This is a genomic window from Neobacillus piezotolerans, from assembly GCF_003362805.1.
Lineage (GTDB): Bacteria > Bacillota > Bacilli > Bacillales > Cytobacillaceae > Bacillus_D > Bacillus_D piezotolerans.
Genome location: NZ_QNQT01000004.1, coordinates 1 through 57,671, shown reverse-complemented (window position 1 = coordinate 57,671; position 57,671 = coordinate 1). Strand labels below are relative to the sequence as shown.

Sequence of the window (57,671 nt, the reverse complement as noted above, 5' to 3'; positions counted from 1 at the left end):
TTTTTACAAATACATGGCGATTTTCTGTACCGAAGTAAAAAATGTTCTGTATGTCAATCAGGATAATACGGTCATCTTTTACAACAGGCAGCTTATTTAAATTTAGGTTTTGAGTTCCATGATTTGCACGCTGTTGTCGACTTTCTTCTTTTTTCAATTGATACCACTTTACTATTTTATCAATTGTTCGTTCGATTCTTTTTTCATCAAATGGTTTTAATATATAATCCGCGGCATCAAGTTCAAAAGCCTTTACTGCATATTCTTCGAAAGCTGTCGCAAAAACAATAAATGGCGGATTCTTTAATGAACGTAGTTTATCAGCTAATTCAATACCATTTGTATTTGCCAAATGGATGTCTAAAAAAACCACGTCCGGTTCCAATTGTTGAATATCGACATGGGCTTTGTGAATTCCATCAGCTTCCCCTACTACCTCTATTTTATTACTTTGCGAAAGTATGTCCTTAAGATCTTCTCTTGCAAACAGCTCATCCTCAACCACGTAGGCTCTTATCATTCAAATTTTCCTTTCTTTCATACTGAAGTGGGACAATGATCGTCACGGTTGTTCCCATGTTTAACTGGCTTTCTATCGAAAATTGTGCTTTCGGACCGAATGCTAAAGAAAGTCTCTCCCTTATATTTGATATCGCAATCCCCGTCCCTTTACTTGATGGGATGGATTTACTCCCTATTAGGTTTAATCTATCGCTATTTATTCCATTGCCATTATCTTTAATGGAAATTCGAAGGAACCTTTTCCCCTCTTTGCAAATCGTTACTTCCACCGTTTCCTGTTCACATCTTTCTGAAAACCCATGAACGATCGCGTTTTCAACAATGGGTTGTATTGTAAACGGAGGAATTAACGCCTGATTTACAAACGGTTCTATCGTGACCCTAAGGTGAAACCGCTCTGGAAATCGGGCTTGTTCCAATGAGAAATAGGCATTCACTGTTTCTATTTCCTTTTCGATCGGTATCAAAGTTTGATTTGTAGCACTCGTATTATTACGCAGGAAAGTACTTAAATGCAGCAGCAGAGATCTCGCAAACATTGGATCCCTTTTGCAAAGGGCAGAGATTACATTTATAGAATTAAACAGAAAATGGGGCTGAATTTGGGCTTGCAGCGCCCTCATCTTCGCTACTACTTTTTCCTCATCACGAATTACGCTATAAAAAATTAATGCGCAAATCCATATCCCAATTCCATTTACAATGATGATGGGTAATCCAGTATATTGAATTAATTGAAAAGCTACGGAATGGGACTTGGCAAGTACAGGGACTAAGATAATTTGCATAAATAAGATTAAGACACTTAACACGAAAATTAAAGGTGGCTGCATTTTTTCATTAAAGGTGAGTTTTCTGCCAATAAAACCGGCTATCAATCCGCCTAATACAGTTAAAATAAACGTGGCCGTACTAATAAAACCGCCTAAAAGATACCGATGGCCTCCCGCGATTACCCCGGCCCCAAAGCCGACAACCGGACCGCCTATCAGACCGCCAATAATTACCCCGATATTCCGAATATCCGCAATTGCTTTAAAGGTTTCTTCCTGATCCCCATCTCCAGGGGCCAGGTTAGGAATTTCAGGATGGACCTCGATTCCCGCATAATTTCCTATAACTCCAAACAAACCAAATACTATGATCATAATCATTTTGCCTTTGTAGCTTAAGCGATGGTAAATCATTTGCCTAAAGAGTTTTAGCCGGGTAATCAAAAAGGCAACTGTAACAATCATGCACATCCGCCAAATTAATTGGCTTATTAAGTCCACCATAGAAATTCTCCATTTATCCCAATCTACGTAAATTTTTAAAAGAAAATCATTGATAGCCGAGCCTTTAGGTGACACCGGAGGCGAAGTTGCCCCAAGCTATTCAAAATATTTACATCTTCTTATATTAGGATAATTCACATTTAGGGATTTCACAACGAATTAAATCCTGTTGATATTTTTGAAAAAGCTAGTTTTACTATCTAGAAATCTATAATATAAATATTAAGATAATTCAAATAATAATGAGGAAGGGAGAGTTATCCATGACACAAGATATAGATCATAGTTATTATAAAGAATTAATTGATTTACAAGATGCTGAAGGGGTCGAAGCTCAATTTTCAAGTTTACTTGAGGTTCCGATCGAATCCATTTCTGACCTGGAAAAGTGGTTGAAAGATGAAAAGGATTTAATGATTAAAATCCAGGAAGCGATGACAGGCCACCAAGTCGATTTCTACCGCAACACTGAAGATGCGGATATCAAATCAATTTATCTTCACGACCAGCAGGTCATCCAGCCAATCATAATGAAATATGAAGCAAAATTAAATGAGAAATGCTGCAAGTCTCCTTATATAAATCAATTAGATGAAAACCGTTACGGCTTAATGCGGCGCTTTCGCGAGTCAAAAATTAAACTGTTCAGGGAAGAAAACATTCCATTAATGGTAAAAGAACAGGAGCTCTGTACGAAGTATAGTGAAATTATGGGAGGGTTAACAGTTGAATGGGAAGGAGAGGAAAAGCCTTATCCATCCATCCAATCTAAGCTCGATCTCCTTGATAGGGGGGTGCGAGAAAAAGCTTATCACGCCATGATGTCAGCCCATCGAGCGATTAAGCCCGAAATTGATACCATTATGGACGAACTTGTTCAACTACGCCATCAAATTGCTTTAAATGCAGGCTTTGAAAATTACCGCGATTATATGTTTGTTGCCAAAAATCGCGAGTATAGTGTTCAAGATTGTTATGACTTTCATGAAAATGTGGAAAAGCATATTGTCCCAGCATGGAATCGACTAGCAGATGTCTTTAAGTCCAAACTTGGGGTTGATACTTATCGCCCTTGGGATAACACCGCTAAATTGTTGACAAACCCGCCATACTCCGAAGAATCTACTCTTTTGGATGGCGTTTCCGAAATGTTACGGAAGACCGACCCATATTTTGGAGAGTGTTTCGATCACATGGGGGAGCATGGGTTACTAGATCTTGGAGATCGGAAAGGAAAAGGCCCAGGTGCTTTCTGTACCTTCTTACCTGTTTCAGGGGATACCTTTGTTTTTGCGAATTTTAGTCCATCCTTTGATTCACTAAGCGCATTGATTCATGAAATGGGCCATGCGGTGAATGCGTACCTTCAGTTTTCGGAACACGGGCCTTTTGAAGAATACCAATTACGAATGGAAGTTGCTGAACTGTATTCTTTTGGGATGGAATTGCTCTTATTGGATAAGTTAGATCGTTTTTATCCAGAAAAAGAAGATTTCAAGAGCGTACAGCGCGAAGAACTAAGATGGGCTTTTTCAATGTTATTAAAACCGTTAACCGGTGATCTCTTCCAGCATTGGATGTATACGAACCCTGCGCACACTGCCAAAGAGCGTGATGTAAAGTTCTTTGAAATCTCAAAACGTTATGGCTTAAACCCTGTGGATACTTCTGGGTTTGAGGAGGAAGTGGGGATGAGTTGGGCAGACACCATTCATTATTTCCATTTTCCTTTCTATACGATAGATTACGGCATCGCTATGCTGGGGGCTCTTCAAATACTTGAAAACTACCGGGAAAATCCAGATCAAGCTGTCGAATCCTTTAAAAAAGGGGCAAGTGCGGACTGCAATCAATCCATCGCAGCTATTTATAAAGAAACTGGGGTCAGTTTTGATTTTTCAGAACAGGCTGTTAAGCGTATGGGTGAATTCCTGGAAAAAGTCATTCAAGACACTCATTAACGAAGCGGAAGGACTGTAGACGATTCTTCGCAGAGGAAAATTGGAAGTTTTCAATTCAAAAGGTACAACTAATATTATTACTAGTTGTACCTTATGTTTTACAGTCAAAAGATCTATCTACTATATTTTGATTACACGAGAAGTAATAAGTTTATGCTGGTGCATCGATTTCGTCTTCTTCAATGCGTTTTTCTACATATTGAACGTCTTTCCTTGCGCTGAAGCGGTCTGCCTTTTCCAGGCTGACAATGATATTGTAATCCGGGATGCCGGCATATTTTTCATACCGTCCCCGAGGCAAGAGGAAGTTGCCTTCCGGGAAGTGAACCTGAACATTTCCGCGCGAGATTTCAACAAACTTCGCCCTTCCCTGGAAAACGCCGAATCCATTGTAAAGAACGACTCCTTCCCCTTCTGCTATGCTCAGTTCCCGGGCATCTTCTTCGTTCATTAATACATCATAGCGGCCAGCACCATTCAATGGATCCACTTCATTATAAACCATGGAGTTAAACTGCTTGCCCCGGCGGGATGTAACAACGAATTGGCCTTCCTTTTTACCTAGTTCAGGGATATCAACAGCAATGAGATTTCCCCGTCCATCCGGGGTAGGACAAATTCCATCCTCACACAACCAGGCGCCGCCCCACTGAAATACATCGCCTGCATTTTTCAAGTGCTGGATACCGTCATAGTTAGGGTTGGCTAATGCGATTTCATTGCGGATTTCCTGTGCATCCTTAAAATCGACCGCATCTGCCGTTTCCGGCTTCACTCGCTTAGCAAGATCGACATAAATTTTCCACTCTTCACGCGCTTCCTCGATCCGATTCTTGTTTCCCGGAATTTCCGGGCTAAAATAAACCATACGTTCAGTTGAAGTGGATGTACCACCGCCTTCCTGCTCGTAACGTGTCTTTGCCGGAAGGACTAAGACCGCTTCCTTGGCATCAAGCAGGGTAGACGTGTTAAGAATGATATCCTGGTGGACACGAATTTCAAGCTCGGACAATGCCTTTTCTATAAATTCCGGATCCGGCATCGTTTCCAGGAAATTACCGCCCGACATATAGTAAAGTTTGATTTTTCGTTCATGATCATCTGGCAGGACTATGTTTTCCAGAGTGACCCCGACTATATCTCCCTGCCATTCAGGCAGCTTGAATCCCCAAAGCCGTTCAATCCGGTCTATATTTTCGCCATAGAAATCTCCACCTGGCAAAACAAAGGGGTCCGCACCCATTTCTCCCGACCCTTGTACAGAAGAATGGCCCCGGAAAGGCATTAACCCTGTATATTTTCTACCTAGATGCCCGCGCAATAAAGCAAGGTTGGCCACCTGGGAAATATTATCCGTGGCAAAGGAGTGCATCGTTAAACCCATCGCCCATGCATAGACAGCGTTTTTGCTATTCGCAAGCAACTCAGCCAATTCAGCGATACGGTCCTTAGTAACTCCCGAAGATTTTTCAATGTCTTCCCATGATTGCTGCTGGACATGCGCCACTAACTCGGGGTAGCCATTTACGTGTTCTTGGACGAATGCGTGGTTAATTGCCGAACCGTGCCTGTTTTCCTCCATTTCAAACCAATGCTTCATTATTCCGTGCATAAATGCGATATCCCCACCGATATTCACTTGGTAAAAATCATCGGCAAGCTTTGTTCCGAACAAAGCGGATTCAGGGGACGAAGGAATCCAGTATTTATCCAGTGCCGGTTCCCGATATGGATTAACAACGATAATTTTTGTGCCTTTTTTCTTTGCTTCCAACATGTATTTTGAGGAGACCGGTGAACTGTTGGAAGCAACGCTTCCCCAGAAAACAAGTACATCCGTACCAATCCAATCAAGGTAGTTGGCGGTCGAAGCCCCAACGCCGATAGAGCGCTTCATTGCCGTCTTTGAAGGGGAATGGCAAATCCGGCTGGCGTTGTCGATATTGTTTGTGCCAAGGAAACGGGATACCTTCGCCGCGACATAATATGTTTCATTCGTAATTCCGCGCGCGGTCATGTAAAACGCAAATTGTTTCGGATCAAGCGTCTTCATCTTTCCAGCGATCATATTCATAGCATCATCCCAGTTTATCCGTGAGAACCTGCGCTCACCTTTCCTGCGGATCATCGGATAAGGAATCCTGCCGAGCTTTCGGAGCTCTGAACTGCTGTATTTCCTTAGTTCATCAATATCGGCATGAAGGATTTCCGGTTTAATCGCCCCGATTGTATTCAAGCGAAGCACGTTCAATCTTGTCGTGCAAATGTGAGGGCCTGTCAATGTCTGATCCTGAAGCCCCGACACTCCGAGTGCACAGCCGTCACACACCCCTTTTGTCAGGATATTGGTAGCATACCCGAAATTGTCGCGGTTTTCCCATAGTGTTTTAACAGTATCACGTATATGTTTCGGCTTTACTTTGCCGAGCCCGAACGGAATGGGGCTGACCCAATGTTCCGGTGCCGGCATAGCCGCTTTTTTCTGAGGTCCTGGATGCTTCGTTTTTCCCATATAAAACACTCCTATTTAAATCAATAAATAAAGCTTTTCTTAAAAGAAAAAACCACCGCAAACACTGGAATTTCAAAGAATTCCAAAGTAAACGGTGGTTAGTCTTTAGCAGGGACGCTGCCAAGTGCCATACCTTCAATTTAATTACAAAACTTTTTTTCGATGTCTTGATCAAAAACAAAAACTGACATTCCAAAGTCACGGTCGATATCAATATCGACGAAAACCTCAACAAATTTACAGCCAAGGAATTCTTCCATTTCCACAGGAGGGTTTTTCCGGTACATTTCTTTTACCATTTCGGTTCTGGCGGCACGCAATGCCTGTTTTCCCTCGTTTGCGGAAGCGATGAATTTCTCTACCGGCGAAAGGTTTCCTTCCATTTCGCAAATTGCCCAGTTTTTGCAAAATGTAGTGGTAATTCTGCTTGGCCCTTTTCCCATATGCTTCTTCCGAAAGGAACGGACCAGATTACTAAACTCAGCTTCGTATTTATTCATAATTTCCCCCAACTCCAGAGGCTCATAATGATTGGTATTTTACCATACGGAGCTAAATTAAAAAAGAAATCAAGATGCGAGCTTCTTTTGCTCGTTTTGTTTGCGTAACTTGCGTATGTCAAAGCGGATGACGATTGATACGACAAGTGCAACGACAAACAATGCTGCGAAATAGGTAAGGCTTGCTGCATAGCTTTGTGTTTTATCAAACATCCACGCTGCAAACATCGGGCCCGCCAACCCTGCCGCCGCCCATGCTGTTAGAATATAACCATGAATCGCACCAAGCTGTTTCGTTCCAAACAAATCACCGATGTAGGCAGGAATGGAAGCGAAACCGCCGCCGTACATAGTGTAGACAATCGCCAGCATGATTTGGAACAGCAAGGCATTTGTTGTATGCGGCAGCAACGCAAACAAGATAATTTGAGTCGCGAAGAAAATGGTATACGTGTTAGGACGGCCGATATAATCGGAAATTGATGCCCAGCCAAGTCGGCCGAAACCGTTGAATAGCCCCATTACGCCGACAAGCGCAGCTGCTCCGGCTGTCGTCAATCCAATACTTTCTTGCGACAGTGGCTTTGCAGCGGACAGAATTGCGATCCCGCACGTTACGTTAATGAATAGCATAAGCCACAGATAGTAAAAACGCTTGGTTTTGACAGCTTCATTAGCCGTTAATTGAGATAGATCCTGCTTAACTTTGGCTTTTCCGGACTGGACCTTTTCCTTGAATCCTTCAGGAAGCCAATTCACTGGAGGCTTTTCCAAATAAAGAGATGATAATGTCATAATTGCGAAATAGGCAGCTCCCAAAATAAAAAAAGTATTAGCGGTGCCAACCGATTTAATCAATGAATCCATGATAGGACTGCTTATTGCAGCCGCGAAACCAAATCCCATGATCGCAAGGCCTGTTGCAAGGCCGCGCCTGTCTGGGAACCATTTTACAAGCGTTGAAACCGGAGCGATATAGCCGACTCCCAAGCCGATTCCGCCCAAAACCCCGTAGGTTATATACAGTAGCGGCAGGGAACCAAGATTTACAGCGAGTCCCGAACCTAAAATGCCGGCGCCGAAGAACGCGGCTGCAAGAAGTCCAGCCTTTCTCGGCCCATGCTTTTCGACAAAGTGGCCAAGGAAAGCAGCAGACAAGCCAAGGAAAAGAATCGCAAGGCTGAAGGTGAATTGCACTTGCTTTGCGGTCCAGCCAAATTGCTCCATTAAGGGATTTGTAAAGTTGCTCCAAGCATAGACAGAGCCAATGGAAATATGAATTCCCACAGCCGATGCAGCAATGAGCCATCGGTTTTTCGTTTTCATTTCGTTCCTCCTCGTTTGTATATTTTCTTTATAGACTGTTTGTCTGTAGGGCAAATTGCAGCAAAAAACCGCCAATTTATCATGCATGTATAAGGTTACATGCAGAAAAAAACTGACGGTTAGGTTCCAGCAGGTTCGCTACTTTCAGACTAACAGTAATCGCTTTCAAATGTTCACACTTTAACCGAGAACAGGGTCGCTATTCCGAATCAAAATGTGACATTTTTGTGAACTTTACAAAAATTTTATCATTTCACAAAGTCAAGCGCAACTCCTAACCAAATAATTTTTCACTATGTGCATGTTAATTATTTTCCTTGTGAAAATGAGAAGAATATGATTAGATTTTAATTATTCGAAATTTCGTCACAAATTTGGGGTGAGGATTATGCTGGAAAGTATGAGCCAAAAATATCAAATAACCAAATATGCCAATGGCCGTTTTCGTCATGTTGAAGATGTGATTGTTAACGAATTCCCTTTGACTGTGTTCGTCAATAACGTTGAGTTTGCGACAATGGTCGTGACTCCTACCCATTTTGAAGAAATGGTTATCGGTTTCCTTGCATCGGAAGGTGTCATACGCACTTACAGTGACATACTATCACTCAACATCGACGAAGATCGTGGATATGCCTACGTTGAATTGAAGGTGAATTCAACTACGAATCAGCAATATTATTCAAAACGGTTCATCGGCTCTTGCTGCGGGAAAAGCCGCCAGTTCTATTTCCACAATGACGCCCGGACGGCTAGGACGTCCATGTCAAAAACGAAAATAAGTGCATCCCAAAGCATTTACCTCATGAATGAAATGCAAAACAGCTCAGAGGTGTTTCAGGAAACCGGAGGAGTCCATAATGCAGCACTGTGCACACCGGATGAGGTCATTGCTGTCCGTACCGATATTGGCAGGCATAACGCGCTGGATAAATTATTCGGATATAGTATTTTGAATAATGTTTCTGTGAGGGATAAAATTATTGTATTCAGCGGAAGAATCTCTTCTGAAGTGTTATTGAAGGCTGCGAAGATTGGGGTAGGAATTGTATTGTCCAAGTCTGCGCCAACCGATTTGGCGATCAAGCTTGCCCAGGATTTAAACATTACAGCGGTCGGCTTTATAAGGGGAGAGTCATTCAATGTCTATTCCTGTCCGGAAAGAATAATTGATTAATTTAATCTTGGTGGATTATCTTTTTTAAAGCAACTATATAGGTTGAATCAGATATTGTATATTCTAATGTGCCTTGCGGTTGATTTCCGCTCCACAAAAGAAAGCTTCCAAGAATAATCATCGCAGGGACAGGCGGTTTTTGCCTGTCACGAGGCACACGCTTTCCGCGGGGCGTCAGTGGAGCCTCCTCGGCGCTAGCGCCTGCGGGGTCTCCACCTTGCCGCTGCATCCCGCAGGAGTCGGTGCCCTCCGCTCCAATCAACTTACATTCCAACCCATATAGTCTCGTCAATGAATCTTTTTTCAGTGAGATTTGTCTATTCTAATATAGTAATTAATTTTCCGATAAATCTACAAATTTATCTATTCAAAACTTAATGAAATTTAACAACCCGAGTGTAAGTGACAACACTCGGGTTATTGGTGATTTTTTATCATAATAACATTATCTTTTTCCGTGGATCCTGACCCTCGAGGCAATAAATCAAATCATTGACGTACCGGGGGACAGGATTCCCTTTTACAATAGGTCTCTTCTCAAATCCTCCGCGGATTTTGGAGACAGATAACCGGGTGCAACATCAAAAACCGTTTTTGCACCAGCTTGTCCTTCTTTATTTAAACGATAAGCTGCTCTTGCATATGCCACTAGTACACTAGCTGTAAATTCAGGATTGCTCTCTAAGTTAAGGAAGTATTCAATAATTTGGTTATTGTCATTTCCTGTTTTTCCGCTTCGAATGACAAAACCGCCATGTGGTAATTTTGAGTGGTTCTCTTTTAATTCTTCTGCTGTAATAAAGTTTACTTCTGTCTCATAGTCAGCAAAGTAGTTCGGCATTGTTTTAATATCGTGTTCGATTTTTGCCTTGTCATACCCTTCTTGCGCTACGACATAACAGACACGGCGGTGTTTTTCACCTGTAGATAATTCAGGATTAACTCCACTTTTGACCTTCAGGATCGCTTCATCAATTGGAACCGTATACTGAACACCACCGGCTACACCCTCTACTCTGCGAATAGCGTCTGAATGTCCTTGGCTAAGCCCTTTCCCCCAGAAGGTGTACGTTTCACCATTTGGCAGAATGGCTTCAGCCATTAAACGATTCAGTGAAAATAGACCAGGATCCCAGCCGACTGAGATTATGCTTGTCTTGCCGCTTTCTTTCGCCATTTGATCTACCGCATCGAAATATCCAGGAATCTTTGCATGAGTATCATAACTGTCGATTGTGTTAAACATTCTAGCAAAATATGGACCTTGTTCTGGAAGATCTGTTGCTGAACCTCCACATAAGATCATCACATCAATTTTGTCCTTATATTCCTCTGCACTTGAAATAGGCAAAACCTCTACATTTGGTTCATTAATTGAAAGGGTTTCAGGTGCTCTTCTTGTAAAAATAGCCACAAGCTCCATATCCGGACATAGCTTGATCGCCTCAATCGTTCCTCTGCCAAGATTTCCATAGCCTACAATTCCTACTATAATTTTATTACTCAATACCCTATCTCCATTTCTATCTTTTCATTATATTTTCACTACTTAACAACTCATAAGTAGAATCTTATTTACCTTAATCTATTTTAATATACTTTTCAATTGTATAGTCTAAAGTAATTCACATAGTTATTGGAAAATAATAATTTATTTTGGCATAACATAAAATCTCTTCTCAAAACATCCGGCTCAAAAATTTGAACCAATCCGGTTTTTTAGAGGTGTTTTGCGTGAAAGGTTTGCGAGTACTTAAGGAAGCCGGAAGAAGGCAACCACCAATTTGGTTAAAGGGTTCGGTTTTGAAGTACAAAATTCGAATTAGCAGTGCTTTTCGCAGTGTAATTCGCAGTTGATTTAGCATATACTTTTGCAGTAAAATTAGCACAAAAAAAGCTCGGAGCCAGTATGCTTCGAGCTTCCAGGCTGTAGACAAACTCGAAGATATTCGGGTTTGCCTACAGTCTGAGACGCTTTCTTATTAAAGTAAAGCGTCTTTTTTCTGGAATTACTAATAATAAAACTAGTTTTTACGTTGAACGTAAGCTTATAACGCTCCCATACCACCATCAACACGGTATTGAACGCCAGTGATAAAGCTACTTTCGTCAGAGGCAAGGAATAACACAAGGTTAGCAATGTCCGAAGACTCTCCATAACGACCAAGTGGAATGGATTTAGCTAGTGATTCTTCATCTGTCTCGTATCCTGCCTCTAATGAACGCATCATTCGAGTGTTCACTGGTGAAGGATGGATTGAATTTACTCGAACATTTGAATTTGCAACTTCTAGTGCTGCATTTTTTGTTAATCCAACAACCGCATGTTTCGAAGCGATATATGGAGAAACATAAAGAGTACCTTGTAATCCAGCTACGGATGATGTGTTGATTACACTTCCGTAACCTTGCTCTTGCATGACACGAAGAACATGTTTTAATCCTAAGAACACGCCACGAACGTTAACTGCAAGAACCTTATCTAAGTCTTCCACTTTTTGCTCTGTAATCGGAGCCACCTTACCTTCGATACCAGCGTTGTTGAAGAACACATCAATTTTTCCATATTTTTCGACGGTTTTGTTCACATAGTTTTCAACGTCTGCTTCATTTGAAACATCAGCCTGAAAAATGGATACTTCACCATATGGATCAAGCTCTGCTTTCGCTTTCAATAACGGTTCTTCAAACAAGTCAACCAATACAACTTTTGCTCCTTCTTCTAAAAATCGTTTGGCTGTTACTTTTCCGATTCCACCTGCTCCACCTGTGATTACCGCAACTTTTTCTGATAGTCTTCCCATAGTATATAACCTCCAATATATTACTTTTAATTAAAATATTTTTAATTCAAGATAATTATAAACCCACTATAAATAATTATCAACAAAAACGACTTATATCTTTCCCTCTAAACTCTTTTAGTAATATTTCACAGCAGTTTATTGTAAAGTATTTGTTCGTATCCATTGTAAACGTCATTCTATACTAAGTTTCATAATTCCTTTTCACAATCCTGCACCGTTTTGATGCGTTGATCCAGAAGGGAACAACGCTGTTTTTGTGGAATTACCTTATTGAATACGAATTACCACGCTTACAATAACTTCGGTCATCGTGCTAAAAAGGGGGGTGAATTCGAGTGTTAAATCGCCATAAAACGTACAGAAATCCCTTATATATCAATAAAAAAATGCAGTCCAATTCAGTTGCGAATTGGACTGCTAATTCGTATGGGAATTACGTTTTTGTACTTGAAAACCGAACCCGTTACTATTCAGGACAGTTGCCTTCTTTCAAAATTGTTTTCACAACATCTTCACAAGCATTGCCACACATCAGACTTCAAATTCTGATTTGCCTTTGCTCTCTTTTTCTCCATTTCGTATTTTCAGGAAAGCTTTTTCTATATCAGCCAATTCAAGTTTTGATAGCGCATCTGCATCGGCCAGAGTAATATCCTCCATCATGGAGAGTCTCAATGACTGGGCCTGAATCGCCTCTTCGATAAGATTCGCCGCAAACCTGCCATTCCCCGAAACCTGCCTGCCCTTTAGAGACTCAAGGATATAGTCCTCAGCGTCCCCGGAAAGCCTGTAGTGATAAGTTTCTGCATAGTTTGTCATAATTTGAAGCAGTTCCTCTGTATTGTAATCAGGAAAATGGAAGAATTTTTTAAAGCGGGACCTTAACCCAGGGTTAAATTCCAGCAGTGCATCCATTTGGTTCGGGTATCCTGCAAGGATAATAACCAGATTTTCATTATGCCGCGTCATTTCATCTACCAGTGTTTCAATAGCCTCCTTGCCGAAGTCCCCTCCAGATGGGCTAAGCAATGAATAGGCTTCATCAATGAACAGGACCCCTCCGAGTGCATCGCGGACTTTCTTTCGGGTTTTCTCGGCTGTTTGGCCGACATAGCCTGCGACAAGGTCCGCTCTGCTGGCAACCACCAAATGGCCGCGCTTTAGGAAGCCGTTTTCTTTTAAAATTTCCGCATATATTTTTGCCACCGTTGTCTTTCCTGTACCGGGGTTTCCGGTAAATACCGAATGCAGCTGGATGGGAACCGCTGGAAGGCCGCTGTCCCTCCTCATTTGCTGCAGCTTGACGAAGGCTGCCAGGGTTTTCATTTCACCCTTTAAGGAATGCAATCCGATCAGGCGGTCCAGCTTTTCAAGAGGCCGGTTGCGATTTTCCCGGAATGGCAGCTTGAAATCGTTTCCGTCCAGAATAGAGAAACGAAGAATGTCTAACGTATTGTCATCTTTCGCCGTTCCCTTTCGAAAAATTGCCTCAAGAACAAGGTTATGAACAGTTCTCGCGTTCCCGAAGGTTTCGTCTACCCTTTCACGTTCAAGCCGTTCCTCTAATGCGTTCTCTGCCGATCCTGTTAATAAATAGTCATTGTCCTCGGCAATTTTTTCACCAATTTTAACAAGTTCCTTATTTGTATAATCACGAAGGAAAATGTGGTTGGATTGGGGGAATCGGCTTCGAAGGCCTGGATTCGCATCAAGGAAACTCCTCATTTCTTCAGGATATCCGGCCAGGATAACTGCGAACTTTCCGCCAAATTCCTCTCCGGTCATCAATGAAACCAGTGTATCAATTGCCGCTTGTCCATAATCATTGCCAGTTTGGCCCTCGCGTTTAAGGCTATAGGCTTCATCAATGAACAAAACTCCTCCAACAGCCTTACTGACAATTGCACGGACATTTTCCTCCGTTTGGCCAACATATGATCCTACCAGTTGGGATCTGTTTGTTTCAATGACCTCTTCCCTTGGCAAAAAGCCAAGCTCATGAAAAATTCTTGCCAACAGCCTGGATAGGGTTGTTTTTCCCGTACCCGGATTCCCGGTAAGGACAAAATTCAGGCTAAGCTCATCTTTCATCTGGAAGCCCAAGTTCTTGCGCTTTTTTTGAAACTTAAGGTACTGGTAATAATCCTTGACGCGAGCCTTGACTGTTTCCAGGCCGATCATCTGATTTAATTCATCGATCGCATTTTCTTTAGCCTCTTTTTCTTGCTCTGACGATTCAGCGAATTGGATGGCCCATTCTTTTTTAATTGCCTCTACCTGCTCAAGTCTAGCGGACAATTCTTCCATATATGCCGCTGTGTGAAAAACTCCTGTTATCGATTGTTCGTATTCCTCGGCTGCTTTTAAAAGTTCGCTCGTTGATTTAATTGCATCCAGCATCAAGTTATAGAGCTTTGCCTGCGACGGGTCCACTGCGCCCTGGTGATAGTTGTCCAGTTGTTCAAGCTGATCATCAGCCTGTTCAAGGAAAGACCGGCAAATCACTATATATTCCTCAGCGATTTTCTTCTTTGTCGTCCGATTATCCGTTTCCCTGATAGGTGGGAAATCCAATGAATCTAAAAATGGTTCTGCCGCCCGCCAGGTAGATTTATTCAAAAATCCTTGTGCGTCAAGATTAGCTGGGTCAAGATCGGCTGCCCGCTTCATCCAGACCATTCCAAGCCGGTCCCCTTGGTCTTTTTGGAAGCGGGATTTCGCAGCCATCACTAGCAGTCGGGCAATTTCCATAGCGCTAAATGTTTGATCATGCTCCATGATATAGGCAAGGATTTCCGCCTCGTCATCGATATACCCTTTTTGGTCCAGTTCATTGTTCCATTTTGTTTGCTCCTGCATAGTTCCTCACTTCTGTTTACTGTTTTTTACTATCGTATCATATCGGGCACTGGGATACGAAAGGCTGGGTTTAAAAGGAACAAAGAGCTGATTTAAAGGTCCCTTTAAGACTGCTCATCACGAAGTAGTCATAAGATATGAGCAATATGAAAATAGTTGGTGCCTGAAACTCCCCCGAGTTTTCTTGTTTCAAAGAATATTCTCAAAAAAAAGATGCATGACGACCAGTGTAGCAATCCTTTCATACACTGTTGTCATGCATAATTTAGTTTATTCACCTTCAAAACTAAACCATGTAACACACTCAACATGTGTGGTGTGTATGTGACAACACATGGGTTGCTTGGTGAGTTTACAAAAAAACAGCCCTCCATCAACTAAGAATGAAGGGTTTCAATATTACTTATAGATCTTCCAATGCTTTTTTTTAGCAATATAGATTCGCATAGGCTCATTGTTTCTTTTTGCTAAGGCTTTCCCAGAAAAAAATCATTTCTAAAAAAAAGAGGCTGTCAACAAAAGGGTTACTTTTGGGACAGCCTCTTAGAAGGTCATCTTCATTTACAAATCTGAGATCATACCGCCGTCAACAACGAATTGTCCTCCAGTTGAATAACTGGAATCCTCAGAAGCAAGATAAATAACTAAATTAGATACTTCATATACTTCGGCTCTTCTTCTTAATGGAATGTCTTGTTCAAGTTGTTTTAGATACTCAGCAACATCACCTTGTTCAGCCATTGGAGTTTTAATAATTCCTGGGTGAACAGAGTTAACACGAATATTGTGTTGACCAAGTTCTGCAGCAGCACCTTTCGTCATCCCAGTAACAGCATGTTTGGATGCACTGTAGGCAATGGCCGTTGGTGCGCTAACTAGTCCATCAACTGATGAAATATTTACAATTGAACCGACTCCAGCTTTCTTCATAGATGGAACGACTGTTTTCATTCCTAAAAATACACCTAATTCATCTATTTCAAATGTTAATCTGAAGTCTTTTTCTGTTAGTTCTTCAAGAGGTTTGAAAATACCGACTCCGGCATTATTTACCAATACTGTAACTGGTCCAAATAGTTCTTCCGTTTTTTCTACAACTTCTTTCCAATTTTCAGCATTTGAAACATCTAGCTTTAACGCGACAGCATTTTCACCGATTTCATTAGCTAATGCCTGAGCTGCTTCAAGATTGATATCCGTAATGGCGACTTTTGCCCCTTCTTCAACAAATTTACGGGCGTGCATTGCTCCCATCCCTTGAGCTGCACCAGTAATGATTGCTACTTTACCGTCTAATTTTCCCATTTTGACATTTCCTCCTTTTAATTATTAAGTTAGAAGATTTCTCTCATATTTTTTCCTGTTATTTTGCCGTATATCCACCATCAACATGAATAGTTGTACCTGTAACAAAGTCATTTTCAGCTAGGAAAACAACTGCATGAGCAATTTCTTCCGGATTTCCTAAGCGGCCAATTGGGTGCTTAGCGACTAAACCATCATAAAAATCTCCCAAAGCCTCTTTGTTAACTAAACCGGATTCGATAAAACCAGGGGCAACCGCATTTACGCGAATATTACGATTCGCATATTCCAACGCCAATGATTTAGTCATTAGGTTAACAGCACCTTTACTTGCAGCATATGGAAGCGCATTTGGTTCTCCGACCGTTCCTAAGATAGAAGAAGTGTTAATAATAGAACCTCCACCGGTTTTTAACATTTCCCGAATGGCGTACTTTGCGCCATAAAAGACACCTTCTTGGTTAATCGCAATTACTCTTTTATATTCTTCTGCTGTCATTTCATGGGATGGCTTTTGTATCCCAATTCCAGCATTGTTATAAATGATATCTAATTTACCGAAATGATTAACCGTTTTAGATACTAGATCTTCGACTTCTTTCTCCTCGGCGACATTTACCTTTACGAATAATACATTGTCATATGTTTCTTTTAATTCTTTTTCTACTGATAGTCCTGCTTCCTCGTTGTAATCAGCGATTACAACTTTTGCCCCTTTTTCTAAAAACGCTTTTACAGTGGCTAGTCCAATTCCAGAAGCTCCTCCTGTTATAATCGCTACTTTTTCTTGTAAATTTGTCATGTTAAATCCCTCCATTGTTCTATAATTTAACCTAAAAATATGTGAATTATTTGTGAACACCTTAAGAGTAATCCTATATTAATATATTGTCAATTAAAGTATCTCGAATTTGAGATAATATATTTGATCATCGATAGTATGCCTAAGACCGGAAGGATCGGGGGTGAATTGTTGAAAACAGGTAGCTCTTCGAATCGTCTTCCCATATGAAGCGAGATTTAAGGAAGGGCGGGAAGAAATATATCCCAGTATACTCTGCTTGAGGACGGCAGAATCACTTGATAACGATAACGGCGCCGTTATAGGGGCGTTTTCGTCATCTTTACTGTTAAAGACAAGAAAAAAGGCCATTCTTTTAAGAATGGACCTCTTTCTTCGCCATAAAAGGTTGCCTACAAAAAATTGTTTGGTTAATAAATGAATATTTAAATACCCTAAAAAACAGAATTCCAGGGAACAAAAACAAACCGGGCGAGCACTTAATAATTTATTGTGCTGAATTGGAGGACATGCCGCCATCGATACGAACCATCGTTCCATCAATGAACCTGGATTTTTCAGAACCTAAGAATACCATCAAATCCGCGATTTCTTCCGGAGTAGCATAGCGCCCCATTGGAACAGCAGCCGCAAATGCTTTTTGTGCTTCTTCAGCGTGTTCTTCGCCAACTGCATTTCTTTCAATACTACGCATCATCTCTGTATTTGTAGCGCCCGGAGCCACAGCATTTACGCGGACGCCATATGACGCCATTTCTAAAGCTGCGGATTTTGTAAGCCCGACAATAGCGTGTTTCGACGCTACATAAACGCTCATTCCCGGAGCACCAAGCCATCCAAGGTTGAATCTCCTGTTTACAACATCCCTGTTACCTCTGAAACTGGACTAACTTTAGATGATCACACTTTTAATCCGGGTTTTACATTAAAACCCTCGAATCATGTTCTGTTTAATTTTTTTCGTCAAGGATATCGATGAAGCGTACCAATTTGTGAAAAATAGGGGTATCACCATTGTGAAAGAAGTTGAGCGAATTGGGGATTTTGTTAATTTTAACTTTGAAGATTTGGATGGAAATGTGTTAATGATCTGTAATAACTAAAAGATTTTTAAGGGGAATTAAGAGAAATAGTAGTGCTATAAGGTTACTTCCAGCATAAACATGGATATAACATTAGATAGATTTTAAAATGTAAGCTGATGAGTTATAAATGGTAAACTCATCAGCTTTTTCATTCGACTATTGTGATGCGTAAATTTATTTATCTGTTCACTTCAGGGCGTTAAGTGCGACCTTTGCAGCTTCTGCGATTAGCGTATTGTCAAAGGTGGCATTCTGTGTATCGCGGCTGGATAGAACTGCGATGACAATGGGAGCTCTATTCGGCGGCCAAACAATGGCAATGTCATTCCGCGTTCCATAGCTTCCCGCCCCGCTCTTATCATCGACTTCCCAGCCTGTTGGTGCACCAGCACGAATCAATGTATCTCCAGTTGCATTTCCCCGCATCCAATCTGTTAGGATCGTACGTTTTTCAGTTGGGAGCAAGTCGCTGACTGCGAGAGCCTGGAGGCTTGTAGCAAGTGCTTTGGGTGTGCTGGTGTCACGTTTGTCTCCAGGAACAGCTGAGTTCAAATCCGTCTCGTAGCGATCAGCCTGGGTAACGCGATCGCCAATCTGCCTCAGTGCTGTTTCAAATCCCTCAGGTCCTCCCAGTTTCTCTAATAAAAGGTTTCCTGCAGTGTTGTCGCTATATCGAACAGCAGCCTCGGCAACTTCCCCAAGAGTCATCCCGGTATCTACGTGAAGTTGTGTTACGGGTGAATACGAAACGATGTCCTCGCTGTTGTATGTGACCAACTCGTCAAGTTGATCAATGGAGTATTGCTGCAACAATGCACCTGCTGCTAGAGCTTTGTAAGTAGATGCGTAAGCGAACCGCTCTTGAGGCCGATAAGAGACTTTCCGGTTTGTACCTGTATCGATGGCGTAGACTCCGAGACGGGCATCATATTTGTTCTCGAGTTCTGCGAACTTACGGTGTAATTGGGGTGCTGGTGTTTTCACGACTGTATTTTCGGGCTTGTCAGAATGGTTATAGGTGCTCATCGACCAGCCAGCGAGGGGTACAATTGCAACCACTAGCACAAGCAGAGCAAATATAAAATTATTCATACTGAAAATATTATGTGTTTTCTTCAAAATCATAACCTCTTTCTATTAATATTTAGCTGTCCTGAAAATAGAATCAGCGGGTTTAATCATTATGTTTAGATTAACACCGATCGGCTCACAACCAGCAGATTCTAAAAATGCTGGGAGATAATGTCCTCCTTTCTCCAATTTGATTACATACGTAATAGTAAATTACGCAGAAAATACTACATATGTAGTATTTATTACACAATTAATACTACGCTTGTAGTAAATAGATGTCAATCATTTTGTAGTTGGCTGTCCTTTTTTATTAATGTCAAAATATACCCGGAAAACCCGATGGCTGATGATATCAGCGGCACTGTGATGCGTTTCCCCATAGGTTCGGCCCCTCTTCCAATCATTCGAGACATCCACACCCGGCAGGTTATCCAGATTTTCTGCTTTTTCTGCTTCAAAACACATCAGCCCTTTCATACTGGGAAATTTGTGTGAAAGTTAATAACAAACACTACAATTGTAGTATTTAAACCAAGAAAGTCCCAAAAAGGTAGTGAAATGCTTTCTGGGGTTTATTATTAATATATCTTTTTATGATGCAGGATCTGCTTGGCAATCTCTGCAGCCTTACTTCCCTGGGCTTGACCATCCTTATTTTGAATATTAATGGCAAAATAAAAACGATCATCACCTTTATCGACAAAGCCAATAAACCAGCCGTTTACATTCTTTCCATTAACCATGCCGGTTCCCGTTTTACCGTACAACCGCCCATTCCTTTGTTCATCTATTAAAAGTGCCTTTTTTACTGCTTTGATATTTTCTTCTTTAAACCCCCATTGATTTTCTTCTAATTTGTATAATAATTGGACTTGTTCAATGGGTGATATTTTTAAAGAAGATTCCATCCAGTAATTATCCAAATTCCCGGAAAGATCCTCATTCCCGTATTTTATCTTGTGAAAATAATCTTGCAGTTGCTTCCTTCCTACCTCCCGATCGGTATTCTGGAAATACCAATTCACGGAACGGCTTAAGGCGGACTCTAAATTTTGATTTTGATTCCATTCTGAAAAAGGATAAACTTCTCCATCCCAAACCTGTTTATTTTTATTCGGGGAAATCACATTGGATTCCAATGCGAATACGGCAGAATATATTTTATAAGTACTATCAGGAGAAATCCTCTGTTCACTCATCTCTCGATTATATATTTGATATTGGTCTTTAGAGGGATCATATAAAACAAAGCTCCCCTTGGTGTCCTTAAAATAGGAGCTTAAATCTTCATAGACCGCATTCTTCCCGCTAAACTGATACACATCATTTGGGCTGGCAATAACGTTGGTGATTGGAGCAAGGAATAGCAAAACAATTCCTAAAACAGCACAGATAACCTTGCTTTTCCATTTCAAAACTAGAGAATCTCTTGAGTAGCTTGCAATGAATTGGATTCTTTGTTTGATTTGTTTATTTGTCCCACCTATACCTGGAGCAATCTGTTTAAGGGTGCTATCATATTTTTTATCTGCGAAACGAATGATGGTATGCCCATATTCGATATATCCGCTCTCATCCAAGAGATTTAAAACGGAAGCATCACAGGCCAACTCCCGATCGATTCGAATCCTTTTTGAAGCATACCAGACGACCGGGTTAAACCAATAAATAATCTGAAACATCCACATGACGTAATTCACGAACAGATCTTTGCTTTTATGATGGTGAAGCTCGTGCATAAGCACGTATTTTAATTCATTTAACGAGAATTCTTCCCGCGTTTTGCTTGGTAAAAAAATATAGGGCTGAAAAATCCCGAACGTGATTGGCGAGGAAATCATAGAGGTCTCCCGTAACCTTATGTTTCTTTTCACCCCAACCATCTCTTTGCACGCTTCTAATAGGTTATTTAGCTTTTGGTCATCAATAGCCACAGCAGAGTTCCTGATTTTATAGATTTTGTAAGTTGAAAAAACAGCAGCCCCAACAAAAAGAGCCACCCCAATGAACCAAACTGTAAATAATGTATGGTAGACAAAATCGGGCGTTGACTTGTTTACTGAAACGGTGAAATCATGTAATAAATCACTGTTTGGTGCCTGAGAGGCATCCACTCCATTCATCCTCTTACTGTAGAATGGCGCTTCTTTGTGAAAAAAATGTAAGCTTTTTAAATAGCGAATGCCTTCTCCAAGGCGAAAATAATTCCAAGGTAAAAAGGCAGTAAGGACAGGAATGCAAAGCAAATACCAAATATGATAATGTGCTTTCACTGTCATATGATTGTTTAATAGCTTTTTGATTAATAGAATGATGAAGATAAGGAGGGATACCACAATTGTGCTGACTAAAATCCGTAGCAGCATGTTATCCATTATTTTTCCCCTTTCTTATCTCTCTTGGATAAGATTTTCTTTAATTCGGTAATATCTTCATTCGATAACTGATCATTTTCAATAAAATTTAATACCATTGAATTTAACGTACCGCCGAAAAACTGCTTTAGAAAGGATTTACTTTTTTGCTCAACATATTCGTGCTTTTCAACCAGTGAAGTATAAATAAACACTCGGCCATCTTTTCTTGAATGCAAAGCCTTTTTCTTAACTAGGCGGGCCAGCATGGTGTGAATGGTATTTGGCTTCCAATCACTCTTATTCGATAATTTCTCAACTACCTCAGGAGTTGAAATCGGCTCATATTGCCATATAACCTTCATCACTTCAAATTCTGCTTCTGATATTTGTGGAATCTCCTTCATGATCCCCCTCCTACTTTTACAAATGTAGTATTTATTATAGCAAGAAGGTCCATATATATAAAGAATATTGGTGACTGTAGCCTATGGTAAAAAATCCCCCTGTGTGCTGAGGATTTATACTAATACCATTCACCTTATTTAAGATTTAAAAATAGCCGCCTATTAACTAGAATTATGCAAGAATATGTCCCTTCAGGCAAAATAACGAAGATCCTTAATCTGGAAATGCGCCCTTAAAAAGAAGGGGTTCCATAAGTAAATGGAGGTTGAAAAAGAAGCATCCGCTGTAATGGCTCTTTTTTATGGCCGGATTATTAACGATTTTAACCAAAGAACTGTCTCGTCTCGCACGTAATGGTAAGCTCTCTTACGAGTTAAGGGACATGTGTATTGAACAAGGGAAGGATTTAACGCCTCAACTACATAATTCATTAGTTGAGAAAGTAACCTGCCAATTAGATGGAACTATTGACACTAAATACAGCTTTGAATATCATTGCAAGAAACATGAGAAGGCAACTCCCATAGGGTTAGTTGCCTTCTTTCAAAATTATTTTCGCAATCGCTTCGACATGTGTGGTCTGCGGAAACATATCGACAGGTTGGACTTCCACCGTCTTGTATCCCCCGTCCTCAAGGATCCGAAGGTCGCGGGCGAGTGTTCCCGGGTTGCAGGAGACGTAGACGACTTTTGTTGGTTTCATGTCAATGATTGTTTGAAGGAGCGCTTCGTCGCAGCCTTTGCGGGGTGGGTCGACGACAAGGACGTCTGCCCTGTTGCCTTCCTTATACCACTTCGGGATTACAACTTCCGCTTCGCCTGCCTCGAATTCCGCATTCGTGATGCCGTTTAGCTCGGCATTCCGTTTTGCATCCTCAATAGCCTGAGGAACTACCTCGACTCCGAAAACCTTACCCGCCTTTTGCGCGAGGAACAGAGAGATGGTTCCGATTCCGCAGTAGGCGTCAATGACCGTTTCCCCGCCGGTCAGCCCCGTATATTCCAACGCTTTTTCATACAGCACCTTTGTCTGGTCGGGATTGACCTGGTAAAAGGACATGGCAGAAATGGCGAATTTAACATCGCCAATATAGTCATAGACAAATTCATTTCCCCAAACCACCGTTGTTTGCGGCCCCATGATGACATTTGTCCGCATCGAATTAACGTTGTGGACGATCGATTTTACCATTGGAAGCCTTGCGATAATTTCTTCAATAATCTTGGTTTTATGAGGAAGTTCCAGTGTCCTTGTAATCAGGACAACCATAAGCTCGCCGGTTTGCTTGCCATAGCGGGCCATAATATGGCGGAGGACGCCTTTATGGGTCTGCTCATTATAAGCCTCAATGCCAAGCCGGCTGCAGATGTCCTTTACTATATTGATCGCTTCATTGACCTCGGGAAGCTGAATAAGACTCTCATTCGTGTCGACGATTTCATGGCTCCTTGGCTTAAAAAAGCCAGCGATTAGCTTTCCGTCCTTTTCGCCGACCGGTACCTGGGCCTTGTTCCGGTAATGCCACGGCTCTTCCATTCCAAGCACAGGATGGACAACCACATCTTCAAGCTTGCCGATCCGCGTCAGCACCTGCTTTACCTGGTTTTCCTTGTATTTAAGCTGCCCTTCATAGGACATGTGCTCCAACTGGCAGCCTCCGTATTTATGGGATTCCCCGGCAGGGATTTCAACCCGGTATGGGCTTTTTTCGGTTATTTCAACAAGCTTGCCGATTGCATAGTTTTTTTGCGTTTTAATGATTTTTATTTTTCCCGATTCTTCCGGCAGTGCTTCTTGGACGAAGATTGGAAATCCGACCACCTTCGCGACCCCCGCGCCGTCATGGGTCAAATCTTCAAATCGTACATCTATATAGTCATTTTTCCGGACTGGAATTGATTTTGTCATTGTTTCGCCCTCGCAGTTTTTAATACAAGGATTTTATCATAATCGGAAGGCGAATGAAACAAAATGCGGAAGCGCCTTGCTCAGCCCCGACCAGCATAAGACGGAGCCCGCAGGATGGGCCTGCCCTCCGGAGGGAAACGGCTTATGACCTCGAGGGGCTAGGCGCTGGAGCTGGATTACAATAACTTATTTCGGGTTATAAACAAGGTTCAATTTTATATTTCCTAAAACAAGAAAAAAGCCGGTTTTCACCAGCTTTCCTGTTGGTTATCTTCGAATGTTTCCGAGGCAAGCTTAAGCATTTTCCTAACCTGAACGAATAAATAGAGGATAACGATTATTAATCCTATCATGAGAAAAAAGCCTGAACCTCCTATCTGATACTGGACAACCTCACCCACAAAAATAAGGGTTCCCAATAAAATAATGGCCCCGGCCAACTGATAAACCATAAATAGTTTATTTGTTTTTGCCGCCCTCTCCGCCAACTCCGAATTCCCACCCTTACCTGCTTCTTCGCTAATTCCTGTTGAAAGGTTATAGAAAAAGAATACAGAAAGGAATACTGTTAGCAATGTGGTTATTCCGATAAATAATCTTCCTTCGATTGTATCCGGCCCGTTTATTGCGCCATTCAGGATGGATGAGTTTTTAACAAACAAATCAAGCACTGACAATGCGATTAACAACTTTGCGGTTTTGCCCAAAACATAAAAATGTTTATTATCGATTCGCCCGGCCAGTTGATTCCCTCCAATACAAAGAAGGATATACCCGACCAAATCCGGGAAGAGATTCACCGGCCCAAAGTTAAAGTTAAAAAAGACAAAAAAGAATCCAACAATCATCGTTCCAAAGCCCATGCTCTTTCCCCCTATCGCCTAACCTGCTACCGGTGTATAATAATGGTAATAGTATACTATTAATCACCGTTGAGGAGGAGCAGAACTGAAAAATAAACTTCCGGTCCTTCGCCTGGCAAGTGCTTTGATAATTCTTTTGTTCGTGTATACAGGAGCCACCTATCTCGATTACACAACACAGGCTGTGGTAATCACAGACTTTAAAAAACTTGAAAACCCCAATTTATCAATTCCAGATCGTGACTTGCGGCATCTTGAGAAGCTTGGTTTTTCAAAAGTTACAATCAGCCATATGGACAATGCGGAACGAACTGCATTCCTGGTGATTGATGGAGAGATTGTTTCTGAAAAAGACATTTACAGAGAAATTGATGATTCTTACGGAGGTGCTGTGCTTTCGGAAAAAGAATATGAATCTCTTTTAAAATCGTATTCAACTTCTTATTTGCCAAAGTTCTCAAGTCTTGAACGGGTCAGCTTGAAGCTGCTTCATGAAGGAGGCCGGAATTTCACTTTGATTACCGAACATCACTTTGATTATGTATCGGGGTCCATCAAACCGATGGGGATTGAAATCCAGTTGCCACAGGAAATACCAGCGTTTGAGAATTATGCAAAACAAGTATGGTGGACCGCATCGACAATTGGTCCAAAAAAAATAAAGTGGGGGAATGAAGCAATTCATCCTTCATCCCAGCCAATTGAAAACAATGATTTCCCTTTTTTCCAGATGACCTCTTCCCCATCCCTATATTATTCGGTTCCTTGGAAAAAGCCTGGTATTCTTAAGGACGTCGCCGGCCTTCACTTTACGACTGCAACCCGGTTTGAAACTCCTGAGGATTACAACTTTGCAAATGTCTTTATACAGGGACAAAACCCATATCTGTCAGAACACCTGCAGTTTGACTTAAAAAACCCCGAATAACTACGGCTTCAGGCGGAACTTGCCTGAGGCTTTTTTGCGTGAGTTGGACTATACAAACTTCGCCATCAGGTAAAGGTTATGGTAACCAGTGTCCGTCTTTATAGCCTTTCTTTTAATTCCTTCCATTTCAAAGCCGAGTTTTTTATAAAGGGCAATGGCGTTTGCATTGTCGGAAAATACCTCAAGAGTAACCTTTTCGATTTCCGGGTTGCCCTCTGCCCACTCCAAAAGAGCATAAAGAAGAGCGTTGCCAACTCCCATATTCCTGTATTCCCGTTTCACGCTCATCCCGAATGCGCCTTGATGCCTGTTCCGGATTCGGTTTCCGTTATGGAAATCGAGAAATCCAATAATCATTCCATTTAGTTCCGCCACAATCACAAGCTTATTTGGGTCTTCCGCCATCTGGGCGAGCCATTCCTGCTGCTGGCTTGCAGTCTGGGTAAACTCTTCGGGTGTTGTCATTAAATACGGGGAATCATCGAGGATTTCCTTCATATATTCCAGTACCGCTTCTGCATCCTCTGCGGTAGCCTCCTTAAGTATAAACTGGTCGCCATTCCTCATGTTTACCTTTTTGGGTAATATTTTTGCCAAAGGAAATCCCCCATTCCATAAGAATGAATCTTTTCATAGGTTGATGCCGTATTCCTGATAAACCTTTGGAAACCAGAAAAACAGTGCTTATCCTGTATGGTGTGAAGTAAAGGGCAATATAGGTAGCCCTTGCTTTCCTGGTACTCGCTGATTCACTCTCAAAACCTGGATTAATTTGACTCTATTTTAATCGAAGGGCCGTATTTTTGTGAACTGATTAGTGGGAGAGAGTTGTTATTAGGAGGTTTCAATAGATCTTATGGGGAGCTTCTGGCTTGAAATCATGAAAAGCTGTCAGAACCCAACGCGGGGTTTCCATTGATTCTTTAGCGCAATTTATCCTGAACACAATGATATTTCAAATACCCAGGAGGTGCACCCCTCTATGTTCCCAGACCGAAAAAACCAGGACCGGATACTATTCGGCAATGCCGGTTGCATGTCCATCATTATCATCGCCGCCATTCTGTATTTCGTCCTAAAACAGTTCTTTTAAAATCCATCAAAAAAGGCGCCCGGCAAAATCCGGACGCATTCAGAAATTGCTGCCCATTTCGGACCCGCGATCCCACTATTCTTTTTTGAACATGGCCGAAACCTTTTCCTTCACTTCTTCAATGTTGCGCATTTTGTTATTCCAGCACTTCTGGCTTAAATCGACTGGATATTCTTCCGGATTGGCCGTCCGTTTGTACTCATCCCAGATTTCGGATAGGTTTTTCACCAAAAACTCACGGGATTCTTCCAGGCATGGCACTTCGTAGACAAGCTCGCCGCCAACGAAAATATCCTCGTGAAGCTCCCTAGCCGTGAAGTTGGACACATATTTGCTGATGTACGTATGTGTCGGATGGAACATCTTGATCCGCTTTTCTTCCTGGGGATTCTCCGTCTCAAGGGTGATGTAATCCCCTTCGGAGTAGCCTGTCCGGTTATTAATGATGCGGTAAACCCGCTTCAATCCCGGCGTCGTGACTTTTTCCGGATTGGAGGAGATTTTGATGGTATCCATCATCTTGCCATTTTCATCTTCAATCGAGACAATTTTATAAACAGCCCCAAGCGCCGCTTGTTCAAACGCTGTTATCAGTTTTGTCCCTACTCCCCAGCTGTCGATTTTCGCATCCTGGGCCTTTAAATGAAGGATCGTATACTCGTCCAAATCACTCGAAGCAAAAATCTTGGCATCCTTGAAGCCGGCATCGTCGAGCATTTTCCGCGCCTCTTTGGACAGGTAGGCAAGGTCGCCGCTGTCGAGGCGGATGCCGACGAAATTGATTTTGTCGCCCATTTCCTTGGCCACCCTGATGGCATTGGGTACTCCCGAACGGAGCGTATCGTACGTGTCGACAAGGAATGTGCAGTCCTTATGCGTCTCCGCGTATTTCACGAACGCTGTGTAATCATCGCGGTAGGCCTGGACCATTGCATGCGCATGCGTTCCAGCGACAGGGATGTTGAACATTTTTCCGGCGCGGACGTTGCTTGTCGCATCAAATCCGGCTAGATATGCCGCCCGTGTTCCCCAGACGGCGGCGTCGAATTCATGGGCGCGCCTTGTCCCGAACTCCATGGCCACTTCATTTTTGCCGAGCACCTGTTTAATCCGTGATGCTTTAGTGGCGATGAGTGTTTGGTAATTCACAATGTTAAGCAGGGCTGTTTCCAGAAGCTGCGCCTCGGCGAGGGTCGTATCGACGCGAAGAAGCGGCTCATTTCCAAAAACGAGCTCTCCTTCTTTCATCCCCCTGATTGTGCCTGTAAAACGAAGTCCCTTCAAATATTCAAGGAAATCTTCGGCATAGCCAACTTCATTCCGCAAATAGTCGAGATCCTCTTCGGTAAACCGCAATCCTTTTACATAGTTGATAATCCGGTCAAGGCCGGCAAACACAGCATAGCCATTCCCGAACGGCAGCTTCCGGAAATAAAGTTCGAACACGGCTTTCCGGTTATGGAGGCCATCCCTCCAATATGTTTCGACCATGTTTATTTGATATAGGTCAGTATGCAAGGCATAGCTGTCATCTTTATAGATGTGTTTCATGACGTTAACCCCTTTGTGTAGTGTCGTGCTATTTAACCTCGGCCCCAAGCGCCCCTTCAAAATGGCCGAGCGCCCACTCGTGGCCGGCCTGGTTAAATGACGCGACGCCTTCCTTATGAACAACAATCTTGAAGCCTTTATTATAGGCATCCACGGCCGTATGCAGGATGCAAATATCCGTGCACACACCGACGAGATGCACTTCGGTTATTCCCCGTTCACGCAATTTTATTTCCAAATCGGTTCCGGCAAAGGCTGAGTACCTGGTTTTGTCGATATAGTATACATTCTCAAGATGCTTATTGCTATCATACACCTTTTGCAGGTCCCCAAACAAATCACGCCCGTTTGTACCGCGGATGTTGTGTGGAGGAAACAGCTTTGTCTCCGGATGATACTCGTCGCCCTTGTCATGGACGTCAATCGCAAACACGGTATAGTCCCCGTTCCTGATGAACTCTTCGGTCAATTCAACTATTTTACCTTCAATAGCCTGTCCCGGTTTCCCGCATGTCAATGCCCCGGCATCGGCTACGAAGTCATATGTATAGTCGATATTGAGCAAAGCCCTCTTACCCATTTTGCCACCCCATTTCGCAAAATAAGAACCAACCCCATTGTACCATTAAAATGCCTTAAGGATATTTCCCTTTTTCGCAGCATTTCCAGTATTCCAACTTAGGATACCACAAATAGGCCGGGAGTTGGTATAGGCGGAACATTGCCTGAAAAATCAGAAAAAGGCTCCGCCCCAAAAGGACGGAACCGCCTATTAGCTATATCTCTTTCCAGCAATCCAGTCGGTCGGGATATCCTCGGGGCGCAAATCTCCAACCGGCGCGAACACTTCAAAATGCCGGTACAGATTTTCAAATTCAGCCGGAAGAAGCCCTCCAAATTCCCCATCAAGATTCAATTGCATTTTATCGTTCGAATGCACTTTAATTCTGTTTGCTTTTGTATAGATCACATGTTCATCGTGGATATGCTCGCCGCGGACAGCAAGCGTCGCAACCCTTATAAACTCGGCAAGGTTCAGCTTTTTTAAAATAATCAGCGTGAACATGCCATCATTAAGGGAAGCGTCCGGAGCAAGTTTTTCAAAGCCGCCTACTGAATTGGTCAGCCCGACAAGAAAGAACATTGCCTCCCCTTCAAAAAGCTTTCCGTCATATTCAATGCATACATGGCTGGCCCTGATGGAAGGGAGCATCTCGATTCCCTTCAGGTAATAAGCCAGCTGCCCCAGCATCGTCTTCAGCTTGCTCGGCACCTCATAAGTCAGCTCTGTAATGCGTCCGCCGCCAGCTATATTTATGAAATATTTATCATTCATTCTTCCGATATCGACTGGGATACGGTCGCCCTTGGCAATGATGTCGACAGCCGCCTCTATATCCCTCGGGATTTTAAGCGCACGGGCAAAGTCATTCGTCGTACCCATCGGGATTATGCCCAGCTTTGGGCGGTACTCCTGATTCGCAAGGCCGTTAACGACTTCATTTATCGTTCCGTCCCCGCCAGCGGCAATTACAATATCAAAGCGGCGTTCAACGGCTATCCGCGCCGCCCTGGTCGCGTCCCCTTCACCGGTTGTGGCGTGGCAAGAGGTTTCATAGCCCGCCTTTTCAAGCTTCTCCAGAACCTCAGGCAAATTGCGCTTGAAAATTTCCCTGCCGGATGTGGGATTATAAATTATCCGCGCTCTTTTCATACGTATCATCCCTATTTCAAAATGCTTATTCCCAATTAAATCCATTCACCAACTATCATCATAACCGATTGAATTGTCTTCCGCAATGGAATTTAAAGGGGAACTCGACACCTATCATACCCCTTGCCCCTCGCTTTATCAAAATTAAAGAGGATTTTGTAAACGGATAGAGGAAAGGCGATTGTAAAAGGATATCCGACAAAAAAAGGAAAGCGCCCCTTTTTCATTGCCCGAGTAACAAAATGAGCATGGCCACTACATTCAGCTTGATAGACGTTTTTCCCCCGCTGTCTTTCTCCTTCAACAGGCTGATTAAACCATAACCGAAGCCAAACGCGGCGGCAGCGCCTGCAAACCAGCCTGCATAAGGCAGCGGTTTCGCATAGTACAGTAAAACAGATAGCAAGGCAGCCACGATTGAAAGATATTTAAACATTGCTAGCCGCTTTCCCGATTTTTTTAAAAAGGAGCTCTAGCAACGCCCCTGAAGCCATAGCCATACCAATCAATACTTTTACCCAATTTATGCTTTTCATCTTTTTTCCTCCCTATTAAACTCCCAAATCCGGGCTCCTGACCGGCGGCGCTTCCCTACTTGGAACGAGCCATCCAAATGCTTTTTTTGCCGGTATATTATTTCTGGATTCCACCCTAGTATATAGACGTAAGAAACTTGGTTTTTTCTGCAAAAACTTTTAAAAATGTTTTCATAGGAATGAAAGGTCGTAAAAAAATTACTGGTGAATATAATGGTAGAAAAACGCGATACTCTTTTTTTGAATGAAGTTTACTAGCTTATATGCTACACTATATTCCATATTCATCCAGTACAATGATAAAAGGAATGATGGTATGCTGGCAATCCTGACCGCCTATTTAATAGGGTCAATCCCGACCGCCCTGATTGTGGGCAAGCTTATATATGGAGTGGACATCCGTGAACACGGAAGCAATAATCCCGGCGCGACAAATACACTAAGGGTTATGGGAAAACGGGCAGCCTTGTTTGTACTTGCAGTGGATGCCGGCAAAGGGGCACTTGCCGCGTCAATTCCCATCTTCTTTCCTTCTGCGGTCGACCCGCTTTATCTTGGGATGGCCGCGGTGATTGGCCATTGTTTTCCCATCTTCGCCGGTTTCAGGGGCGGCAAGGCGATTGCGACAACGGCTGGAGCCCTTCTCGCCACCAGCCTGCCGATGTTTTTGGCGGCATACCTGGCGTTCATTATCATAACGTATGCAACAAAGTATGTATTCTTCGGCTCGATTTCTGTGGGTTTATCCTTGTTCATTTATTCATTGATTCTCCCAGTACCAGGCCAGAGCCTCCTATTTGGATGTTTTACTATATTTCTTATCTACCTGCACCGATCGAATATCCGAAATCTCATTTTAGGCATTGAACCCAAGATTAATGATAAAAGCATAAAAAAAGACCGGATCCCTCCGAATGGAAGCCGTCCATTCAGCTAATTTTTATGCAATAAAAAAGCAGCTTCACACACGCGAAGCTGCTTTTTCAATATATCAATTATACTATTTTTTGGATAATACTTTCCGATACAGTTTGCCAGAAGCCCATGTCTGTGCGGTACGATTCGATAAGATCCTTGTAAAAAGCCTTTTGTTTCTCCTCGAACTCAGGCGCGTCCTTTTCAGGAAGCCCGGCCCTCCCGCGATCGACAAAGTCCTGCACCTTCGGGGCGCGCGGTCCCCAAACAGCGTATTCCTTCCCTTCCGAATCGATAAAAATATAAATCGGGATTGCCCTGGATGTTCCATTTGTAAGGTATTGGTCCATTAACTCAAGATTCGAATCACGCAGCAGGAAGCGCACTTCCATGTCAGCCGCTTCGGCAATTTTCAGAAGGATGGGGTTATTCAGCATCGCATCCCCGCACCAATCCTCTGTCAGGCCGATCACACGCAGTTTCTTCCCTTTTACTTCTTCCAGGCTCGCCTTCTGAGGCTCTGACAGCTCAAACTTCCTGTAAACTTCAAGCATCCCTTCCTTGTGAGTCTTCATATTGTCTATGTACTCATCAACCGGAATCGCTTTTTCAAACCAGCTGTTTAAATCCATTTTGTGCACCCTCTCAATCCTTTTTCTTTATTTTACTCATCCTTTCCCGTGTTTACAAATTCCCTGTTCTCTAACCGATCGGACACTTTCCTTAAATTGTAAATTGTTATTTTGGTAAAACTTTATAAGTTGACTTGAAAAACAGATATCGTTATAAAATAAGAAGAGAGAATATTTTTTATATACGGAATATTATTTAAAATATTTTCCAACTTCACAAAGGGGGAACTCGTATGACGAATGGGGTGCTTCAACTCATCTCGATCGGGATTTACATGGGCGGTATGCTATTGATCGGCTGGTATTCCTATCGAAAGACCAGCAACCTTACCGATTACATGCTTGGGGGACGCTCTCTCGGCCCTGCGGTAACGGCATTGAGCGCCGGCGCCGCCGATATGAGCGGATGGCTGTTAATGGGGTTGCCTGGGGGTATTTATGTAAGTGGATTAGCGGACGCATGGATTGCGATTGGTCTTACAACAGGCGCTTATATCAACTGGCTGTTGGTGGCGCCGCGCCTGCGGGCATATACGGAGGTTTCCAACAATTCCATTACGATTCCGAGTTATTTAGAAAACAGGTTTAAGGATGGAACAAAGCTTTTAAGAATCATTTCAGGTATTGTCATTCTTATTTTCTTCACATTCTATGTTTCTTCCGGTCTTGTAGCCGGCGCTGTTTTCTTTGAAAATTCATTTGGGACAAGCTACATGACAGGCCTGTACATCGTTGGCGGGGTTGTCGTCGCCTATACTTTGTTCGGCGGATTCCTGGCTGTCAGCTATACAGACTTCATTCAAGGCTTAATGATGCTGGTCGCCTTGCTTCTCGTTCCGGCTATTGGAATTTTTGCGACAGGCGGGCCATCGGAAACGTTTGAATCAGTCCGGGCTGTGAATCCAGCCTTTCTCGATCTTCTGAAAGGAACTACTTTCATCGGCATCATTTCAGCGGCTGCTTGGGGGCTTGGCTATTTTGGCCAGCCGCATATCATCGTCCGCTTTATGGCGATTACGGATGTTAAGGAAATCAAAAATGCCCGCCGGATCGGGATGGGCTGGATGATTTTCTCCCTGATTGGAACGATTTTCGTCGCTCTTGTCGGGATTGCCTACTTCCATCAAAACACGAATGTAAAACTCGACAATCCGGAAGCAGTCTTCATTGTTCTCGGGCAAATCCTGTTCCACCCTATTTTTGCGGGCTTCATGCTAGCGGCCGTCCTTGCTGCCATCATGAGCACAATTTCATCCCAGCTTATCGTTACATCGAGCGCCCTTGTTGAGGACTTATACAAGGTCCTTGTCAAAAAGGATGCAACGGACAAGCATCTCGTTTTCCTTGGCCGGATGTCCGTCTTGGTTGTCGCACTTGTGGCGGCAGCATTGGCATTCGACCAGGACAACACGATCCTGAACCTTGTCGCTTATGCATGGGCGGGATTTGGTGCTTCTTTCGGGCCTATTATCCTCATGAGCCTTTTCTGGAGGAAGATGACGAACTGGGGCGCTATTGCCGGGATGGTCGTTGGTGCGGTTACGGTAATTGTGTGGTCCAACTATAATCTTGGCAAAGTCCTCTTCGGAGAAACGCTGTATGAAATCGTTCCAGGCTTCCTCCTGAACTTGGTTGTGGCCTATGTCGTCAGCCTTATGACCTACAAGCGCAATGACCAAATCGAAAATGAATTCGATCAAAGTTTACACCTTTTAAAGAACGAATAAGCAAAAGGCCGGGACCCATTGGGCCCCGGCCTTTTCGCTGTCCCGAAAAGAAACAGGGGATAATCTAGTGCTTCGTAATGATTTTTGAAGGAGGGATGTATTTGTATTCCAAACAAAAAGCCCGTCCTGAAAGCGGACAGGCTTTTGGATAGGCGTCTACGCCTTAACGATCGGGATGACAGGAATCGAACCTGCGACCCCTAGCACCCCATGCTAGTGCTCTACCAAGCTGAGCTACATCCCGATATAAAAAGCATCCTAATCTTCTTGAGCATCCTGTGTCCCCGCCTCAGTAAGTTAACGCAAGCAGCTGCTCGGCGGGTACAACTCGCAGCATTTTCACTGGAGCGCCGCTCGTCTCTACCAAGCTGAGCTACATCCCGACGATATAAAGCATCCTAATCTTCTGAAGCGTTCTGTGTCTCGCCCTCAATAACTAAGTGGCTGTTCACACTATTATTATAACTTTTTGCCTATTGGTTTTCCACCTAGATTTCCCCAAAAATCCGCGCTGTTCCAACAAACCGACATTCAATCAAACGTTTGATTGATTTTTCCGGGATAGCTTTCGCGCTTAGCCTCATACGATTTTTTCAACGAGAAAAATGCCGGAATTCGGCAGAAAAAGAGCCTTCCCTTTTCGACACACACAAAAACGCAGGCAGGGAAATTCCCCGCCTGCGCTGACTCGTAACCTTTTAGAATATTGCCAACTGGATTACCGTTTCTGGATTTCCTCCGCGAGGATCTTGTTTACAAGCTGAGGATTCGCCTGGCCTTTTGTTGCTTTCATGATCTGACCGACGAGGAAGCCGGTTGCTTTGCTCTTGCCGCCCTTAAAGTCTTCAATCGATTGCGGGTTGGCATCGAGCGTTTCGTTGACAATTTTAAGAAGGGCGCCTTCGTCAGAAATCTGGACAAGCCCTTTTTCCTTCACAATCTGCTCCGCGTTGCCACCATGCTCGATCAGTTCCCTGAACACGGTTTTGGCAATCTTGGATGAAATCGTGCCGTTCTCAATCAGCTTGATCATCCCGGCTAGGTTTTCCGGAGTTAGCTTTGTTTCATCCAGTTCCTTCGATTCCGCCTTCAGATAAGCGGAAATCTCGCCCATCAGCCAGTTGGATGCCTGCTTTGCGTCCACTCCAGCCTTGACGGATGCTTCAAAGAAATCAGCCATTTCCCTTGTGGCCGTAAGAACCTTCGCATCATACTCCGGCAGGCCAAGTTCTGATACGTACCTTGTAATCCGCTGATCCGGAAGCTCCGGAATTTCGGCGCGGATGCGGGCCTTCCACTCCTCGTCAATTATGACATCGAGCAAATCCGGCTCAGGGAAGTAGCGGTAGTCGTCTGACCCTTCTTTGACACGCATCAGTAGTGTTTCCCCGGTCGCTTCATCGTAGCGGCGGGTTTCCTGCTGGATTGTTCCCCCCGCGCTGACAACTTCGCGCTGGCGCTTTTCTTCAAACTCAAGTCCCCTGCGGACAAAATTGAATGAGTTCAGGTTTTTCAATTCAGTCTTAGTACCGAATTCCTTTTGTCCCACAGGACGGATGGAGATGTTCGCGTCGCAGCGGAGCGACCCCTCTTCCATTTTGACATCGGAAACGCCTGTATAAAGGATGATTGACTTCAATTTTTCAAGATACGCATACGCTTCATCAGGAGTGCGGATATCCGGCTCGGAGACGATTTCAACAAGGGGCGTTCCCTGGCGGTTGTAATCAACGAGTGACGCTCCCTTTACGTGGTTGAGCTTGCCCGCATCCTCCTCAAGATGAAGTCTTGTGATGCCGATTTTTTTCTTATAGCCGTTCACTTCGATTTCAATCCAGCCGTTTTCGCCAATCGGCTTATCAAACTGGGAAATCTGGAAAGCCTTCGGGTTATCCGGGTAAAAATAGTTCTTCCGGTCGAATTTCGTTACAGGCGCAATCTCGCAATTCAGCGCCATGGCTGCCTTGATGGCATACTCGACCGCCTTCTTGTTCAGGACCGGCAGGACGCCTGGATAGCCAAGGTCGATGACGGATGTATTCGAGTTCGGCTCGGCGCCGAAATGGTTCGGGCTGTTCGAAAAAATCTTTGATTCTGTTTTCAATTCAACATGGACTTCAAGCCCAATGACGGTTTCAAAATTCATTTTGCCTCTCCCTCCCTAAAGCGCCGGCCGATGTTTATGGTAGTCAGTTGCCTGCTCGAACGCGTAGGCTGCCCTGTAAATGGCATTTTCATTGAAATGTCGGCCAATGATTTGCAGACCGAGCGGCAGGCCATTTTCAAACCCGCATGGTACGGACAGGGCCGGTACGCCAGCGAGGTTAACCGGGATTGTCAGGATGTCGTTCGCATACATCGTGAGTGGGTCATCAATAATTTCACCGATTTTAAAAGCAGGCGTTGGAGCTGTTGGTCCCACGATGAGGTCGTACTTTTCAAATACATCGTCAAAATCTTTTTTGATCAATGTCCTAACCTTCTGCGCCTTTTTGTAATAGGCGTCGTAGTAGCCGGAGCTGAGAGCGAAGGTGCCAAGCATGATGCGGCGCTTCACCTCATCGCCAAAGCCTTCCGCGCGTGTTTTTTTGTACAAATCAATCAGGTCTGCGGCATTTTCCGTCCTGTATCCGTAGCGGATACCGTCAAAGCGGGCCAGGTTCGCAGATGCCTCGGATGAAGAAAGCAGATAATATGCTGCCAGGGCGTATTTCGAGTGCGGTAAGGAAACCTCTTCGATAATGGCTCCCTGCTTTTCGAAAACCTCAAGCGCGGCCTTGATGGAGTTTTTAACCCCTTCGCCAATTCCTTCACCCATGTATTCTTTCGGCACGCCGATTCTCATGCCTTTCACATCGCCTGTCAAACCAGCGGTGAAATCCGGTACCTCGACATTGGCGGATGTGGAATCCATCGGATCGAGTCCGCAAATCGCGCCTAAAAGATGGGCGTTGTCCTTCACGTTCCTTGTAATCGGCCCAATCTGGTCGAGCGATGACGCAAACGCAACAAGGCCAAAGCGCGATACACGCCCGTATGTAGGTTTCATGCCGACCACTCCGCAATACGATGCCGGCTGACGGATGGAGCCGCCTGTATCGGAGCCAAGCGAAAATAAAACTTCCCCCGCCGCGACTGACGCGGCTGAGCCGCCCGATGAACCGCCCGGCACCCGTTCAAGGTCCCAGGGGTTCCGTGTTACTTGATAGTGCGAGTTCTCGTTTGAGGAGCCCATCGCAAACTCGTCCATGTTCAGCTTTCCGATTGTAATGGCGCCGGCATGGGAAAGCTTGTCCATAACAGTTGCATTGTAAATCGGGTCGAAGTTCTCGAGGATCTTGCTCGCACAGGTTGTTTTAAGGCCTTTTGTGACGATATTGTCCTTAATTCCGATTGGCATACCCGAAAGGATGGTGCCTGGCCCTTTGGCATCGAGTTCTTTCGCCTTTTGGCGGGCATTTTCCTCATCGAGGGTGAGGAAGGCTTGTACCTTCTCCTCGACTTCGCCAATCCGTTTATACGATTCCTCGACCAAATCGAGGGAGGTTAGTTCTTTTTTTTGTAAAAGTTCATGTAAATCTGATAGTGAATGATCAAATAAACCCACGTTCGTTCCCCCTTATTCGCCTAAAATGGACGGCACACGGAAAAAGCCATCCTCCTGGTCGGGAGCATTCTTCAATACTTCCTCCCGCGGAAGACCTTGCCCCGCTTTATCTTCCCTCAGTACGTTGGTCATCGGCAAAACATGCGATGTCGGCTCAATACCCTCCGTGTCCAGTTCATTCAATTGTTCAGCAAACCCGATGATCGCATCGAGCTGCTGGGCGAATTTTTCAGCCTCATCCTGGCTGATTTCAAGCCTTGCCAAGTGCGCAACATGCCGCACCTGATCGAGTGAAATCCTCGACATTCCTATTCCTCCCGTCCAACCATAATACTAATGATAATACAGAAAATTTATGTCGTTCGCAATGGAAGGTGGTGTTAACAAAAGGTTTGGAGTGGGAAACTGTGTTTTCTTCGATGGATATCACAATAAATCTAGTCCGGCTCTTATGAACAGGGGGATTGAGTGACACCTTTTCCGGATATTGAGGAATCTTTGTCACTCATCCTGTTTTGAGTGACTTCCTTTCCTGATTTTGCCCAATCAATGTCACTCATCCGGATTTGAGTGACTTCCTTTCTGGATTCCGCCCAAACAATGTCACTCATCTGGATTTGAGTGACTTCCTTTCTTGAGTCCAATCAATGTCACTCATCTGGATTTGAGTGACTTCCTTTCTTATTTTTCCCTAATCAATGTCACTCATCTGGATTTGAGTGACTTCCTTTTCGGATTTAGCCCATTCAATGTCACTCATCCTAATTTGAGTGACTTCCTTTACTGATTTCTCCCAATCAAAGTGACTCATCTGGACTTGAGCGCCAATCTAAACGCATTTCTTCCGGATTTTGTCACTCCACCAGACAAATCAACCAATCGCAACAAACGTTTCGTAAGAACTAAAATGACCGTATGGATTCAACCCATACGGCCATTTACTTATTTCTTTTTGGCTTTTTCCGCTGCTGCCAGTTCGGCTTTTACTTTAACCATTAAGGCAGTGTTGTACTTCTTTTTCGCCATTTCATTGATTACTTTCTGGGCATCGGTGGACGTTTTTACATTTCTTTTAATGAACGCTTTCACTAGGTTTTGGTCCGCGCCCTTATCTGTGAATAATTTTACCGATACCGAAACAACCGATAGAGCGGACGGCTTTTTCTTCGCTTTGTTGAATTCGTTGATAATCGCTTGGTATTTGCCAATAAATTCGACAGTAACCTGCTGGGACACCGCACCTCTTTTAAAAGAGGAAATGGATTTGTTCACCGCCGCCAATTCTTTGGTTGCCTGCTGGGGGCTGTTGATTTTTAAATCCATCGCCTTTTGCGCGCTGGCGAGGCGGTTGTTCAGGTCGGCAATATGCCTTTCCCTTTCTTCCTTTGAAGGTACAGGGGCTGTTACCGGCGCAGGCTTAGGCTGTTCTACCGCAGGCACAGGCACTTTCGGCAGAGGAGCCGGAACGGGCGCTGGAACTGGCGCTGGAACCGCCACTGGGGCCGGTTCTGGAATAGGCGTTGGCGCTGGAGCCGCTACCGGAGCTGGCTCGGAAACCGGTACTGGCACTGGTGCCGGAGCCGCTACCGGGGACGGCTCGAAAACCGGTACTGGCGCTGGCGCTGGAGCCGGAGTTGGCTCTTTTACCGGAGCAGGGGCCGGTATAGGTTCCTCGACTGCAAGAGTAGGCTGAGGTGCCGATTCAGGCACTGCTGGCGTTTCCACATTCGGTACTGGAGCGGGTGCCACATAAACGCCGTAGTTGACCAATCCATTCCCATACAAGCTGTCTGCCCCTGGGGCGCCTAGATCCTCTGTGTACAGCTTGAGCGTTTCAATCAACTCTCCGGCGGTTTGGCCGGGATACTTTTGCTTAAGATCTGCAAGCAATCCCGCCACATGTGGCGTCGCCTGGGAAGTGCCGCTCATCCGGGCAAATCGGTTACCAGGATACGTGCTGACGATTCCTACTCCCGGCGCGGCAAAATCAATTTCCGCCCCGAAGTTGGAAAACGAAGCGAATTGCTTTGCTGAATCGACAGCCGAAACTGCGACCGCACTATCATACTTTGCGGGATAGGACACTGAAGTGCTTTCATTCCCCGCGGCAGCGACGACAATGATGTTCTTTTGGCGGGCGGTATCGACCAGGCTATGAAACACCCTGGAATCCGATGGGGTCCCAAGGCTCATATTGACGATATCCATTCCGTTCGCGATTGCCCAGTCGAGGCCTTCAATTACATCCGCTAGCGTTCCGTTCCCGTCCGCTCCCATTACTTTAACAGCGTATAGCTTGACATCAGGGGCGATCCCAACCATGCCTTTGCCATCGCGCTTCGCGGCGATTACGCCTGCCACATGGGTGCCGTGCCCGTTGTCGTCTTCATAAGAAGCTGTATAATCGACAGTCGAGACTCCCCCGGCGATAATGAGTTCATCGTGGGCGGATATCCCGGAATCGATTACGGCTACTTTTACTCCCACGCCTGTCAGGCCATCCGTCCGGGTTTTCGCATTGCCGGTGACCTGCTTGAATCCGTATTGGTCTTCCTCACCCGCAATCTTGAATGAAACATTCGGTTCTATATAGGCGATATCCCTATCGTTCTTCAGCTCTTTTACATCCGCATTCGTCATGGTCACAGCGACAGCGGGGACATTCATAAATTCATGGTCAATCTCAAGGCTGTTATCGAGCACTTTGTCTTTCCCATCTTCATTCTTGTAAACTATTACGACTTCCTTTTCGGCCAAATCGCTGGCCTCTACAGGCGCGGCGAATTGCGCATACGAACCAAATAAAACCGCGGAAACGATTAAGGCTTTAAATGCCGTTTGAAACAAAAGTGGAGTACGCTGCTTCTTCCCTTGGTGCATGGAGTCTTTCCACATTCAAATTTTCCTTCTTTCATATAAAGAATAACCAGTGGCAGTTTCAGATAATGATAATATCGGCAAAGTTGTTTAATAAGGTTATAGAATCTTAATATGATAAAAGGGTTTTTGTCCCAATCAAGTAATCAGCCATCATTTGAAACAGAAGGATGGGACTGTGCAAAACCCATTTCAATCGGAAAATTCCGTAGTATGCGTACATGCCGTTAACATAATAAAAAACACCACACACTACAGCGGATGCCATCTTCCTTTATTTTATCGATTGCTGTTCCAGCAGCGGTTCATACATCATGATCGCATTGTTTTCGGTAATGAATTCTTCCTCGACAAGCTTATGCTGCCTGTTATACGCTTTGCGCCACAGTTCGTTGTGGCGGATGTAGCCTCCCCAGTAAGCTGGCGTGATGCTATGGTCTTTCTCATAAATATGGTACGAATAAAGCTGCGGCTCAGCGCATCTCCACTCGCCGACAAGATGTGTATCCGTCAGGCGGACATGCAGCTGATATGGCACGCCTGTACCATTTTCAATCTGCAGATCGAGATAGTTGTAGGCGCATGTCGCACCGCTTCCGAATGGCTGCGTCCGATTGGAATCCGGAAAAACATCAAAACTGTGGCGATGCCGTTCCGTCACAGTCAACGGAGTATGGAGCGTCATCCAATAAATAAGGTTGGACAGCTGGCAAAGTCCGCCGCCGGTTCCTTTTGTGAATCGGCCATAATGGAGGACCATCCCATCGACATATCCCTTTTTCTTTGTCGGGTTCCCGATGAGCTTCCAATATGAGAATGTCTCTCCTGGCTGAATGATGACGCCATTCAGCCGTTCAATCGCAAGCTTCAGGTTTTTGATTTTGTTGTATTGATAAGACATATCGACACCCTGCAGCTTACGGAGCAAAGGAGTCTGGTGTCCGAAAGCCGAATATGGCAGGAGGACCCTTTGCCGGGTCTTCGCGAATTTATTGCGGTTCAACATCCACTTGAGATAACGCCTGGATATATAATATGTTTTTCCAAGCTTTATCCTTAGCGATGAACGTTCCTTTGGCCTTAAAGCAACCGGGTTCATAAAAATGGCTCCCTCTCAGGTTTTCTTTCCAGAAAAATTCCACCCAATTTATCTCAACCAATATCGTAATCCGTTTTCACCAAAAAAGAAAGACCTATTTTTTTAGGACTATTTCTCCATGAAAAAAGGAACCCCGTTCGGGTTCCCATCCATTTTACCTTGTGTATAAAAATCACTTGCGAAGCCAGCTTCCCAATTTTGCAAAAAAGCCTTTTTTACCGCCAGCAGAGACCTGCACAGGCTCGCTGTCTTTCTTGATAAATATTTCTTCTTTGTCAACCGCGTATTGACAGGCAAGCACTAGGCCGATATCCGTATCGTGTTCCTGGTTTGCCACAATCGTATATTCGATTTTATGTTCGGCAGCCTCTTTTAGATACTTTGAAAATTCCTGATAGGCGATAGTACCATTCACATACAAGTGGGCATCGGGAAATTCCTTCATGAGGCGTGCCACTTCAGGATATGTCCCCGGTTCGTAGACCTGGCCTTTTGTGAGCGCAACAAGGATCCGCTCCCGGATCGTCCCTAGAAAACGGCGCCTCTCTTCGGGCTTTATTTCCTTTGGCCCGTGGATTCCTTCCTGGAGCACATCCTCGACCGATTGCTTTCTCATCTCCATCCCCCCCATTCGCTAGTACTATTTATGTTTATTCCCTCTATTCTGTGCGGGACTTGCCTTTTTGTCCACTTAAATGCTGCGGGACAGCCAAGCCATTCCATAGACAAACTAAAACTCCAACTGTTTTCAAATCTGGATACTTTTCCAAAAGCAACTTATAAATTCAACTTTTTATGTATAATCAAGTTGATTATGCGTTGTTCTTATCTTCATTTATCTTTTTAATTTTATACATCATGAAACGGGAATAGATTTTTCATATATCGCCCTAGAGATTTTAAAATAACGCAACCACTAAAGCTTCATCGTTCATCCATCGGCCGATCATACATGGAAGTATCTCTCATCCTGCCGTAAGCGATTCGGTCCTGCCATCCTCACACATATTTTTCCTTTCGTGTTTTTCCAGAACTGTTACATTTTTGCAATCCAATCGATTTTATTAGTGAAGGGGGGGTTTTATGAGTAGGACGTTTATTGATTTATATGATGAATATTTTGATGATGTTTATCGTTATGTGTTCGTCAAGTTAGGCAACAAATGGGATGCCGAAGACATTGTGAGCGAAGTTTTTCGCAAAGCTTATGAAAATTTGGGGCACCGAAGCAATCCCAACAATCCAAAGGCATGGATTTTGGCCATTGCACGGAACACTGTTATAGATTTTTATCGGAAGAAGAAGAGCCTTCTGGTGGGTGAAGAAATCGACGGTTATCTTACCCCGGTTCCCTTTGAGGACCCGTTTGAAGAATCAAGGGAAATGGATTGCCTTAAAAAAAGCCTGAACCACCTGTCAAAAGAAGATCTTGAGGTTACGAACTTAAGATACTTTGCTGGTTTAAAGTTTAAGGAAATTGCCCTCATTTTAAAAAAGTCGGAAGAATCCCTTCGAGTAAAATCCAATCGAATCACAAAAAAACTCGGCGTCTTGGTCAAAAAATGTTTGGAGGAATTCTAAATGGAAGAGGAAAAAATTGAACGGTCTTTATATGCCGTGCGGGACCAAATCCATGTTGATCAAACCTTAAAAGAAAAACTAAGGAAAAAATATGTAAGGAAGCAGAAAACTCGCCGCTGGAATAACCCGTGGATATACGGGTTGCTTGCCGCAAGCATACTTATCGCATTGTTCTTTGGCAACTTTCGGGGAGAGGAGGTTATGGTTGTTAAGGCCGATTCACTGAATATCTCAAATGCGATTTCATTCTTTGACATTGGCAGCGGTGAAATTGATGCCTACACTATTCAGAATGGCAGCCTTTTTGTATCAATCAAACAGAAAGGAATTTATGAAATTACGGAAGATGGCTTCCATTTGGTGGCCGATGTAACAGCCGAAAGCCTTCGTTTTTCCGAAAACGGGAAAATACTGCTCTTCTCAAATGAAGGCGGCATTTACAGTCTAGACTTAAAGACGAAAAAAAGGGTAACCATTGCCGCCAAGGCTTCCAACGCAAACTATTCACATCCGGAATGGAAAAACGGTGAAGAGATTTTTGTGGCAAAACAATCGGGTTCCAAAACGAAAATCGTGGCCATTCACTTGAAAACAAAAAAGGAAACCTCCATTACGGACGGTTCAGCGCCTGCCTACAGCAAAGAGGAAAACAAATTGGCGTTTAACCGTGGCGGAAATATAATGGTCAGAGACCTCAAAAACGGCAAGGAAAGTATTATTGATCAGGGGAAAGAGCCCGCCGTGTCAATGGATGGCCTGTACATTACGTATATAAAAGAGACTTCCGGATTTGAAGACGTCTGGATAGCCGACATCGATTTGGATTCGAAGAAGAAGGTAACAGCCAATCCTGCCGGAATGGATGTCCCAACCAAAGGAATGTACAGCTATCATATGCCCCAATGGGATTCGGGGCGGCATACGGTTTTTGTTTTAAAACAGCAGGAAGGATTTCCAATGAAAGTCATGCAAATTTCATTGAGCGAGAAGGAAATGGGCCCGGAAATAACGGTAGAACAATACCTCCAGGCTTTAATCAACAGGGATGATGACTATGCAAAAACGCTGATGGAAACTCCGCCTGAATTTCTAACCATTTCAAACCCGCATCAAATCGGATACCGAATCATCAAATCTGAAAAAAGCCAAAACACAGCAACGGTACAGGCTGAAGTTCAGTGGAGCTATACCGCCAACCCGTATTACCAGATATCCAACTATGAGTTTGCCCTCGTAAAAAAGAACGGGCATTACCGGATAAATGAAGTTAACGAGATTTCAAACAGACAAATTATCGAGACGCAAAATGAAGTGCGGTCCATTGAGAGAGATCAGTCGGAAACGCTCTTTTCCATGGGGGATATACCGAAGGAATACATGACAGCGGTAAATATCCGTATCAGCTCCCTCGCGGAGATTCCCGGTACCGGGAACATTGTATTCAGCCTTCAGGAATATGATTTGGGGGATCGTAATTCCTCCGTCCAGCTTCTTGTATTCGACTTAAAAACAAAATCTTTCAGCCTTCTTGGCAAACTATCATATCCGGGAAAAGACATGACGATTGAACAACTGTCCGTCGATTCATCCGGCCGTTATGTGGCCGTTGATGCCTTCCCCGGCTTGGAAAGGCCGAGCGTGTTTATCTATGATCTAGAGGCAAAGAGCCAGCTTGCAGTGTTCGAGCAGGCGCACTCTAAATTTTGGCAGGATGGAAGGCTGATGTTCAGGAAATTGCAGGACAATGGTGAAATACTGTATGAGTACAATCCAAAAACGAATCAAATAAGCGGTTATTAATGTAAAGAGGCTGCCTCCTTGGGCAGCCTCTCTTCTATTACGGATAATGCTCGGTGTGTTCAGTCCGCCATTAGTATATATGAACCATTGGTGCGTCCTGGTCCGCCTTTCTGACAATGAGCGATTCTGGGCCGTTGACCGATGTTACGCTTACCGAAACGGAAATGTATTTAGGAAAATGCTCCATCACTTTGCCGGTTACATACTGGGTAAATCCGATCCCTTCCGCCTTTCCATAAAATTGGATTGGAATCGTAATGTTCAGCTCCTTAAGCTGGCCGTCTACATAATGGGCTTTGCCGACTACCCCATTGAAGTTGGGGAAGTATTTCTCGACATCCTGCTTGAAGTTGTCAAATGCAAGCGCATCTTCGCGGTATTTTTCACGGGCGTCCTTTGAAGGGAACAGATAGTATTTTTCATTGACCTTTTCCCATTTATCAATATCGGCTCCCTGCCTAACGGTTGTATAGGCAAAAAAGTTCCCCGGCACAACGGATTCAATGCTTGCTTGTTCAAACAAAGCGATTGTAATCGGGACATTCCTCAGTTCATCCATTGCACGAAGCCGTGTCAATACTTCCTGGGCGATCTTTTTTCCTTCCCGCTCCATCACCTGCTGGTCAATATTAACGTGGAATGTATCCCCATACTTTTCCTTTTGATAATAGTGCACCGAATTCAGGGCGAGGCCAATCGCCACTCCGCCGAGCTTGTACGTATCTTTATCCCCTTTTACAAGGAAATCGTACTCGAGAAGATGGGCCAGGTAAATCGGGCTTTTTTTATTTCGGGCTTCAATATCGCCGACGCCTTCATCAACCGGATTCAGGCCAAGATTGTCTTCTTCCTTCTTTTTTAATTCCGCAAGCTGCTTTTTCGTATACTTTCGTGCAAGCCATGACTCGACAGTACTCTTTTTCAGGATTTGGCCTTCCCGGAACACATACTTATCCGGATTCGGATCGAACGTATTTTGGGCAACCCTCATCAATCCCATTTCAAATTCATTGATGTCGTAGCGGGTATTGAGGTTATTGACGGTCAGCCCCCTAGCCCCGCTTGGCTTAAATGGCAGGATTACCTGGTAATATTTATCCGAAATCTTGTACTTTGGTATAATCGCTTCTTCCTTGGTATTCTTTGGCTGGTCGACGACCTCCTCCCGTTGTTGGAAGTTTGGCGCGCACGCACCCAGCAGAAGGGATAAGGATAGAAGCGCGATTGTAAGCTTTCTCACGTTTCCTGCACCTCTTACTTTTCTATTTCCTCAAGCAGCCTCTCTTCGTCCCAAATTTCGATTCCCAGCTCACGCGCTTTGGCGAGCTTTGAACCCGCATCTTCCCCGGCAATCAGAATATCTGTCTTCTTGCTTACGCTTCCGGCGACATTGGCCCCCAGCGCTTCAAGCTTTTCTTTTGCCTCATTCCGGGACATTTTTTCCATTTTTCCGGTCAGGACGACCGTTTTTCCAACGAAAATTGAATCAGCGGACTCAACCGCCGCGCGCCTTGGCCCTTTATATTCCATATTCACGCCGGCTGCCTTCAATTCTTCAATCAATTCCCGGGCTTCATCCTGTTCAAAGAACGCCGCAATCGAGCTGGCCATTTTTTCACCAACCTCATTGATACCCATTAGGTCGCTCTCGGTTGCCGCTGCAAGCCGGTCTATTGTTTCATATTCCTGGGCCAGCGTCTTCGCAGCCTTTTCGCCAACATGGCGGATGCCAAGGCCAAACAAAAGGCGCTCGAGCGAATTCTCTTTTGAGCGGTCTATCGCCTGCAGCAAGTTGGAGACACTCTTTTCCCCCATCCGTTCCAGGGCGAGCAGTTCCTCGGCTGTCAGCTTATAGATATCCGCCACATCCTCAACAAGCTTATGGGCAAAAAGCTGGGAAATCACCTTTTCGCCAAGGCCGTCGATATTCATCGCGTTCCTTGATACAAAATGGATCAAGCCTTCCCTGATTTGCGCGGGACATTTCGGATTCAGGCACCTTAATGCCACCTCTCCCTCAAGACGGACAAGGTCGCTTTCGCATTCAGGGCAATGTGTCGGCATGAAGAAATCCGTTTCATTTCCTGTACGCTGCTCAGGAAGGACGTTGACAACTTCAGGGATGATGTCACCGGCCTTTTTTACAACAACTTTATCACCAATCTTCAGGTCCTTTTCCCTGATTAAGTCCTCATTATGCAGGGAGGCGCGCTGAACGGTCGTGCCAGCTACCCTTACTGGCTCGAGGATGGCGGTAGGCGTAACGACTCCCGTCCGGCCCACGCTCAGTTCTATATCCAAAAGAGTCGTGACGACTTCTTCAGCCGGGAATTTGTAGGCAATCGCCCAGCGCGGACTTTTGGCCGTTGTTCCAAGCTGCTCCTGCATCTCAATGGAATCCACTTTGATGACGATGCCGTCAATGTCATAATCAAGATTCGGCCGTTTTTCAACCCAACTATTCACAAAGTCGAGGACTTCTTCAATCGACGAGCATTTCCGTCGTTCCTTATTCGTTTTAAAGCCAAGCCGGTCGAGGTAGTCCAAACCTTCGCTGTGTGATTCAATATCAAGGTTAGGCGCCTCCGCGAGCCCATATAGGAAGATATCAAGCTTCCTCGATGCCGCGATGCTCGTATCAAGCTGCCTGAGCGATCCCGCGGCCGCGTTCCGGGGGTTTGCGAACGGTTCCTCGCCGCGCTCTTCCTTCAGCTTATTAAGTTTTTCGAAGGAATTTTTCGGCATGAAAGCTTCCCCGCGCACCTCAAGGGAGACGTTCTCCCTTAACTTGAGAGGAATGGATTTGATGGTCCTCAAATTCGCGGTAATATCCTCGCCGGTCGTCCCGTCGCCCCGCGTCGAGCCTAGCACGAAGCGGCCCTCTTCATATGTCAGCGAAACCGCGAGCCCGTCGATTTTCAGCTCGCACACATAGCTGGCATCGTCCCCCGCCGCCTGGCGGACGCGCCTGTCAAAATCACGGAGATCGTCTTCATTGAACGCATTCGCCAGGCTGAGCATCGGGCTTTTATGGCGAACCTTTTCAAACATATCAAGGATCGCGCCGCCAACCCTTACCGTTGGCGAATCAGGCGTTTTGAACTGGGGATACTGTTCCTCGAGTTCAATCAATTCGCGAAGGAGCCGGTCATATTCCGCATCCGGGACTGACGGTTTATCGAGAACATAATATTCATATCCATATTGATGCAGCAGGGTCTGCAGCTCCCTGATTTTCATTTCGGCTTGTTGCAGGTCCATCCATCAATCCCTCTTTTCGTAAAAATTGATTTCGTGCACGGATTAAACTTTTTTAATCGGAGCAAATTTTGCGAGGAGCCGTTTTATGCCGGTCGGGCTTGGGAACGCAATATCCAGTTCCATCCCATCGCCCTCTCCTCTTACGCCTACAACTGTGCCGACGCCCCACTTTCCATGCTCGGCTTTATCGCCGGCCTTCCAGCCCATCGTTTCCCCGCCGGATGCCGCTGGACGGGTGACAGGCTTTCTTATGGCTTGCTGTTGCGGAGCGGCAAACTGGCGGTTCATGCCGCCCGCCCCAAACCGGTTGCCGGATGGTTCAAACGGTGAAGCCGCGAACCTCTTTTCCGCAGGTTCAACCGTTTCAAGAAGATCCGTGGGGATTTCCTTGATAAACCTTGACGGGGGATTCATATTTGTCCGCCCGAACAGCGTCCTCATCTGGGCGTTTGTTAAAAACAAATACTCCTCCGCCCTGGTGATGCCGACATAGGCTAGGCGGCGCTCCTCTTCCATTTCCCCTTCATCCATCAGGGAACGGCTATGAGGGAACACTCCTTCTTCAAGGCCGATCAGGAAAACGACCGGAAATTCAAGCCCCTTGGCGGAATGGAGGGTCATCAGCGTAACTTTCTCATTTTTCTCAGGCTCATCATCCATCGAATCGATATCGGCGACGAGTGCGAGGTCTGTTAAAAACGCGACAAGCGACTTATCCTCGCTTGTTTCCTCAAAGCTTTTCGTAACGGACAGCAATTCCTCAAGGTTCTCCATCCTGCTTTGCGCCTCAAGCGATTTTTCGGCGCGAAGCATCTCCATATAGCCGGACTTATCCAACAAATCCTCGACGATTTCCGTGACGGAAAGGAATTCTTGCATCCGTGTGTAATTTGCGATCAAGTCACGGAACTCGGCCGCCGCTTTCGCTGTCTTCGGGCTAAGCCCGATCAGTTCCACAGATTCAAGCGCCTGGAAAAGCGTCAGGTCATGAAGATTGGCGAAATCAATGATTTTATCAACCGATGTCGCCCCGATCGCCCTCTTTGGCACATTGATCACCCTGACCAGGCTTATATCATCGTCCGGGTTGGAAATGAGCCTCAGGTACGCAAGGATGTCCTTGATTTCCTTCCTGTCATAGAACTTGATGCCGCCGACGATCTGGTAATCAATGACCGATTTCAGCAAAACTTCCTCCATCACACGTGACTGGGCGTTCGTCCGGTAAAGGATGGCGATATCGGATGCTGTATAGTCACCGGAATCAATCAGTTCCTTGATTTTGCCGGCAACGAACTGCGCCTCGCCCTGCTCGCTGTCCGCCCTGTAATAGACGAGTTTATTCCCTTCCTGGTTCTCTGTCCACAAATTCTTCGGTTTCCGGTTCATGTTTTTCGCGATGACCTCATTGGCCGCCAACAGGATCCTTTTGGTCGAACGGTAGTTCTGCTCAAGCAGGATAACCTTCGCATTTGGATAATCCTTCTCAAACGAGAGGATGTTCGCAATGTCCGCCCCGCGCCATTTATAGATCGATTGGTCGGAATCGCCCACTACGCACAGGTTCTTGAAACGGGCCGCGAGCATTTTCACAAGCATGTACTGCGCCCGGTTCGTATCCTGGTACTCATCGACATGGATATACTGGAACTTCCGCTGGTAAAATTCGAGCACTTCTGGAACCTGCTTGAAAAGCTGGGTTGTCATCATGATCAAGTCATCAAAATCAAGGGCCTGGTTCTTACGCAGCCTCTTTTGATACTCCTTATACACATTGGCGACCTTTTGCTCTATGTAGCTTCCCGCCGTATTTTCAAATTCGTCCGGCCCAATCAATTCATTTTTCGCCGAAGAAATTGATCCAAGGATCGCCCTAGGATCGAATTGCTTCGGATCCATGTTCAAATCCTTCAGAATCCCTTTGATTACCGACTGCTGGTCTGTTGTATCAAGGATGGTAAAATTGCGATTGAAGCCAATCCGGTCAATATCCCGGCGCAAAATACGGACACACATTGAGTGGAATGTCGATATCCAGATTTGTTCCGCCGCCCCGCCCATCAATTTTGAAATCCTGTCTCTCATTTCTCGGGCAGCCTTGTTTGTAAACGTAATCGCCAGGATGTTGTATGGGTTCACCAGCTTCTCAACCATCAGGTACCCAATCCGATGGGTCAGCACCCGGGTCTTTCCGCTTCCGGCTCCCGCCATTATGAGCAGCGGCCCATCCGTCGCCTTAACTGCCGCCTGCTGCTCTGGATTCAGGCCTCCAAGCAATTTATCTTTCAGGTATTGCATTCTCTCCACCACCATAACAAAACGTATGTTCTGTTTTTATTGTAAGCTCTTTATTGTAAAAATGCAGCTATTTTTCTACTTTCACAGCTTTAACTGTTTCAAGCGCCTTGTCTATGTCCTCATATATACTATTCCCAACGACAATAACATCGGCATGCCTAGCCATCTCCGCGGCCTGTTCCTTTGTTTTGATTCCGCCTCCATAAAAGAGGACCGCTTTCTCGAGGCCTTTTTTCGCGGCTGAAACCATCTCTGGATTCCCAAATGCCCCGCTGTATTCGAGGTAAAAAATCGGCATACCGAACATTTTCTCGGCCATCATTGCATAAGCCTTGATGTCTTCCTCCGATAACCTGGTTTCCGCCTGGGTCAGCTTTGCCGCCTTGCACTCTTCATTGAGGATAACATACGCCTCCATCGCGAACTCGTCCCAATCCATAATGTCGCCATATTCCTTGACGGCTTCAAAATGCAGGCCATTTATCCACTTCGGATCCTTGCTGTTCAGGATGGATGGGACGAAATAAAGGTCGAATCCAGGAGTAACCGATTCAAGGTTCGAGACCTCCAGCACGCATGGAACAGTAAAGCGGCGGACCCTCGCCATTAAATCCAGGACCCCTTCCAGTGTCACCCCGTCCGTGCCGCCGACTATGACCGCATCCGTACCTGATTCACAAATCGCCTCCAAATCCGAATCGGCAATCTCCCGGGCCGGGTCAAGTTTGAACACATGGCGCCACTCCCGAAAATCATACATGCAAAAAATCCTCCATTCACTATTCCATTAGTACATTATAGCATTTGGGAAAACGTAAAAAAAAGAAAACGCGGGAAACTCCATGTAGAAATGATAACCATTAGCAGGGCCATTAAAAGAAGCCGAAGCATTGCCCCGGCTTGTAGTCTTTGTCTATTCTTCTGGACCCGAAACGGCAGGCTCTTTAACGCGGTCAAGAACCATCTCATAGGCATCGTTGCCATAGTTGAGGCAGCGCTTCACCCTTGAAATCGTTGCCGTGCTCGCGCCTGTTTCACTCTCAATCTTATGGTACGTCTTCCCTTCGCGGAGCATCCTTGCCACCTCAAGGCGCTGGGAAAGCGACTGGATTTCGTTCACCGTGCAAAGGTCATCGAAAAAACGGTAGCATTCCTCCAGGTCTTTAAGTGTGAGGATTGAGTTGAAAAGCTGGTCGAGTTCTTTTCCTCTAAGCTTATTGATCTGCATCGTATTTTTACCCCCTTGTATCTATATTTTCTATACTGTATCTTCAAATGGTTTAGCTTTCTTCAATGGAGACGCTCTTGGCGAGGCCGGGACTGGACGGAACGATATTAACCCAGGTTTTCCCTGGTACAAGGCCGGCTTCGTTTCCATTTTTTATCGGAATAATTCTTCCATTATCATTAAGCCAGTCGACTTCAATTACCTTGCCTTTTTGGAAAAGATATCCCTTGCCCCCGCCTTTCAAATCAATGTCGCGAAGGCCTCCCGGACCCGCGGGAGTATGGCCCATTTCCGCGATAAAAATGTTGTCCAGCAGGATTGGCTGTTTTGTTTCCAAATCAACCATCAGTTCGCCATTGATATACCTTTTATATTTTCCGATCGCGGGATCGTATTTATAGGTAGGGGAAAATGTTTTTGTCCCATAGGAGACAAATGCCGAAAGCGCGATCCTTCCTTCGATCTTCTCAACTTCCTTCTCCGACAGGAATTTAAATGGCCTTGGCGCCGGCTCCAGTTTAAAGCCATTCTTTTTTGCACCCTTCATCATATTTTCATAAGAAATATATGAATTATGCGGCGCCTTCCGGAAACTAGCCCTCTTAAACAGAGTTCCGTCATAAGCCATTCCATTCAGGTTATCAATGTACCCGGAATTCAACATCTTTTTCGCTTCCACACTATAGCCATGTGCAATAAAAATGCTATCAAGCCCTTTGGCAACGTTGATATAATAATCCCTCGCGCTTCTGACAGGCCCGATTATCTCAGGCTTTTCGCTTTGATACACGGCGAGGAACCGGGTAACCTCCCCTTCCGCCAGCAATTCATAAACAATATCCGCCATGTGCAGCCCTGATTGTGGACGGGCTTTTGGAAAATTATTGACTACAACCGCGAATGCCCTGTCAACCGACTCTGTTTGCGATCCGATTCCTGTAAGCGGATACGCAAAAGGGAAATCTGGTACCGAATGTTCCACCTTTTCCGCCGCCGCAGCTTTTTTTGTAGGCTTAGCCGATTCCTTCGGGACCTCCTTGTCGCTGCATGCCGATAGCAGAAGCAATGTTGCCGCCACCGCCAATGACCATTTCCTCATTCTCACACCCCTGTATGTGCATCTATCTGTCTTAGCTAAGTTTTTACATTCCCTCCCGCACATAAGGACTTTAAGCCCCCAAATGACTGCCATCAGCCGCGGGATAAACCATTCATAGCCGAAAGGTTTACTTTATTATTTTAACGCATTATAGACGGAAAGAGTACCATTTTATTCATTACATCGTACATTCCTTGCTGAGTAATTCGGATATAGGGCAAATGGGTGGAAGAAAAGAACAGCAAGCTGTAAATCGGGTCTGAATAGCCATAGCCTCGTCCACGCAAAACCTCAAGCAGCTTTTTTTCTTCTTCCATCAATTCCTCAAGCTGCAGCCCCGTCATTAGTCCCCCAAGCGGAAGCGGCAGTTCACATAGAATGTTACCTCCCTCGGAGACGACTATCCCGCCGCCAATCTCCTTCATCCTATTAAAAGCATAGAGAATGTCAGCTTTGCTTTTGCCAATAAGGATTATGTCTCCCGTATTGGAGAAGGAACTCGCCATTCCTTGCAGGCTGCTGGCGAATCCTTTCAGGATGGTGTTTACACGCCACTTTCCCTTCCGGTCGATCAGCATGAAAAAGCACTCATCATGGTTGTCTGAAAGGCAGTCCCTCGATACCTCAAGCGAAACCGAATAGGGTTTTGTAATAACGGCATTCTCCATTTTTATCCCGAATGGCATCGAGAACTGAAGGTCATCCATTGTTAGCTCCCAATCAGGACGGAACGGTTCAAGGCCATATTCATTCCAATCAAGATCCGGAAATGCTTCACCGATAATCTCACCGTCCCTCTTTACCCACTTTCCTTTCGCAAGGACAGAAACAGGGCATGGTTCCTCCACACTGGACAGGATGTTGAGGTTGGCCACCCTTCCTGTGGCAATTTTGCCATGAATATGGCTGAGGTTATAATACCTGGCGGGGTTGATGGTCGCCATATTATAGGCATCGATAACCGGAACGCCCTTTTCAATTGCAATCCGGATCATTTGGTCAATGACCCCCTCCCTGTAAAAGCCTGAAGAGGAACCATCCGTGGTAAACATCATATGATCATATGCGGTTATCCCGAGCTTTTGTATATCTTCAAGCAGGCTTGGCAAATCCGGACGGATCGAAGAATGCCTGAGTGAAACTGTATACCCCTGCATTAGCCGGTTATAGACCTCTTCCCCCGTCATTGCCTCATGGTCGCAATCGGCGCCCATCAGCATCATCTTTGCGAGCGTTTTTTCGGATGCGCCAGGGAAATGCCCTTCAATCTGTTTCCTCATGCGCTTGGCTTCCTGGATCCAGTGGAGCATCATGTCATCGCCGGCAAGCAGTTTCGGCCAGCCTGTCAGTTCACCGCCCTGAATGACTGCGTCATGCTCAAGCCATGATTTAATATTGGTGTGAGAAAAGATTTCTTCCTCATTCATTATTTCTGTTTGGGGATCGAACCTGCACCACCAAAACATACTGGCAGGAATTCTCCGTAAATCTTTCATAAGCAAAAACGCCCGCTTTTTGTCCAAATGAAGGATGAGGGCCATGTTATCATTGATGATGGTCGTCGTCCCCCTGCCCGAAGCATATGCCGCGAAAGAGTGTGGATTATATAACTGGAATGGGTGGGCGTGCGGCTCGATATAACCGGGTACAATGAATTGCCCGGAACAGTCTATTGTGCTGCAATTCACAAGATTCTCCGGCAATTTTTCGCCAACATATACAATCCTGTCCTCATAAATCCAAATATTCGCCTGCATCCAGCTGCGGAACGTCTGATTAAGATACGTGCAATTTTTTAATAGAATCGTAGGCGCGAGCTTTCCGTCCAAAACATCAATATGCTCCCGCAAATGCTTGTTTTTCCACCTGTAGCGCTGTTCCATTGTATCTCCACCCTTCTATTGAAAGGATATCTATTAAACCATTTTTTAGGTAAGTAAGCCCTTACATTTTATAGTACCATAATCCATGCTTTCATGGAGCAGTGAATGACAGAATCTATTACAATTTTTGTGAAAAATCTAACAAATCAGCGTGTGGCCCTTTTTTCCTCAATTTTTCGGTGGCGGATAGCAGGACACACGGTAGTGTCACATATCCGAAATAGGGAAATACATGAAAGAAGCATCCACCTGAAGGTGAATGCTTCCATTAAGCAATTTCGATTAAAGGCCAAGCCTTTGGAAAATAGTATCAACATGCTGCAGGTGGTAACTGTAGTCAAAACAATCATCGAGTTCTTTGGGGCTCAAATACTTGGTAATCTTCTCATCCTCGTCTAGCAGGTTTCGGAATGGGACTTGTTTTTCCCATGCTTCCATCGCCCTTGGCTGTACCGTATCATATGCCTCTTCACGGGATAAACCTTTTTCAATAAGGGCAAGCAGCACCCTTTGTGAATAAATCAGTCCCAGTGTCCTGTCCATATTGCGTTTCATGTTTTCCGGGTATACAGTCAGGTTTTTAATGATGTTCCCGAACCGGTTAAGCATGTAATTCAACAAGCCGGTAGCATCCGGGAGGATAATTCGCTCAGCGGATGAGTGGGAAATATCCCGTTCATGCCATAAAGGAACATTTTCATAAGCCGTCAGCATATGTCCCCTGATAACCCTGGAAAGGCCGGCCATATTTTCAGACCCGATCGGGTTACGCTTATGCGGCATGGCTGATGAACCCTTTTGGCCTTTTGCAAAGAACTCCTCGACCTCACGCGTCTCGCTTTTTTGCAACCCGCGCACTTCCACCGCGAATTTCTCTATCGATGTTGCGATAAGGGCCAAAACCGATAAATAATGAGCGTGCCTGTCCCTTTGCAGCGTTTGGGTTGAAATGGGCGCTGCAGCGAGCCCCAGTTTTTCGCACACATACTTTTCGACAAAAGGATCAATATTCGCATATGTACCGACTGCCCCGGAGATTTTCCCGAACTCGATGCCTTTTGCGGCTTCATTAAAACGGTCGAGATTCCGTTTCATTTCCTCATGCCAAAGCGCAAGCTTCAGTCCGAACGTTGTCGGCTCGGCATGTACCCCGTGCGTGCGGCCCATCATGACAGTATATTTATGTTCCTGAGCCTTTTCTTTTAAAATGTCTATAAACCGTTCTATATCGGCTCTGATTATTTCATTTGCCTGCCTGATCAAATAAGAAAGCGCGGTGTCTACTACATCCGTTGATGTTAGGCCGTAATGGACCCATTTCTTTTCTTCTCCAAGCGTTTCCGATACAGCCCTCGTAAAGGCGACGACATCGTGCCTTGTTTCTTCTTCGATTTCTTTAATCCTATCGACATCGAATCGGGCGTTCTCCCTGATTTTTTGGACGTCCTCATGCGGGATTTCCCCAAGTTCCGCCCAAGCTTCACACGCAAGGATTTCAACTTCCAGCCATGCGGCGAAACGGTTGTGCTCTTCCCATATTCTCGCCATTTCTGGCCTCGTATAGCGATCAATCATCGTATATCCCCCGTTTTTCGTTTGTTAAATATCACTTCTTAGCCTGAGCTGAATTTGATGAGAGGCTTCAAGCGAATCCACCCCTATCTTATCAGCCACAATTGGGAGATGTCAAACCCATAGGCGAACAATTTTATTAAATCGATATTTTTTGTTCGTGTTTATTCCTCTTTTAGCTTGCCTTCGAAAATGATTTGCCTTCCTGCCGGCACAACGCTATCACCTTCCTCTTTAAAAATTGGCTTCTCCAGTCTTCGGATTGGAGTATATCCCTGTTCGTCCATACGTTTAAGGCATTCATCTATGGTTTCACTTGCCTTTACCTCAAAAAGCTGCTTCTTCCCCATACCCAAACTTCCCTTCTATTTTTCCTTATTATATCCCAACTCGTTCAAAACAAAGAAAATACCAGAAGAGACTCTTCCGGTATCAATGTTATTTAATCTTTATACATCTTTATATAAAAACCTTCCTGGGGTGACCATTCGGCGTAATATACTTCTTCTATATTCGTAATGCCTTCCTTTTTGAGCTCTTCTTTAAGCCATTTTTCATCCTTGCCTGCAGCGTTAAGTTCATCATCATTGATTTCTCCCTCATCAACCAACAGCAAAGAAGGGTCGACTTCTTCGGCTTCCAGATTTAACATTTCAGGCGTAACCGGATCAGCCGATGCTTTTTTCAATACACTCAGCTGTCCGCCTGTCTCCATGAAGACATACCTTACATCTTTTAATGAAAACACTCCTTGCGTACGAAGCAAAGCCCGCAGCTGCTCCATTTCCAATTGGTTCTTCTTCATTTCTTGAAGGTCGATTTTCCCTTCTCTTACCAGGATTGATGCCGTTCCCGTAAGCGGTGTCCTTATTTTTTCATATTTTTGGCCTAGTTTCTCAACTGTATAGCTGATTCCGCCCCATAACGCAATTCCGAATAATATATGAAGCAGATTGACTTTTTCATCATATATTGATTCCTCAATAATCCCTCCCAATAAGATTGCGAAAACAAAATCATATGGGGTTAACTGGGACATTTCTTTCTTCCCAAGGAGTCTGGTTACAACAACGAGTGCAAAAAAGCCCACTCCTAATTTTAATGCTATAGAGCCATACATTAAATTTCCTCCTTCTCTCTTTCCGTCCATATACCCGTTTTTTCTAGCATTCATGTTCCCTTCATTTGGAAAGCAACTTGCTTATTTAAAAAGTTAGTCACCGAACAGGAGAGGGCTGACGGGGCTTCGGGCTCTAAAGGAAATCAATTCGTTTATTTCTGTTTTGGATTGCAACCCATTGTTCTGTCCTACGGATTATTTGCTGAGGTTTAAAGTCTGGCATTTGATTTAAACCACTTTTCTTATGAAGAACATTAAGAAGGTTGATTTGAGGATTATGAAGGGTAACAGTTAGTGGCGAATATCTTGACGATGCCTGGGCAATAAATGCAATTTATTCTTCCTGGGTGCAGAAAGGTTTATCGAACACCAAAAAAGGCAACCCATTTCAGGTTGCCTTCCATTTTGC

At 44.6% G+C, this 57,671-nt stretch carries 47 protein-coding genes and 1 tRNA gene (1 of these 48 running past the window's edge); 8 read left to right on the top strand and 40 right to left on the bottom strand.

The features are described from left to right. Nucleotides 1–505 carry the 5' portion of a LytR/AlgR family response regulator transcription factor gene (locus tag DRW41_RS11325; RefSeq protein WP_181884515.1) on the bottom strand. Its footprint begins 227 nt before the window's first position, so only the first 505 of its 732 coding nucleotides appear in the window; its start codon is at nucleotides 503–505; its stop codon lies beyond the left edge, outside the window. Continuing rightward, the gene (locus tag DRW41_RS11320; protein WP_181884514.1) at nucleotides 498–1,760 is read right to left on the bottom strand and encodes a sensor histidine kinase; all 1,263 of its coding nucleotides are present in this window, start codon (nucleotides 1,758–1,760) and stop codon (nucleotides 498–500) included. The genes DRW41_RS11325 and DRW41_RS11320 overlap by 8 nt, the downstream gene beginning before the upstream one ends. A 302-nt stretch (nucleotides 1,761–2,062) precedes the next feature. On the opposite strand from DRW41_RS11320, the gene DRW41_RS11315 reads away from it, so the two are divergent. Further along, nucleotides 2,063–3,760, top strand: a complete 1,698-nt coding sequence (locus tag DRW41_RS11315) for a M3 family oligoendopeptidase (RefSeq protein WP_115452116.1) — start codon at nucleotides 2,063–2,065, stop codon at nucleotides 3,758–3,760. 151 nt (nucleotides 3,761–3,911) lie between these two features. Here DRW41_RS11315 and DRW41_RS11310 read toward each other — a convergent pair whose 3' ends face one another. From DRW41_RS11310 to DRW41_RS11300, 3 genes are all read right to left on the bottom strand, one after another. Further along, a complete protein-coding gene (locus tag DRW41_RS11310; RefSeq protein WP_115452115.1) occupies nucleotides 3,912–6,272 on the bottom strand; it encodes an FdhF/YdeP family oxidoreductase in 2,361 nt (786 codons plus the stop codon). Nucleotides 6,273–6,412: 140 nt separating this feature from the next. Beyond that, complete coding sequence (locus DRW41_RS11305; protein WP_115452114.1) at nucleotides 6,413–6,772, bottom strand: Na-translocating system protein MpsC family protein; 360 nt, start codon at nucleotides 6,770–6,772, stop codon at nucleotides 6,413–6,415. A 69-nt stretch (nucleotides 6,773–6,841) separates the two neighbouring features. Beyond that, a complete protein-coding gene (locus DRW41_RS11300; RefSeq protein WP_115452113.1) occupies nucleotides 6,842–8,098 on the bottom strand; it encodes an L-lactate MFS transporter in 1,257 nt (418 codons plus the stop codon). A gap of 388 nt (nucleotides 8,099–8,486) precedes the next feature. Between DRW41_RS11300 and fdhD the strand changes: the two genes are divergently transcribed. Then, nucleotides 8,487–9,275, top strand: coding sequence for a formate dehydrogenase accessory sulfurtransferase FdhD (gene fdhD / locus DRW41_RS11295; protein WP_115452112.1), 789 nt, complete (start codon nucleotides 8,487–8,489; stop codon nucleotides 9,273–9,275). Nucleotides 9,276–9,795: 520 nt separating this feature from the next. Here fdhD and DRW41_RS11285 read toward each other — a convergent pair. From DRW41_RS11285 to DRW41_RS11260, 6 genes are all read right to left on the bottom strand, one after another. Beyond that, nucleotides 9,796–10,782 carry a diaminopimelate dehydrogenase gene (locus DRW41_RS11285; RefSeq protein ID WP_115452110.1) on the bottom strand — a complete coding sequence of 329 codons (987 nt, stop codon included), beginning with the start codon at nucleotides 10,780–10,782 and terminating at the stop codon, nucleotides 9,796–9,798. Nucleotides 10,783–11,323: 541 nt separating this feature from the next. Then, nucleotides 11,324–12,079, bottom strand: a complete 756-nt coding sequence (locus DRW41_RS11280; protein WP_115452109.1) for an SDR family NAD(P)-dependent oxidoreductase — start codon at nucleotides 12,077–12,079, stop codon at nucleotides 11,324–11,326. Nucleotides 12,080–12,613: 534 nt separating this feature from the next. After that, nucleotides 12,614–14,941, bottom strand: coding sequence for an AAA family ATPase (locus DRW41_RS11275; protein WP_115452108.1), 2,328 nt, complete (start codon nucleotides 14,939–14,941; stop codon nucleotides 12,614–12,616). 561 nt (nucleotides 14,942–15,502) lie between these two features. Continuing rightward, on the bottom strand, nucleotides 15,503–16,246 hold the full coding sequence (locus DRW41_RS11270) for an SDR family NAD(P)-dependent oxidoreductase (RefSeq protein ID WP_115452107.1): 744 nt from the start codon (nucleotides 16,244–16,246) through the stop codon (nucleotides 15,503–15,505). Between the two features lie 58 nt (nucleotides 16,247–16,304). Then, nucleotides 16,305–17,048: an SDR family NAD(P)-dependent oxidoreductase gene (locus DRW41_RS11265; protein WP_115452106.1), complete on the bottom strand. Its 744-nt coding sequence runs from the start codon at nucleotides 17,046–17,048 to the stop codon at nucleotides 16,305–16,307. A 487-nt stretch (nucleotides 17,049–17,535) separates the two neighbouring features. After that, nucleotides 17,536–17,865, bottom strand: coding sequence for an SDR family NAD(P)-dependent oxidoreductase (locus DRW41_RS11260; RefSeq protein WP_115452105.1), 330 nt, complete (start codon nucleotides 17,863–17,865; stop codon nucleotides 17,536–17,538). A gap of 124 nt (nucleotides 17,866–17,989) precedes the next feature. On the opposite strand from DRW41_RS11260, the gene DRW41_RS23700 reads away from it, so the two are divergent. After that, a complete protein-coding gene (locus DRW41_RS23700) occupies nucleotides 17,990–18,151 on the top strand; it encodes a VOC family protein (protein ID WP_342771991.1) in 162 nt (53 codons plus the stop codon). A 168-nt stretch (nucleotides 18,152–18,319) separates the two neighbouring features. Here DRW41_RS23700 and bla read toward each other — a convergent pair whose 3' ends face one another. The 5 genes from bla to DRW41_RS11225 form a co-directional block, all read right to left on the bottom strand. Then, nucleotides 18,320–19,225, bottom strand: a complete 906-nt coding sequence (bla, locus tag DRW41_RS11250) for a class A beta-lactamase (RefSeq protein WP_439330869.1) — start codon at nucleotides 19,223–19,225, stop codon at nucleotides 18,320–18,322. Between the two features lie 560 nt (nucleotides 19,226–19,785). Further along, nucleotides 19,786–21,582 (bottom strand): BlaR1 family beta-lactam sensor/signal transducer, encoded by a 1,797-nt coding sequence (locus tag DRW41_RS11240; RefSeq protein ID WP_115452102.1) that lies wholly within the window; start codon nucleotides 21,580–21,582, stop codon nucleotides 19,786–19,788. Continuing rightward, nucleotides 21,582–21,968: a BlaI/MecI/CopY family transcriptional regulator gene (locus tag DRW41_RS11235; RefSeq protein WP_115452101.1), complete on the bottom strand. Its 387-nt coding sequence runs from the start codon at nucleotides 21,966–21,968 to the stop codon at nucleotides 21,582–21,584. The genes DRW41_RS11240 and DRW41_RS11235 overlap by 1 nt, the downstream gene beginning before the upstream one ends. 530 nt (nucleotides 21,969–22,498) lie before the next feature. Continuing rightward, nucleotides 22,499–23,878: a 23S rRNA (uracil(1939)-C(5))-methyltransferase RlmD gene (gene rlmD / locus DRW41_RS11230; protein ID WP_115452100.1), complete on the bottom strand. Its 1,380-nt coding sequence runs from the start codon at nucleotides 23,876–23,878 to the stop codon at nucleotides 22,499–22,501. A 248-nt stretch (nucleotides 23,879–24,126) separates the two neighbouring features. Beyond that, nucleotides 24,127–24,741 carry a hypothetical protein gene (locus DRW41_RS11225; protein WP_115452099.1) on the bottom strand — a complete coding sequence of 205 codons (615 nt, stop codon included), beginning with the start codon at nucleotides 24,739–24,741 and terminating at the stop codon, nucleotides 24,127–24,129. Nucleotides 24,742–24,883: 142 nt separating this feature from the next. Here DRW41_RS11225 and DRW41_RS11220 point away from each other — a divergent pair, with 142 nt between their 5' ends. After that, nucleotides 24,884–25,669 carry a hypothetical protein gene (locus DRW41_RS11220; protein WP_142752226.1) on the top strand — a complete coding sequence of 262 codons (786 nt, stop codon included), beginning with the start codon at nucleotides 24,884–24,886 and terminating at the stop codon, nucleotides 25,667–25,669. 48 nt (nucleotides 25,670–25,717) lie between these two features. On the opposite strand, the gene DRW41_RS11215 is transcribed toward DRW41_RS11220, so the two are convergent. The 5 genes from DRW41_RS11215 to DRW41_RS11195 form a co-directional block, all read right to left on the bottom strand. Further along, nucleotides 25,718–26,266: a GNAT family N-acetyltransferase gene (locus DRW41_RS11215; protein WP_115452097.1), complete on the bottom strand. Its 549-nt coding sequence runs from the start codon at nucleotides 26,264–26,266 to the stop codon at nucleotides 25,718–25,720. 571 nt (nucleotides 26,267–26,837) lie between these two features. After that, complete coding sequence (locus DRW41_RS11210; protein ID WP_115452096.1) at nucleotides 26,838–28,313, bottom strand: nicotinate phosphoribosyltransferase; 1,476 nt, start codon at nucleotides 28,311–28,313, stop codon at nucleotides 26,838–26,840. Between the two features lie 28 nt (nucleotides 28,314–28,341). Continuing rightward, nucleotides 28,342–28,893: a cysteine hydrolase family protein gene (locus DRW41_RS11205; protein ID WP_115452095.1), complete on the bottom strand. Its 552-nt coding sequence runs from the start codon at nucleotides 28,891–28,893 to the stop codon at nucleotides 28,342–28,344. Between the two features lie 192 nt (nucleotides 28,894–29,085). After that, entirely contained in the window at nucleotides 29,086–30,027 is a 942-nt protein-coding gene (locus DRW41_RS11200) for a diacylglycerol kinase (protein ID WP_115452094.1), read from the bottom strand. A 223-nt stretch (nucleotides 30,028–30,250) separates the two neighbouring features. Beyond that, nucleotides 30,251–30,463 (bottom strand): hypothetical protein, encoded by a 213-nt coding sequence (locus DRW41_RS11195; protein ID WP_115452093.1) that lies wholly within the window; start codon nucleotides 30,461–30,463, stop codon nucleotides 30,251–30,253. 416 nt (nucleotides 30,464–30,879) lie between these two features. Here DRW41_RS11195 and plsY point away from each other — a divergent pair, with 416 nt between their 5' ends. Then, nucleotides 30,880–31,500 carry a glycerol-3-phosphate 1-O-acyltransferase PlsY gene (gene plsY, locus DRW41_RS11190; RefSeq protein WP_115452092.1) on the top strand — a complete coding sequence of 207 codons (621 nt, stop codon included), beginning with the start codon at nucleotides 30,880–30,882 and terminating at the stop codon, nucleotides 31,498–31,500. A gap of 58 nt (nucleotides 31,501–31,558) precedes the next feature. On the opposite strand, the gene DRW41_RS11185 is transcribed toward plsY, so the two are convergent. Further along, entirely contained in the window at nucleotides 31,559–32,110 is a 552-nt protein-coding gene (locus DRW41_RS11185) for a thioredoxin family protein (protein ID WP_115452091.1), read from the bottom strand. 233 nt (nucleotides 32,111–32,343) lie between these two features. On the opposite strand from DRW41_RS11185, the gene putP reads away from it, so the two are divergent. Beyond that, on the top strand, nucleotides 32,344–33,837 hold the full coding sequence (putP, locus tag DRW41_RS11180; RefSeq protein WP_115452090.1) for a sodium/proline symporter PutP: 1,494 nt from the start codon (nucleotides 32,344–32,346) through the stop codon (nucleotides 33,835–33,837). A 170-nt stretch (nucleotides 33,838–34,007) separates the two neighbouring features. Here the strand turns inward: putP and DRW41_RS11175 are convergent. From DRW41_RS11175 to DRW41_RS11145, 8 genes are all read right to left on the bottom strand, one after another. Then, a tRNA-Pro gene (locus DRW41_RS11175) sits at nucleotides 34,008–34,081 on the bottom strand. A gap of 474 nt (nucleotides 34,082–34,555) precedes the next feature. Further along, on the bottom strand, nucleotides 34,556–35,983 hold the full coding sequence (gene gatB / locus DRW41_RS11170; protein ID WP_115452089.1) for an Asp-tRNA(Asn)/Glu-tRNA(Gln) amidotransferase subunit GatB: 1,428 nt from the start codon (nucleotides 35,981–35,983) through the stop codon (nucleotides 34,556–34,558). A 15-nt stretch (nucleotides 35,984–35,998) separates the two neighbouring features. Further along, the gene (gene gatA, locus DRW41_RS11165; RefSeq protein WP_115452088.1) at nucleotides 35,999–37,444 is read right to left on the bottom strand and encodes an Asp-tRNA(Asn)/Glu-tRNA(Gln) amidotransferase subunit GatA; all 1,446 of its coding nucleotides are present in this window, start codon (nucleotides 37,442–37,444) and stop codon (nucleotides 35,999–36,001) included. Between the two features lie 12 nt (nucleotides 37,445–37,456). Beyond that, nucleotides 37,457–37,750 (bottom strand): Asp-tRNA(Asn)/Glu-tRNA(Gln) amidotransferase subunit GatC, encoded by a 294-nt coding sequence (gatC, locus tag DRW41_RS11160; protein WP_115452087.1) that lies wholly within the window; start codon nucleotides 37,748–37,750, stop codon nucleotides 37,457–37,459. Nucleotides 37,751–37,893: 143 nt separating this feature from the next. Next, nucleotides 37,894–38,088, bottom strand: coding sequence for a hypothetical protein (locus DRW41_RS22680; RefSeq protein ID WP_142752225.1), 195 nt, complete (start codon nucleotides 38,086–38,088; stop codon nucleotides 37,894–37,896). Nucleotides 38,089–38,386: 298 nt separating this feature from the next. Continuing rightward, a complete protein-coding gene (locus DRW41_RS11155; protein ID WP_115452086.1) occupies nucleotides 38,387–40,339 on the bottom strand; it encodes a S8 family peptidase in 1,953 nt (650 codons plus the stop codon). Nucleotides 40,340–40,595: 256 nt separating this feature from the next. Next, on the bottom strand, nucleotides 40,596–41,420 hold the full coding sequence (locus DRW41_RS11150; protein WP_115452085.1) for a VanW family protein: 825 nt from the start codon (nucleotides 41,418–41,420) through the stop codon (nucleotides 40,596–40,598). 172 nt (nucleotides 41,421–41,592) lie between these two features. Next, the gene (locus DRW41_RS11145; protein ID WP_115452084.1) at nucleotides 41,593–42,036 is read right to left on the bottom strand and encodes a YueI family protein; all 444 of its coding nucleotides are present in this window, start codon (nucleotides 42,034–42,036) and stop codon (nucleotides 41,593–41,595) included. Between the two features lie 467 nt (nucleotides 42,037–42,503). Here DRW41_RS11145 and DRW41_RS11140 point away from each other — a divergent pair, with 467 nt between their 5' ends. Then, a complete protein-coding gene (locus DRW41_RS11140) occupies nucleotides 42,504–43,001 on the top strand; it encodes an RNA polymerase sigma factor (protein WP_115452083.1) in 498 nt (165 codons plus the stop codon). Then, nucleotides 43,002–44,801, top strand: coding sequence for a hypothetical protein (locus DRW41_RS11135; RefSeq protein WP_115452082.1), 1,800 nt, complete (start codon nucleotides 43,002–43,004; stop codon nucleotides 44,799–44,801). Between the two features lie 70 nt (nucleotides 44,802–44,871). On the opposite strand, the gene DRW41_RS11130 is transcribed toward DRW41_RS11135, so the two are convergent. The 10 genes from DRW41_RS11130 to DRW41_RS11085 form a co-directional block, all read right to left on the bottom strand. Further along, the gene (locus DRW41_RS11130; RefSeq protein WP_115452081.1) at nucleotides 44,872–46,041 is read right to left on the bottom strand and encodes a CamS family sex pheromone protein; all 1,170 of its coding nucleotides are present in this window, start codon (nucleotides 46,039–46,041) and stop codon (nucleotides 44,872–44,874) included. Between the two features lie 14 nt (nucleotides 46,042–46,055). Next, nucleotides 46,056–48,062 carry an NAD-dependent DNA ligase LigA gene (ligA, locus tag DRW41_RS11125; protein WP_115452080.1) on the bottom strand — a complete coding sequence of 669 codons (2,007 nt, stop codon included), beginning with the start codon at nucleotides 48,060–48,062 and terminating at the stop codon, nucleotides 46,056–46,058. Between the two features lie 42 nt (nucleotides 48,063–48,104). Then, the gene (gene pcrA / locus DRW41_RS11120) at nucleotides 48,105–50,360 is read right to left on the bottom strand and encodes a DNA helicase PcrA (protein ID WP_115452079.1); all 2,256 of its coding nucleotides are present in this window, start codon (nucleotides 50,358–50,360) and stop codon (nucleotides 48,105–48,107) included. 67 nt (nucleotides 50,361–50,427) lie between these two features. Continuing rightward, nucleotides 50,428–51,120: a heptaprenylglyceryl phosphate synthase gene (gene pcrB, locus DRW41_RS11115; RefSeq protein ID WP_115452078.1), complete on the bottom strand. Its 693-nt coding sequence runs from the start codon at nucleotides 51,118–51,120 to the stop codon at nucleotides 50,428–50,430. Between the two features lie 153 nt (nucleotides 51,121–51,273). Then, nucleotides 51,274–51,588, bottom strand: a complete 315-nt coding sequence (locus DRW41_RS11110) for a YerC/YecD family TrpR-related protein (RefSeq protein WP_115452077.1) — start codon at nucleotides 51,586–51,588, stop codon at nucleotides 51,274–51,276. Between the two features lie 52 nt (nucleotides 51,589–51,640). After that, entirely contained in the window at nucleotides 51,641–52,687 is a 1,047-nt protein-coding gene (locus DRW41_RS11105) for a DUF3048 domain-containing protein (RefSeq protein ID WP_115452076.1), read from the bottom strand. A 140-nt stretch (nucleotides 52,688–52,827) separates the two neighbouring features. Beyond that, the gene (locus tag DRW41_RS11100; protein WP_115452075.1) at nucleotides 52,828–54,570 is read right to left on the bottom strand and encodes an adenine deaminase C-terminal domain-containing protein; all 1,743 of its coding nucleotides are present in this window, start codon (nucleotides 54,568–54,570) and stop codon (nucleotides 52,828–52,830) included. Between the two features lie 282 nt (nucleotides 54,571–54,852). Continuing rightward, nucleotides 54,853–56,145 (bottom strand): adenylosuccinate lyase, encoded by a 1,293-nt coding sequence (gene purB, locus DRW41_RS11095; protein WP_115452074.1) that lies wholly within the window; start codon nucleotides 56,143–56,145, stop codon nucleotides 54,853–54,855. A 161-nt stretch (nucleotides 56,146–56,306) separates the two neighbouring features. Beyond that, on the bottom strand, nucleotides 56,307–56,492 hold the full coding sequence (locus DRW41_RS11090) for an NETI motif-containing protein (protein WP_115452073.1): 186 nt from the start codon (nucleotides 56,490–56,492) through the stop codon (nucleotides 56,307–56,309). A gap of 92 nt (nucleotides 56,493–56,584) precedes the next feature. Further along, nucleotides 56,585–57,262 carry a DUF421 domain-containing protein gene (locus tag DRW41_RS11085; protein ID WP_115452072.1) on the bottom strand — a complete coding sequence of 226 codons (678 nt, stop codon included), beginning with the start codon at nucleotides 57,260–57,262 and terminating at the stop codon, nucleotides 56,585–56,587. Nucleotides 57,263–57,671 lie beyond the last annotated feature (409 nt).

What these genes read in the sequence shown, in the direction of transcription:
- DRW41_RS11320 (WP_181884514.1), bottom strand. Translation starts at nt 1,760, where the DNA reads ATGATTGTTACAGTTGCCTTTTTGATTACCCGGCTAAAACTCTTTAGG.
- DRW41_RS11315 (WP_115452116.1), top strand. Translation starts at nt 2,063, where the DNA reads ATGACACAAGATATAGATCATAGTTATTATAAAGAATTAATTGATTTA.
- DRW41_RS11310 (WP_115452115.1), bottom strand. Translation starts at nt 6,272, where the DNA reads ATGGGAAAAACGAAGCATCCAGGACCTCAGAAAAAAGCGGCTATGCCG.
- DRW41_RS11305 (WP_115452114.1), bottom strand. Translation starts at nt 6,772, where the DNA reads ATGAATAAATACGAAGCTGAGTTTAGTAATCTGGTCCGTTCCTTTCGG.
- DRW41_RS11300 (WP_115452113.1), bottom strand. Translation starts at nt 8,098, where the DNA reads ATGAAAACGAAAAACCGATGGCTCATTGCTGCATCGGCTGTGGGAATT.
- fdhD (WP_115452112.1), top strand. Translation starts at nt 8,487, where the DNA reads ATGCTGGAAAGTATGAGCCAAAAATATCAAATAACCAAATATGCCAAT.
- DRW41_RS11280 (WP_115452109.1), bottom strand. Translation starts at nt 12,079, where the DNA reads ATGGGAAGACTATCAGAAAAAGTTGCGGTAATCACAGGTGGAGCAGGT.
- DRW41_RS11275 (WP_115452108.1), bottom strand. Translation starts at nt 14,941, where the DNA reads ATGCAGGAGCAAACAAAATGGAACAATGAACTGGACCAAAAAGGGTAT.
- DRW41_RS11270 (WP_115452107.1), bottom strand. Translation starts at nt 16,246, where the DNA reads ATGGGAAAATTAGACGGTAAAGTAGCAATCATTACTGGTGCAGCTCAA.
- DRW41_RS11265 (WP_115452106.1), bottom strand. Translation starts at nt 17,048, where the DNA reads ATGACAAATTTACAAGAAAAAGTAGCGATTATAACAGGAGGAGCTTCT.
- DRW41_RS11260 (WP_115452105.1), bottom strand. Translation starts at nt 17,865, where the DNA reads ATGAGCGTTTATGTAGCGTCGAAACACGCTATTGTCGGGCTTACAAAA.
- DRW41_RS23700 (WP_342771991.1), top strand. Translation starts at nt 17,990, where the DNA reads ATGTTCTGTTTAATTTTTTTCGTCAAGGATATCGATGAAGCGTACCAA.
- bla (WP_439330869.1), bottom strand. Translation starts at nt 19,225, where the DNA reads ATGAATAATTTTATATTTGCTCTGCTTGTGCTAGTGGTTGCAATTGTA.
- DRW41_RS11240 (WP_115452102.1), bottom strand. Translation starts at nt 21,582, where the DNA reads ATGGATAACATGCTGCTACGGATTTTAGTCAGCACAATTGTGGTATCC.
- DRW41_RS11235 (WP_115452101.1), bottom strand. Translation starts at nt 21,968, where the DNA reads ATGAAGGAGATTCCACAAATATCAGAAGCAGAATTTGAAGTGATGAAG.
- rlmD (WP_115452100.1), bottom strand. Translation starts at nt 23,878, where the DNA reads ATGACAAAATCAATTCCAGTCCGGAAAAATGACTATATAGATGTACGA.
- DRW41_RS11225 (WP_115452099.1), bottom strand. Translation starts at nt 24,741, where the DNA reads ATGGGCTTTGGAACGATGATTGTTGGATTCTTTTTTGTCTTTTTTAAC.
- DRW41_RS11210 (WP_115452096.1), bottom strand. Translation starts at nt 28,313, where the DNA reads ATGAAACACATCTATAAAGATGACAGCTATGCCTTGCATACTGACCTA.
- DRW41_RS11205 (WP_115452095.1), bottom strand. Translation starts at nt 28,893, where the DNA reads ATGGGTAAGAGGGCTTTGCTCAATATCGACTATACATATGACTTCGTA.
- DRW41_RS11200 (WP_115452094.1), bottom strand. Translation starts at nt 30,027, where the DNA reads ATGAAAAGAGCGCGGATAATTTATAATCCCACATCCGGCAGGGAAATT.
- DRW41_RS11195 (WP_115452093.1), bottom strand. Translation starts at nt 30,463, where the DNA reads ATGTTTAAATATCTTTCAATCGTGGCTGCCTTGCTATCTGTTTTACTG.
- plsY (WP_115452092.1), top strand. Translation starts at nt 30,880, where the DNA reads ATGCTGGCAATCCTGACCGCCTATTTAATAGGGTCAATCCCGACCGCC.
- DRW41_RS11185 (WP_115452091.1), bottom strand. Translation starts at nt 32,110, where the DNA reads ATGGATTTAAACAGCTGGTTTGAAAAAGCGATTCCGGTTGATGAGTAC.
- putP (WP_115452090.1), top strand. Translation starts at nt 32,344, where the DNA reads ATGACGAATGGGGTGCTTCAACTCATCTCGATCGGGATTTACATGGGC.
- gatB (WP_115452089.1), bottom strand. Translation starts at nt 35,983, where the DNA reads ATGAATTTTGAAACCGTCATTGGGCTTGAAGTCCATGTTGAATTGAAA.
- gatC (WP_115452087.1), bottom strand. Translation starts at nt 37,750, where the DNA reads ATGTCGAGGATTTCACTCGATCAGGTGCGGCATGTTGCGCACTTGGCA.
- DRW41_RS11155 (WP_115452086.1), bottom strand. Translation starts at nt 40,339, where the DNA reads ATGTGGAAAGACTCCATGCACCAAGGGAAGAAGCAGCGTACTCCACTT.
- DRW41_RS11150 (WP_115452085.1), bottom strand. Translation starts at nt 41,420, where the DNA reads ATGAACCCGGTTGCTTTAAGGCCAAAGGAACGTTCATCGCTAAGGATA.
- DRW41_RS11145 (WP_115452084.1), bottom strand. Translation starts at nt 42,036, where the DNA reads ATGAGAAAGCAATCGGTCGAGGATGTGCTCCAGGAAGGAATCCACGGG.
- DRW41_RS11140 (WP_115452083.1), top strand. Translation starts at nt 42,504, where the DNA reads ATGAGTAGGACGTTTATTGATTTATATGATGAATATTTTGATGATGTT.
- DRW41_RS11135 (WP_115452082.1), top strand. Translation starts at nt 43,002, where the DNA reads ATGGAAGAGGAAAAAATTGAACGGTCTTTATATGCCGTGCGGGACCAA.
- ligA (WP_115452080.1), bottom strand. Translation starts at nt 48,062, where the DNA reads ATGGACCTGCAACAAGCCGAAATGAAAATCAGGGAGCTGCAGACCCTG.
- pcrA (WP_115452079.1), bottom strand. Translation starts at nt 50,360, where the DNA reads ATGCAATACCTGAAAGATAAATTGCTTGGAGGCCTGAATCCAGAGCAG.
- pcrB (WP_115452078.1), bottom strand. Translation starts at nt 51,120, where the DNA reads ATGTATGATTTTCGGGAGTGGCGCCATGTGTTCAAACTTGACCCGGCC.
- DRW41_RS11110 (WP_115452077.1), bottom strand. Translation starts at nt 51,588, where the DNA reads ATGCAGATCAATAAGCTTAGAGGAAAAGAACTCGACCAGCTTTTCAAC.
- DRW41_RS11105 (WP_115452076.1), bottom strand. Translation starts at nt 52,687, where the DNA reads ATGAGGAAATGGTCATTGGCGGTGGCGGCAACATTGCTTCTGCTATCG.
- DRW41_RS11100 (WP_115452075.1), bottom strand. Translation starts at nt 54,570, where the DNA reads ATGGAACAGCGCTACAGGTGGAAAAACAAGCATTTGCGGGAGCATATT.
- purB (WP_115452074.1), bottom strand. Translation starts at nt 56,145, where the DNA reads ATGATTGATCGCTATACGAGGCCAGAAATGGCGAGAATATGGGAAGAG.
- DRW41_RS11090 (WP_115452073.1), bottom strand. Translation starts at nt 56,492, where the DNA reads ATGGGGAAGAAGCAGCTTTTTGAGGTAAAGGCAAGTGAAACCATAGAT.
- DRW41_RS11085 (WP_115452072.1), bottom strand. Translation starts at nt 57,262, where the DNA reads ATGTATGGCTCTATAGCATTAAAATTAGGAGTGGGCTTTTTTGCACTC.